General features: G+C 72.2%; 54 protein-coding genes and 1 tRNA gene (1 of these 55 only partly in view). 32 read left to right on the top strand and 23 right to left on the bottom strand.

The features are described from left to right. Positions 1-1,120, top strand: partial view of a tyrosine-type recombinase/integrase gene (locus tag ACGWYJ_RS27395; protein WP_395109212.1) — the 3' portion only. 104 nt of this gene lie to the left of the window's left edge; the window shows 1,120 of its 1,224 coding nt (coding positions 105-1,224); its start codon lies beyond the left edge, outside the window; its stop codon occupies positions 1,118-1,120. Positions 1,121-1,186: 66 nt separating this feature from the next. On the opposite strand, the gene ACGWYJ_RS27390 is transcribed toward ACGWYJ_RS27395, so the two are convergent. Next, positions 1,187-1,260: transfer RNA gene (locus ACGWYJ_RS27390), tRNA-Pro, on the bottom strand. A 225-nt stretch (positions 1,261-1,485) separates the two neighbouring features. On the opposite strand from ACGWYJ_RS27390, the gene ACGWYJ_RS27385 reads away from it, so the two are divergent. The 8 genes from ACGWYJ_RS27385 (at position 1,486) to ACGWYJ_RS27350 (ending at position 10,129) form a co-directional block, all read left to right on the top strand. Further along, positions 1,486-2,238: a hypothetical protein gene (locus ACGWYJ_RS27385; RefSeq protein ID WP_395109211.1), complete on the top strand. Its 753-nt coding sequence runs from the start codon at positions 1,486-1,488 to the stop codon at positions 2,236-2,238. Positions 2,239-2,369: 131 nt separating this feature from the next. Further along, positions 2,370-4,202, top strand: a complete 1,833-nt coding sequence (locus ACGWYJ_RS27380; RefSeq protein ID WP_395109209.1) for a SpoIIE family protein phosphatase — start codon at positions 2,370-2,372, stop codon at positions 4,200-4,202. Positions 4,203-4,243: 41 nt separating this feature from the next. Next, positions 4,244-5,431 (top strand): acyl-CoA dehydrogenase family protein, encoded by a 1,188-nt coding sequence (locus ACGWYJ_RS27375; protein ID WP_395109208.1) that lies wholly within the window; start codon positions 4,244-4,246, stop codon positions 5,429-5,431. Continuing rightward, positions 5,428-6,219: an SDR family oxidoreductase gene (locus ACGWYJ_RS27370; RefSeq protein WP_395109207.1), complete on the top strand. Its 792-nt coding sequence runs from the start codon at positions 5,428-5,430 to the stop codon at positions 6,217-6,219. The genes ACGWYJ_RS27375 and ACGWYJ_RS27370 overlap by 4 nt, the downstream gene beginning before the upstream one ends. Positions 6,220-6,234: 15 nt before the next feature. Beyond that, positions 6,235-6,861, top strand: coding sequence for a TetR/AcrR family transcriptional regulator (locus ACGWYJ_RS27365; protein WP_395109206.1), 627 nt, complete (start codon positions 6,235-6,237; stop codon positions 6,859-6,861). 22 nt (positions 6,862-6,883) lie between these two features. Then, on the top strand, positions 6,884-8,038 hold the full coding sequence (locus tag ACGWYJ_RS27360) for an acetyl-CoA C-acetyltransferase (protein WP_395109205.1): 1,155 nt from the start codon (positions 6,884-6,886) through the stop codon (positions 8,036-8,038). Positions 8,039-8,138: 100 nt separating this feature from the next. Further along, the gene (locus ACGWYJ_RS27355) at positions 8,139-9,308 is read left to right on the top strand and encodes a CoA transferase (protein WP_395109204.1); all 1,170 of its coding nucleotides are present in this window, start codon (positions 8,139-8,141) and stop codon (positions 9,306-9,308) included. Further along, positions 9,305-10,129, top strand: coding sequence for a MaoC family dehydratase N-terminal domain-containing protein (locus ACGWYJ_RS27350; RefSeq protein ID WP_395109203.1), 825 nt, complete (start codon positions 9,305-9,307; stop codon positions 10,127-10,129). The genes ACGWYJ_RS27355 and ACGWYJ_RS27350 overlap by 4 nt, the downstream gene beginning before the upstream one ends. Here the strand turns inward: ACGWYJ_RS27350 and ACGWYJ_RS27345 are convergent. Further along, positions 10,122-11,303, bottom strand: a complete 1,182-nt coding sequence (locus ACGWYJ_RS27345; RefSeq protein ID WP_395109202.1) for an acyl-CoA dehydrogenase family protein — start codon at positions 11,301-11,303, stop codon at positions 10,122-10,124. The two genes, ACGWYJ_RS27350 and ACGWYJ_RS27345, sit on opposite strands and share 8 nt — an antisense overlap. A gap of 80 nt (positions 11,304-11,383) precedes the next feature. On the opposite strand from ACGWYJ_RS27345, the gene ACGWYJ_RS27340 reads away from it, so the two are divergent. From ACGWYJ_RS27340 to ACGWYJ_RS27320, 5 genes are all read left to right on the top strand, one after another. Continuing rightward, a complete protein-coding gene (locus ACGWYJ_RS27340; protein WP_395109201.1) occupies positions 11,384-12,085 on the top strand; it encodes a GntR family transcriptional regulator in 702 nt (233 codons plus the stop codon). Positions 12,086-12,152: 67 nt separating this feature from the next. Then, the gene (locus ACGWYJ_RS27335; RefSeq protein ID WP_395109200.1) at positions 12,153-13,343 is read left to right on the top strand and encodes an acyl-CoA dehydrogenase family protein; all 1,191 of its coding nucleotides are present in this window, start codon (positions 12,153-12,155) and stop codon (positions 13,341-13,343) included. Then, positions 13,343-14,533: a CaiB/BaiF CoA transferase family protein gene (locus ACGWYJ_RS27330; protein WP_395109199.1), complete on the top strand. Its 1,191-nt coding sequence runs from the start codon at positions 13,343-13,345 to the stop codon at positions 14,531-14,533. The genes ACGWYJ_RS27335 and ACGWYJ_RS27330 overlap by 1 nt, the downstream gene beginning before the upstream one ends. Positions 14,534-14,644: 111 nt before the next feature. Continuing rightward, positions 14,645-15,523 carry an oxygenase MpaB family protein gene (locus tag ACGWYJ_RS27325; RefSeq protein ID WP_395109197.1) on the top strand — a complete coding sequence of 293 codons (879 nt, stop codon included), beginning with the start codon at positions 14,645-14,647 and terminating at the stop codon, positions 15,521-15,523. A gap of 97 nt (positions 15,524-15,620) precedes the next feature. Beyond that, positions 15,621-16,589, top strand: a complete 969-nt coding sequence (locus ACGWYJ_RS27320) for an aldo/keto reductase (protein ID WP_395109228.1) — start codon at positions 15,621-15,623, stop codon at positions 16,587-16,589. Here ACGWYJ_RS27320 and ACGWYJ_RS27315 read toward each other — a convergent pair. Genes ACGWYJ_RS27315 through ACGWYJ_RS27300 form a run of 4 tightly spaced genes read right to left on the bottom strand, consistent with a single transcriptional unit; the run spans position 16,586 to position 20,062 of the window. Next, positions 16,586-17,686, bottom strand: coding sequence for an NAD(P)H-dependent flavin oxidoreductase (locus tag ACGWYJ_RS27315; RefSeq protein ID WP_395109196.1), 1,101 nt, complete (start codon positions 17,684-17,686; stop codon positions 16,586-16,588). The two genes, ACGWYJ_RS27320 and ACGWYJ_RS27315, sit on opposite strands and share 4 nt — an antisense overlap. Further along, the gene (locus ACGWYJ_RS27310) at positions 17,683-18,423 is read right to left on the bottom strand and encodes a CoA-transferase subunit beta (RefSeq protein WP_395109195.1); all 741 of its coding nucleotides are present in this window, start codon (positions 18,421-18,423) and stop codon (positions 17,683-17,685) included. The genes ACGWYJ_RS27315 and ACGWYJ_RS27310 overlap by 4 nt, the downstream gene beginning before the upstream one ends. Next, positions 18,402-19,250: a CoA transferase subunit A gene (locus ACGWYJ_RS27305; protein WP_395109227.1), complete on the bottom strand. Its 849-nt coding sequence runs from the start codon at positions 19,248-19,250 to the stop codon at positions 18,402-18,404. Before ACGWYJ_RS27305 ends, ACGWYJ_RS27310 begins: the two co-directional genes overlap by 22 nt. A 59-nt stretch (positions 19,251-19,309) precedes the next feature. Next, the gene (locus ACGWYJ_RS27300; protein WP_395109194.1) at positions 19,310-20,062 is read right to left on the bottom strand and encodes an enoyl-CoA hydratase family protein; all 753 of its coding nucleotides are present in this window, start codon (positions 20,060-20,062) and stop codon (positions 19,310-19,312) included. Between the two features lie 56 nt (positions 20,063-20,118). On the opposite strand from ACGWYJ_RS27300, the gene ACGWYJ_RS27295 reads away from it, so the two are divergent. Together ACGWYJ_RS27295 and ACGWYJ_RS27290 are read left to right on the top strand one after the other, a co-directional pair. Then, complete coding sequence (locus tag ACGWYJ_RS27295; protein ID WP_395109193.1) at positions 20,119-20,892, top strand: SDR family oxidoreductase; 774 nt, start codon at positions 20,119-20,121, stop codon at positions 20,890-20,892. Next, positions 20,889-21,797, top strand: coding sequence for an SDR family oxidoreductase (locus ACGWYJ_RS27290; protein ID WP_395109192.1), 909 nt, complete (start codon positions 20,889-20,891; stop codon positions 21,795-21,797). The genes ACGWYJ_RS27295 and ACGWYJ_RS27290 overlap by 4 nt, the downstream gene beginning before the upstream one ends. Positions 21,798-21,825: 28 nt before the next feature. On the opposite strand, the gene ACGWYJ_RS27285 is transcribed toward ACGWYJ_RS27290, so the two are convergent. Beyond that, positions 21,826-22,296, bottom strand: coding sequence for a hypothetical protein (locus tag ACGWYJ_RS27285; RefSeq protein ID WP_395109190.1), 471 nt, complete (start codon positions 22,294-22,296; stop codon positions 21,826-21,828). Between the two features lie 203 nt (positions 22,297-22,499). Here ACGWYJ_RS27285 and hrpA point away from each other — a divergent pair, with 203 nt between their 5' ends. After that, complete coding sequence (hrpA, locus tag ACGWYJ_RS27280; RefSeq protein WP_395109189.1) at positions 22,500-26,450, top strand: ATP-dependent RNA helicase HrpA; 3,951 nt, start codon at positions 22,500-22,502, stop codon at positions 26,448-26,450. An 18-nt stretch (positions 26,451-26,468) separates the two neighbouring features. Here the strand turns inward: hrpA and ACGWYJ_RS27275 are convergent, their stop codons facing one another. Genes ACGWYJ_RS27275 through ACGWYJ_RS27265 form a run of 3 tightly spaced genes read right to left on the bottom strand, consistent with a single transcriptional unit; the run spans position 26,469 to position 29,034 of the window. Continuing rightward, entirely contained in the window at positions 26,469-27,830 is a 1,362-nt protein-coding gene (locus ACGWYJ_RS27275; RefSeq protein WP_395109188.1) for an FtsX-like permease family protein, read from the bottom strand. Further along, positions 27,827-28,507 carry an ABC transporter ATP-binding protein gene (locus ACGWYJ_RS27270; protein ID WP_395109187.1) on the bottom strand — a complete coding sequence of 227 codons (681 nt, stop codon included), beginning with the start codon at positions 28,505-28,507 and terminating at the stop codon, positions 27,827-27,829. The genes ACGWYJ_RS27275 and ACGWYJ_RS27270 overlap by 4 nt, the downstream gene beginning before the upstream one ends. Beyond that, entirely contained in the window at positions 28,504-29,034 is a 531-nt protein-coding gene (locus ACGWYJ_RS27265) for a PadR family transcriptional regulator (RefSeq protein ID WP_395109186.1), read from the bottom strand. The genes ACGWYJ_RS27270 and ACGWYJ_RS27265 overlap by 4 nt, the downstream gene beginning before the upstream one ends. A gap of 66 nt (positions 29,035-29,100) precedes the next feature. Between ACGWYJ_RS27265 and ACGWYJ_RS27260 the strand changes: the two genes are divergently transcribed. The 5 genes from ACGWYJ_RS27260 (at position 29,101) to ACGWYJ_RS27240 (ending at position 32,911) form a co-directional block, all read left to right on the top strand. Further along, positions 29,101-29,484, top strand: a complete 384-nt coding sequence (locus ACGWYJ_RS27260) for a UTRA domain-containing protein (protein ID WP_395109185.1) — start codon at positions 29,101-29,103, stop codon at positions 29,482-29,484. Between the two features lie 97 nt (positions 29,485-29,581). Continuing rightward, complete coding sequence (locus ACGWYJ_RS27255; RefSeq protein WP_395109183.1) at positions 29,582-29,884, top strand: PTS sugar transporter subunit IIB; 303 nt, start codon at positions 29,582-29,584, stop codon at positions 29,882-29,884. Beyond that, positions 29,884-30,357: a PTS sugar transporter subunit IIA gene (locus ACGWYJ_RS27250; protein WP_395109181.1), complete on the top strand. Its 474-nt coding sequence runs from the start codon at positions 29,884-29,886 to the stop codon at positions 30,355-30,357. The genes ACGWYJ_RS27255 and ACGWYJ_RS27250 overlap by 1 nt, the downstream gene beginning before the upstream one ends. Continuing rightward, positions 30,350-31,132, top strand: a complete 783-nt coding sequence (locus ACGWYJ_RS27245; RefSeq protein ID WP_395109180.1) for a sugar isomerase domain-containing protein — start codon at positions 30,350-30,352, stop codon at positions 31,130-31,132. The genes ACGWYJ_RS27250 and ACGWYJ_RS27245 overlap by 8 nt, the downstream gene beginning before the upstream one ends. A gap of 84 nt (positions 31,133-31,216) precedes the next feature. Beyond that, positions 31,217-32,911, top strand: a complete 1,695-nt coding sequence (locus tag ACGWYJ_RS27240; RefSeq protein WP_395109179.1) for a chromosome segregation ATPase — start codon at positions 31,217-31,219, stop codon at positions 32,909-32,911. Between the two features lie 62 nt (positions 32,912-32,973). Here the strand turns inward: ACGWYJ_RS27240 and ACGWYJ_RS27235 are convergent, their stop codons facing one another. Both ACGWYJ_RS27235 and ACGWYJ_RS27230 read right to left on the bottom strand, forming a co-directional pair. Then, entirely contained in the window at positions 32,974-33,681 is a 708-nt protein-coding gene (locus ACGWYJ_RS27235; protein ID WP_395109178.1) for a hypothetical protein, read from the bottom strand. 334 nt (positions 33,682-34,015) lie between these two features. Continuing rightward, a complete protein-coding gene (locus tag ACGWYJ_RS27230) occupies positions 34,016-34,543 on the bottom strand; it encodes a hypothetical protein (protein WP_395109176.1) in 528 nt (175 codons plus the stop codon). Between the two features lie 112 nt (positions 34,544-34,655). On the opposite strand from ACGWYJ_RS27230, the gene ACGWYJ_RS27225 reads away from it, so the two are divergent. Further along, the gene (locus ACGWYJ_RS27225; RefSeq protein ID WP_395109175.1) at positions 34,656-35,468 is read left to right on the top strand and encodes an ABC transporter ATP-binding protein; all 813 of its coding nucleotides are present in this window, start codon (positions 34,656-34,658) and stop codon (positions 35,466-35,468) included. Positions 35,469-35,471: 3 nt separating this feature from the next. On the opposite strand, the gene ACGWYJ_RS27220 is transcribed toward ACGWYJ_RS27225, so the two are convergent. The 4 genes from ACGWYJ_RS27220 to ACGWYJ_RS27205 are packed head-to-tail and all read right to left on the bottom strand — an operon-like array spanning position 35,472 to position 40,450. Next, complete coding sequence (locus ACGWYJ_RS27220) at positions 35,472-36,815, bottom strand: AAA family ATPase (RefSeq protein WP_395109174.1); 1,344 nt, start codon at positions 36,813-36,815, stop codon at positions 35,472-35,474. Beyond that, positions 36,812-38,284, bottom strand: a complete 1,473-nt coding sequence (locus ACGWYJ_RS27215) for a hypothetical protein (RefSeq protein ID WP_395109173.1) — start codon at positions 38,282-38,284, stop codon at positions 36,812-36,814. Before ACGWYJ_RS27215 ends, ACGWYJ_RS27220 begins: the two co-directional genes overlap by 4 nt. Before the next feature lie 52 nt (positions 38,285-38,336). Then, positions 38,337-39,437, bottom strand: a complete 1,101-nt coding sequence (locus ACGWYJ_RS27210; protein ID WP_395109172.1) for a hypothetical protein — start codon at positions 39,435-39,437, stop codon at positions 38,337-38,339. Next, positions 39,434-40,450 carry a hypothetical protein gene (locus ACGWYJ_RS27205; RefSeq protein ID WP_395109171.1) on the bottom strand — a complete coding sequence of 339 codons (1,017 nt, stop codon included), beginning with the start codon at positions 40,448-40,450 and terminating at the stop codon, positions 39,434-39,436. The genes ACGWYJ_RS27210 and ACGWYJ_RS27205 overlap by 4 nt, the downstream gene beginning before the upstream one ends. A gap of 206 nt (positions 40,451-40,656) precedes the next feature. On the opposite strand from ACGWYJ_RS27205, the gene ACGWYJ_RS27200 reads away from it, so the two are divergent. Beyond that, a complete protein-coding gene (locus tag ACGWYJ_RS27200) occupies positions 40,657-41,091 on the top strand; it encodes a CBS domain-containing protein (RefSeq protein ID WP_395109170.1) in 435 nt (144 codons plus the stop codon). Positions 41,092-41,100: 9 nt separating this feature from the next. Here ACGWYJ_RS27200 and ACGWYJ_RS27195 read toward each other — a convergent pair whose 3' ends face one another. Continuing rightward, a complete protein-coding gene (locus tag ACGWYJ_RS27195; RefSeq protein ID WP_395109169.1) occupies positions 41,101-41,490 on the bottom strand; it encodes a VOC family protein in 390 nt (129 codons plus the stop codon). A gap of 98 nt (positions 41,491-41,588) precedes the next feature. Here ACGWYJ_RS27195 and ACGWYJ_RS27190 point away from each other — a divergent pair, with 98 nt between their 5' ends. Next, entirely contained in the window at positions 41,589-42,281 is a 693-nt protein-coding gene (locus ACGWYJ_RS27190) for a histidine phosphatase family protein (protein WP_395109168.1), read from the top strand. Positions 42,282-42,296: 15 nt separating this feature from the next. Here the strand turns inward: ACGWYJ_RS27190 and ACGWYJ_RS27185 are convergent, their stop codons facing one another. The 3 genes from ACGWYJ_RS27185 to ACGWYJ_RS27175 all read right to left on the bottom strand — a co-directional run bounded on the left by ACGWYJ_RS27185 (position 42,297) and on the right by ACGWYJ_RS27175 (position 44,876). Beyond that, a complete protein-coding gene (locus ACGWYJ_RS27185) occupies positions 42,297-43,172 on the bottom strand; it encodes an NAD(P)-dependent oxidoreductase (protein ID WP_395109167.1) in 876 nt (291 codons plus the stop codon). A 90-nt stretch (positions 43,173-43,262) separates the two neighbouring features. Further along, a complete protein-coding gene (locus ACGWYJ_RS27180; RefSeq protein ID WP_395109166.1) occupies positions 43,263-44,318 on the bottom strand; it encodes a phosphotransferase enzyme family protein in 1,056 nt (351 codons plus the stop codon). Between the two features lie 153 nt (positions 44,319-44,471). Next, positions 44,472-44,876 (bottom strand): nitroreductase family deazaflavin-dependent oxidoreductase, encoded by a 405-nt coding sequence (locus ACGWYJ_RS27175; protein ID WP_395109225.1) that lies wholly within the window; start codon positions 44,874-44,876, stop codon positions 44,472-44,474. Positions 44,877-45,048: 172 nt separating this feature from the next. Here ACGWYJ_RS27175 and paaI point away from each other — a divergent pair, with 172 nt between their 5' ends. Continuing rightward, positions 45,049-45,492 (top strand): hydroxyphenylacetyl-CoA thioesterase PaaI, encoded by a 444-nt coding sequence (paaI, locus tag ACGWYJ_RS27170; protein ID WP_395109165.1) that lies wholly within the window; start codon positions 45,049-45,051, stop codon positions 45,490-45,492. A gap of 344 nt (positions 45,493-45,836) precedes the next feature. Further along, positions 45,837-46,685 (top strand): LLM class F420-dependent oxidoreductase, encoded by an 849-nt coding sequence (locus ACGWYJ_RS27165; RefSeq protein ID WP_395109163.1) that lies wholly within the window; start codon positions 45,837-45,839, stop codon positions 46,683-46,685. Between the two features lie 160 nt (positions 46,686-46,845). Here the strand turns inward: ACGWYJ_RS27165 and ACGWYJ_RS27160 are convergent, their stop codons facing one another. Continuing rightward, positions 46,846-47,742, bottom strand: a complete 897-nt coding sequence (locus ACGWYJ_RS27160; protein WP_395109162.1) for a helix-turn-helix domain-containing protein — start codon at positions 47,740-47,742, stop codon at positions 46,846-46,848. 695 nt (positions 47,743-48,437) lie between these two features. On the opposite strand from ACGWYJ_RS27160, the gene ACGWYJ_RS27155 reads away from it, so the two are divergent. The 3 genes from ACGWYJ_RS27155 (at position 48,438) to ACGWYJ_RS27145 (ending at position 50,942) form a co-directional block, all read left to right on the top strand. Further along, positions 48,438-48,755 carry a hypothetical protein gene (locus ACGWYJ_RS27155; protein ID WP_395109161.1) on the top strand — a complete coding sequence of 106 codons (318 nt, stop codon included), beginning with the start codon at positions 48,438-48,440 and terminating at the stop codon, positions 48,753-48,755. A gap of 121 nt (positions 48,756-48,876) precedes the next feature. Further along, positions 48,877-49,347 (top strand): hypothetical protein, encoded by a 471-nt coding sequence (locus ACGWYJ_RS27150; protein ID WP_395109160.1) that lies wholly within the window; start codon positions 48,877-48,879, stop codon positions 49,345-49,347. A gap of 224 nt (positions 49,348-49,571) precedes the next feature. After that, a complete protein-coding gene (locus ACGWYJ_RS27145; RefSeq protein WP_395109159.1) occupies positions 49,572-50,942 on the top strand; it encodes an MFS transporter in 1,371 nt (456 codons plus the stop codon). A gap of 193 nt (positions 50,943-51,135) precedes the next feature. Here ACGWYJ_RS27145 and ACGWYJ_RS27140 read toward each other — a convergent pair whose 3' ends face one another. After that, a complete protein-coding gene (locus ACGWYJ_RS27140; protein WP_395109158.1) occupies positions 51,136-51,522 on the bottom strand; it encodes a winged helix-turn-helix transcriptional regulator in 387 nt (128 codons plus the stop codon). Between ACGWYJ_RS27140 and ACGWYJ_RS27135 the strand changes: the two genes are divergently transcribed. Both ACGWYJ_RS27135 and ACGWYJ_RS27130 read left to right on the top strand, forming a co-directional pair. After that, on the top strand, positions 51,511-52,296 hold the full coding sequence (locus ACGWYJ_RS27135) for an NADPH-dependent F420 reductase (protein WP_395109157.1): 786 nt from the start codon (positions 51,511-51,513) through the stop codon (positions 52,294-52,296). The genes ACGWYJ_RS27140 and ACGWYJ_RS27135 overlap by 12 nt on opposite strands. A 540-nt stretch (positions 52,297-52,836) precedes the next feature. Next, entirely contained in the window at positions 52,837-53,028 is a 192-nt protein-coding gene (locus tag ACGWYJ_RS27130; protein WP_395109156.1) for a hypothetical protein, read from the top strand. Between the two features lie 161 nt (positions 53,029-53,189). Here the strand turns inward: ACGWYJ_RS27130 and ACGWYJ_RS27125 are convergent, their stop codons facing one another. Then, positions 53,190-54,110: a hypothetical protein gene (locus ACGWYJ_RS27125; protein ID WP_395109155.1), complete on the bottom strand. Its 921-nt coding sequence runs from the start codon at positions 54,108-54,110 to the stop codon at positions 53,190-53,192. Positions 54,111-54,249 lie beyond the last annotated feature (139 nt).

Here is a 54,249-nt window from a genome sequence, read left to right as displayed (position 1 = left end):
GCAACGCTGGATCGCCTCCGTCACGATCGGATACACCCCCGCCGGGAAGCGCATCGTGCGCAGGGCCAGCGACAAGACGAAAACCGGCGCGCTCAAAAAACTTCGTGACAAGCTACGTGACCGTGACGACGGCTTGCCCGTAGGGCCGCTCAATTACACCGTGGCCGAGGCCGTGACGTACTGGCTGACATATGGCATCAGGGGGCGGGACGACGACACGATCAGCAACTACACAACCCTTGCAGAAAAGCACATCATCCCGGCATTGGGAGCGCGGAAACTCCGCGAACTGTCGGCCGAGGATGTAGACAAGTGGCTAGCGGAGAAGGCAGCCGAACTCAGCACGCGCACGCTGCGACTACTCCATTCGATCCTAAGTCGTGCCGTCAGGAACGCCCAAGCGCGGGACAAGGTCAAGCGCAACGTCGTTGCGTTGTGCGATGTGCCCGTTGGGCACGGGGGACGCCCCTCGAAAGCGCTCACGCTAGACCAGGCCGAAGCGGTTCTAGAGGCGGCCAAGAACACCACGGCGACGATCGGGCCCTACATCGTGCTGTCGCTGCTCACGGGTGCCCGCACCGAGGAACTGAGGGCCCTCACGTGGTCTGACGTGGACCTGGAAGGGGATCCGTTCCGCAACCCGCCCATACCTCCGCACATCAAGGTGTGGCGTTCGGTCCGCGCGGGGGGCGACACCAAGACCAGGAAATCCCGTCGGACGCTGGCCCTACCGGTGCGCTGCGTTTCGGCGCTGCTGAGCCATCGAAGGCGCCAAGAGGCCACGCGGAAGGCGGCCGGCGATGCGTGGCAGGACCGCGGTCTAGTGTTCGCCTCCCGAGTCGGTACCCCGCTCGATTCGCACAACGTCCGGCGCGCGTTCCGACATGTGATCAAGAAAGCCGGACTGTCTCCGGAGGACTGGACACCTCGGGAGATGCGACACAGCTTCGTGTCGCTGCTGTCCGACGGTGGCATGCCCGTGGAAGCCATCGCTCGACTGGTCGGCCACAGCGGAACCAACGTCACGGAGACGGTCTACCGCCACCAGATCCGGCCGGTCATCCAGGATGGCGCTACCGCCATGGATCGGCTGTTCCCCGGCGCCAACGCGGCACCGTAGTCACCCACTTAGACACCCAACACACCAAGAGGCCATTTCCGAAGATCGGAAGTGGCCTCTGACCTGTCGGGACGGCGGGATTTGAACCCACGACCCCTTGACCCCCAGTCAAGTGCGCTGCCAAACTGCGCTACGTCCCGGTGCCCCTCATGAGCGGGCTTGATTACTGTAGCGCAGTCTGGGCTTCGGTGCGTACTCGGTTACGGGGGCCTCGATCTGGTAGGCATGGCCGGGTGATCTCGTTGGTGGGGCGTGTGGCTCTGGGGCTGGTCGTGGTCCTGAGCGGGTGTTCGGCGGAGGGGACGACGAGGTCGGAGCCTCCGCCTTCGGTCAGTGGGAGGCCCTCGGCGTCCGAGAGCGCGCGTGTGCGGGTGCCCGCGGGGGTGCGGGCCGGGTACGTGGTGTACGACCGGGAGCGCCGGCGGGTGGTGGTGCGCTCGGGGGAGCGGCGGACGTTCCGGTCGGCGTCGGTGGTGAAGATCCTGATCGCGCTGGACTTCCTGAGGGGGCGGCAGCGGGTCACCTCGGAGGAGCTGGCGGTGTTGCGGCCGATGCTGCGGTCCAGTGACGACGGGGCCGCCACGCGGTTGTGGAGGCTTGGCGGGCAGCGGACGATCATCGAGCGTATGGTGCGGGTGGTGGGGTTGCGGGACACCGCTCCACCGCCCGCGGAAAGGCCCGGGTTCTGGGGGTACACGGCGCTGAGCGCCATGGACGTGGCGCGGGTCTACCGGTATCTGCTGGAACGGGCGCCGGCCGCGCACCGGGATCTGATCATGGGGGAGTTGCGGAAGGCCACCCGGTGCGGGACGGACCGGTACGACCAGTACTTCGGCATTCCGCGGGCGGTGCCGCGGCCGTGGGCGGTCAAGCAGGGGTGGTCGGGGTTCGGGGACTCGCCGGCGACGCCGTGCCGGGCTGATGGCGGTGTGCTCACCGTGAGCGCGCCCGACCTGGGGCTGGGACGGCCCGTGCTGCACACGACGGGGGTCGTGGGCGAGGGGGACCGGTGGATCGTCGTGGTGCTGACGCTGCATCCGGCGGGATCGTCGTTCCGGGTGGCGGCACGGCGGCTGACATCGTTGACGCGGCAGGTCCATCAGGCGGCGAATCGGTAAAGCGAGGTCGCCGACACGTCGAGGGAACGGCAAAATCCCCTGCCCCGCGAAGGTTATGAATAGCGCGCCTCATAGCCTTATGTACGGTTCTTCTCTCGTAGCGCCGTATCACGTTGATCGGGGGATTCGGGGTGGGGGAAGCGGAGCGCAGACCACCGAATCAGGAGCTGGACGACCTGCGTGGGGCGGCCCGTGGCCGCGCCATCATCGCGGAGGCGCGGGTCGTGCTGGCCGGACGGCTGGGCGTGGACCCCGGCGAGGCGCTGCAGCATCTGATCTGGCTGGCCCGGGACATGGACCTGGAGCTGGAAGAGGCCGCCGCGCTGGTGACGGGCACGGAGGGCGGGGAGGGCGCGCCCGGGGGACCGGCGCCGGAGATCACGCCGCTGGTGGAGGCCGGGCGCGCGGCCGAGATCGGGGAGGCCGGTGACAAGCAGCGGCTTGAGGAGATGCCGGACGATCCGGCGGCGCGGGCCGTGCTGGACGCCTCCATCCATCCGGCGGCGCATCTCGTGCCGGTGTGCGACGCCGAGGGGCGTGTCCTGGATTTTCTTTACGCGAAGGCGAACGAGGTCACCAAGGACCTGTTCGGACGCGAGCCCTCGGAACTGCGGGGGAAAAGGCTTCTCAGAATGGACCCGGGGTCGGCGCTCATGGGCCTGTTCAACGAGTACGTCAAGGTGATGGAAACCGGGGAGCCGTACGAAAGGGGGCCGTTCGAGTTCTCCACGGCGCAGGAAGGGGTGACCCAGACGGCCACCATGAGCCTGCGCTGCGTTTGCGTGCCGACCGGCGTGTGCGTGACCTGGCTTTACCACGACGAGGAGCAGCGGATGCGCCGCCGCCTGGATCGGGTGGGGCGGCTGGCGCTGATCGGGTTCGGCGAGTGGGCGCTGGACACCGACGAGATCGTGATGTCGGAGCAGATGGCCCGCAACTACGGGCTGGATCCGAACAGGCGCGTCCATCCGCGCAGGGAGCTGGAGAAGCTCCTGGTCGAGGAGGATCGGGGGCTGGTCGACGAGCGCACGCAGACGATGCTGCGGCGCCGGGCCCCGGTGGAGATGGAGCACCGGGTGGTGACCCCGGAGGGCGAGCACCGGCATCTGTGGATCTTCGCGGAGCCGGTGCTGGACAGCTCGGGACGCGCGGTGTCGGCGAACTTCGTGTCCCAGGACATCACGCGGCGGCGGGGGATCGAGCGCGCGCTCGCCGAGACGCGGCGGGAGATGCTCCGGCAGCAGGCGGCGAACGCGCAGGAGCGGCGGGTGGTGGCGACGCTGCGCCGGGCGATCCTGCCCGAGCCCGAAGGGGTCACGCCGCTTCCGGGGCTTCAGGTGGCGATCCGCAGCCTGGCGGCCGAGAGCGCGCGCCTGGGCGGGGACTGGTTCGCGACCCGGACCCTGCCGGACGGGCGGTCGCTGCTGGCGATCGGGGACGCGGCCGGGCATGGGCTGCCGGCCGCGGCGGCGATGGCGCGGACCCGCAACGGACTGCTCGGCCTGGCGTACACGGGGCAGCCGCCCGGCCAGCTGATGGCGTGGCTCAACGAGATGGTGGGGCAACTGGAGGGCCCGATCGCGACGGGCACGGCGCTGGTGGCCCGGTACGAGCCGCGCGACCGGGTGATGCAGTGGGCCTGCGCGGGCCACCTGCCTCCGATCATGGTGCGCGGAGGGCGGGCGATCCTGCTGGAGACCGATCCGGCGCCGATGCTGGGCGCGGCGCCGTCGGTGAAGTACTCGACGATCAGCACCCGGCTGCTGACCGGTGATCTGCTGTTCCTCTACACCGACGGGCTGGTGGAGCGGCGGGACGCGGACCTGGACGACCGGATCGGCCGGCTGCGGGAGGTGCTGGCGGACCATCCCGCCGGCCCGGCTCCGGTGCTGGACCACGTGCTGTCGCGGATGCGGCACGACCGCTCCGACGACACGACGCTGTTCGCCATCCACGTCGAATGAGGCGGGATTCTTTCTAACAACTGTTTGGTAGAGTATCAGGCGTGCAGCATGACGAGAGCCCCGAGGACCGGGCGTTCAGGGCGGAGGTCCGGGACTGGCTCGAGACCAACCTGTCCGGGGCGTTCGCGCACGCCAGGGGCCTGGGCGGGCCGGGACGCGAGCATGAGGCGTTCGAGGAGCGGCTGGCCTGGGAACGGCACATGGCCGCGGCGGGCTGGACGTGCCTGGGCTGGCCCGTGGAGCACGGCGGGCGCGGGGCCGGCCTCACCCACCAGGTGATCTTCAATGAGGAGTACGCGCTGGCCCGCGCGCCCGCCAGGGTCGGCCATATCGGCGAGAACCTGCTCGGCCCGACGATCATGGCGTTCGGCACGGAGGAGCAGCGCAAGCGGTTCCTGCCGCCGATCGTGGCCGTCGAGGAGCTGTGGTGCCAGGGCTACTCGGAGCCGAACGCGGGCTCCGACCTGGCCGGCGTGCAGACCCGCGCCCAGCTCGCCGACGACGGGACGGAATGGCGGATCACCGGGCAGAAGGTCTGGACGTCGCTGGCGCGCGAGTCCGACTGGTGCTTCGTGGTGTGCCGCACCGAGCCGGGCTCGTCGCGTCACCGCGGGCTGTCGTACCTGCTGGTCCCGATGCGGCAGGACGGCGTGGAGATCCGCCCGATCGTGCAGCCGACCGGCACCTCGGAGTTCAACGAGGTGTTCTTCGACGGGGCCCGCACCGACGCGTCCAACATCGTGGGGGAGCCCGGGCAGGGCTGGAAGATCGCGATGGCCACGCTGGGCTTCGAGCGGGGCGTCGCCACGCTGGGCCAGCAGGTGGGGTTCCGCCGGGAGCTGGACGGGGTGATCGAGCTGGCGCGCAGGACCGGCGCGATCGAGGATCCGCTGCTGCGCGACCGGCTGACCCGCGCCTGGATGGGCCTGGAGATCATGAGGCTGAACGCCACCCGCACCATGGCCGGGATCGCCGCCGGGGCGCCCGGACCCGAGTCGTCCATCTCCAAGCTGGTCTGGGGCACCTGGCACCGCGAGCTGGGCGAGCTGGCCATGGACGTGCTGGGCGCCGCCGGGCTCGTGGCGCGCGGCGAGCCGTACGACCTGGACGAATGGCAGCGGCTCTTCCTGTTCTCCCGCGCCGACACCATCTACGCCGGGTCGAACGAGATCCAGCGCAACATCATCGCCGAGCGCGTCCTCGGCCTGCCCCGGGAGCCGCGGCCGTGAGGCCGGCGGGACCGCCCGCGTACCCCGCGCCGCGCGACCTCCTGGACGGCAAGGTCGTGGTGGTCACGGCGGCGGCCGGGGCGGGCATCGGCGGGGCGACCGCGCGGCGCTGCCTGGAGGAGGGCGCGAGCGTCGTGATCTCCGACGCGCACGAGCGTCGCCTGAAGGGCTTCCGGCTGGAGCTGGAGAAGACGTTCGGGTCCGACCGGGTCACCGCGCTGCCCTGCGACGTCACCAGCGAGGAGCAGGTCCAGGCCCTGTACGCGCACGCGGCCGGGCGTTTCGGGCGCATCGACGTCGCGATCAACAACGCGGGCCTCGGCGGCACCGCGGAGCTCGCCGACATGACCGACGCCGAGTGGACGAAGGTCCTGGACATCACCCTGAACGGCACCATGCGCTGCACCCGCGCCGCCCTCCGCCTCATGCGCGGCCAGCCGGACGGGGGCGTCATCGTCAACAACGCCTCGGTGATCGGGTGGCGGGCGCAGAAGGGGCAGTCGCACTACGCCGCGGCCAAGGCGGGCGTGATGGCGCTGACCCGCTGCGCCGCGCTGGAGGCCGCCGAGCACGGGGTGCGGATCAACGCGGTGGCGCCGTCCCTGGCGATGCACCCGCACCTGGTCAAGGTGACCTCGCAGGACCTGCTGGACGAGCTGACGAGCCGGGAGGCGTTCGGCCGGTACGCCGAGCCGTGGGAGGTCGCGACCGTCATAGTGTTCCTGGCCAGCGACTACTCGTCCTACATGACGGGCGAGGTCGTGTCCGTCTCCAGCCAGCATCCGTAAGGGAAACCGAAACCCATGAGTCCACGCAGGCGCGACACCGAGGGGACCGCCGCCGCGCGCGCCGAACGGCGGGCGGGGCTGCTCGCCACCGCGGCGGAGGTGTTCGCCTCCCAGGGGTACGCCGCGACCACGATCCGGCAGGTGGCCGACGCCGCCGGGATCCTGGGCGGCAGCCTCTACTACCACTTCGACTCCAAGGAGGCGATGGTCGACGAGATCCTGTCGACCTTCCTGGACGAGATGTGGGCGGCCTACGACCGCGTCCTGGAGTCCGGCCTCGGGGCGCGGGAGACGCTGGAGGCCATCGTGGTGGAGTCGTTCCGGTCCATCGACCGGCACCGGCCCGCCGTCGTGATCTACCAGAACGAGTCCAGGCATCTGGCCGCCAGCGAGCGCTTCGCCTACCTGCGCGACTCGTGGCGCCGCTTCGAGGAGCTGTGGACGGGCCTGCTCGAACGGGGCGTGGACGAGGGCGTGTTCCGGGCCGACCTCGACCTGAACCTGATCTACCGGTTCATCCGCGACACCGTGTGGGTGGCGGCGAACTGGTACCGCCCCGGCGGGCGGCTGTCCGCCGAGGACATCGCCAAGCAGTACCTCGCCATGGTCCTGGAAGGCATCCAGTCCGAACCGGCGAGCTGACCCTCAACCAGGAGGTCCCCCCATGGCCGATGCCTACATCGTCGAAGCGGTCCGCGCTCCGGTCGGGCGCCGCGGCGGCGGGCTGTCCGCCGCCCACCCCGCCGACCTGGGCGCGCACGTGCTGTCCGCGCTGATGGAGCGGTCGGGGGTGGACCCGGCCGCGGTCGAGGACGTGATCCTCGGCTGCGTGGACGCGGTCGGCCCGCAGGCGGGGGACATCGCCCGGACCGCGTGGCTGGCGGCGGGCCTGCCCGAGGAGGTGCCGGGCGTCACCGTCGACCGGCAGTGCGGCTCGTCCCAGCAGGCGGTGCACTTCGCCGCCCAGGCGGTGCTGTCGGGGACGTCGGACCTGGTGGTGGCGGGCGGCGTGCAGAACATGTCGCAGATCCCCATCGCGTACGCGATGACCGCCGCCGAGCCGCTGGGCTTCACCGAGGGCCCGTTCGCCGGGTCGAAGGGCTGGACGCGGCGGTACGGCGACCGGGAGGTGTCGCAGTACGCCGGGGCCGAGATGATCGCCCGGGACTGGGACATCTCCCGCGAGGAGATGGAGGAGTTCGCCTACGCCTCCCACCAGCGGGCGATCCGCGCCATCGACGAGGGACGGTTCGAGCGGGAGATCGTCCCCTACGAGGGCGTCTCCGCGGACGAGGGGCCGCGCCGCGACACCTCCCTGGAGAAGATGGCGGGCCTGAAGACGCTGCTCGAAGGGGGACGGCTGACCGCCGCGCTCTCGTCGCAGATCTCCGACGGCGCCGCGGCCCTGCTCATCGCGTCCGAACGGGCGGTCGCCGATCACGGGCTGACCCCGCGGGCCCGCGTCCATCACCTCTCGGCGCGCGGCGAGGACCCGATCCGGATGCTGTCGGCGCCGATCCCCGCCACCGCGTACGCGCTGAAGAAGACCGGGCTGACGATCGGCGACATGGACGCCATCGAGATCAATGAGGCGTTCGCGTCGGTCGTGCTGGCCTGGCTGAAGGAGACCGGCGCCGACCCGGCCCGCACCAACCCCAACGGCGGCGCGATCGCGCTCGGCCACCCGCTCGGCGCGACCGGCGCCCGGCTGATGACCACGCTGCTGCACGAGCTGGAGCGCACCGGCGGGCGGTACGGGCTGCAGACGATGTGCGAGGGCGGCGGCCAGGCCAACGTCACCATCATCGAACGGCTCTGACCACGTCATCGAACGCTCTGACCGGGGCGAACCGCGGCCGCCGCCGCCGCAGGGGAGCCCGATGCCCGCGCGCCTCGCGCGGCTATGAAATATATGGGTCATGGCAACCATGCTCGAAGGGCTCCGGGTCGTCGAGATCTCCAGCTTCGTGGCCGCGCCGCTCGGCGGGATGACGCTGGCGCAGCTCGGCGCCGACGTCGTCCGGGTCGATCCGGTCGGCGGCGCCGCCGACGTCCGCCGCTGGCCGCTCGCCCCGTCCGGCACCAGCCTGCTGTGGACGGGGATGAACAAGGGCAAGCGGTCGATCACCGTGGACTTCCGCTCCGCCGAGGGACGCGACGTCGTGACGCGGCTGGCGGCCGACGCCGGGATCGTGCTGACCAACGCGGTCGGGCGGCCGTGGCTGTCGTACGAGGCGCTGAGCGAGGCCCGTCCCGATCTCATCCACCTCCAGATCGAGGGGCGCCACGACGGGAGCGCGGCCGTCGACTACACGGTGAACGCGGAGGTGGGGTTCCCGTTCGTCACCGGCCCGCCCGACCACGGGGCGCCGGTGAACCACGTCCTGCCCGCCTGGGACATGGCGTGCGGGCTCTACGCCGCCACCGGCCTGCTCGCCGCCGAGCGCCGCCGCTCCCGTACCGGTGAGGGCGCCCGGATCCGCCTGCCGCTCCACGATGTCGCGCTCGCCATGGCCGGCAACCTCGGGTTCCTCGCCGAGGCCCAGCTCGGTCACGACCGCGAGCGCGTCGGCAACTACCTGTTCGGCGGCTTCGGGCGCGACTTCGCCCTCGCCGGCGGCCGCCGCGTCATGGTCGTCGCCCTCACCACGCGCCACTTCGCCGACCTGTGCGAGATCACCGGACTGCAGGAGACCGTCGCCGAGCTCGAGCGGCTGCTGGGCGCGGACTTCGGTGTCGACGGCGACCGCTACCGGCACCGCGAGGCCCTGGCCGCCCTCCTCGCGCCCTGGTTCGCCGAGCGGACCCTGGAGGAGGTCACCGAGGCGTTCCGGGGCTCGGCCGTGCTGTGGGCGCCCTACCGGCGGTTCACCGAGCTGGACCTGGAGGGCGACCCGCTGATCGGGGAGATCGACCAGCCGGGCGTGGGCAGGCTCCGCGCGCCCGCGTCCCCGCTCGACACCGGGACCGGCGACCGCGCCCCCGTCCCGGCGCCGCGCCTCGGCGAGCACACCGACGCCGTCCTCGCCGATCTGGGACTGGACGCGGCGGACGTGGCGGCGCTGCGCGCCAAGGGGGCCGTCGCGTGATCGACATCGAGGGCTGGGCGCCCGCCCCCCACGAGACCACCGAGACCATCACCCCCGGCCCCGCGGAGGCCCTGGCCGGCCTGCTCGACACCGCCCCTCCTGGCCCGGAACTGCCCCCGCTGTGGCACTGGGTCCATTTCCTGGAGCGTCCCGCCCAGAAGGACCTCGGACCGGACGGGCATCCCCTCGCCGGGCACTTCCTCCCGCCGATCCCCGACCGCCGCCGCATGTTCGCGGGCGGGCGCCTTTCCCTGCGCCGCCCCCTCCGCATCGGCGCTGCCGTGACGCGCCGATCCGAGCTGGCCTCCACCGAGCTGAAGCACGGGCGCAGCGGCGAGCTGCTGTTCGTGACCGTCCGCCACACGTTCCTGGACGGCACCGACGGGACGGAACTCGCCGTAGAGGAACAGGACCTCGTCTACCGCAGCGGCGATCCCGCCACCCGCCCAGCGCAGCCGTCCTACGAGCCTCCCGAACCTCCCGAGAGGGGCGACGCGCCTTGGACCCTGGCGATGACCGCCGACCCCGTCCTGCTGTTCCGGTTCAGCGCGCTGACCTATAACGCGCACCGGATCCACTATGACGAGGCGTACACGACCCAGGTGGAGTGCCACCCCGGCCTGGTCGTCCACGGGCCGCTGCTGGCGATCCTGTGCCTGGAGCTGCCGCGCCGCGCCGGGCGCAAGGTGAACCGGCTGTCGTTCCGCGCCCGCAGCCCCGTGTACGCGGGCCAGCCGTTCATCGCCACCGGCTCGCCCAACGGCGACCTGGCGATCCGCGCACCGGGCGCCGTCACCGCCATGACGGCGGAGTTCAGCTGATGCGGTTGCGCTCGATGAGCTGGCGGACGATGACGTTGCGCTGGATCTCGTTGGTGCCCTCGCCGACGATCATCAAAGGGGCGTCCCGGAAGTAGCGCTCGATGTCGAACTCGGTGGAGTACCCGGCGGCGCCGTGGACGCGCACGGCGTCGAGGGCGATCTCCATGGCGGCCTCGGACGCGTACAGCTTGGCCATGCCCGCCTCCATGTCGCAGCGCAGCCCCGCGTCCAGCCGCTCGGCGGCGTCCAGCGTGAGCAGGCGCGCCGCCCGGAGCTTGGTGGCCATGTCGGCGAGGTGGTTGCCGACCGACTGGTGCTGCCAGATGGGCTTGCCGAACGCCTCGCGCTCCTGCGCGTAGCGGATCGAGTCCTCCAGGGCGGCCCTGCCCACGCCCAGCGCGCGGGCGGCGACCTGGACGCGGCCGACCTCCAGGCCCCGCATCATCTGCGCGAACCCGCGTCCCTCCTCGCCGCCGAGCACCGCGTCCAGCGGGGCCTCGTACCCGTCGAAGACCAGCTCGCAGCTCTCCACGCCCTTGTAGCCGAGCTTGGGCAGGTCGCGGGACACGGTGAACCCGGGTCCGGGCTCGGCCAGCAGGATGCTGATGCCGCGGTGCCGCGGGGATGCCTCCGGGTCGGTCTTGCACATCAGCGCGACCAGCCCGGACCGCCGCGCGTTGGTGATCCACATCTTGGCGCCGCGCACCACGTAGCGGTCGCCGGACCGGCGCGCCGTGGTGGTCATCGCCTGGAGGTCCGAGCCGCCGGACGGCTCGGTCAGCGCCATCGTGGCGCGCAGCTCGCCGGTGGCCATGCGCGGCAGGTAGCGGGCCTTCTGCTCCTCGGTGCCGAACGTGGCGAGCAGGTGCGACACCACGGTGTGCCCGCCGAACGCCCCCGCCAGCGACATCCAGCCGCGGGCGATCTCCTCGGTGACCAGGGCGTAGCAGCGCTTGGACACCGCCGACCCCCCGTACCGCGCGGGCACGGCCAGGCCGAAGACGCCCAGCTCCTTCATCCGCTCGATCAGCCGTTCCGGGTAGGCGTCGGCGTGCTCCAGCTCGCGCGCGGACGGGCGGATCTCGCGGTCGGTGAACTCCCGGACGACCTCGACGATGGCCCGCTCCTCGTCGTTCAGGCGGGCGTCGTCCAGACGGGCGGTCGGCTCGAACACGGCGCTCTCCTCACGTGGTGTCCTCCGGACGGCTGCCAGGCTTTCATATATTTTGTTGGCAGACGGATGCAGGGGAGACGATGACAGTGGTGCCGTCCGGCGACCGGGCCCTGGGCAGGCGACGCCAGCTCAGCGACGAGGTGGCCGCCTACGTCCGGGACCTGATCATGTCGGGGCGGGTCAGGCACGGCGAGTTCCTGCGGCTGGAACGGATCGCCGACGACCTCGGGGTCAGCGTCACCCCGGTGCGCGAGGCGCTGCTGTCGCTGCGCGGCGAGGGGTTCGTGCGACTGGAGCCGCGCCGCGGCTTCATGCCGGCCCCGCTGACCCGGCAGGACGTGCACGACCTCTTCGAGGCGCAGGCGTACTTCGCGGGCGAGCTGGCCGCCCGCGCCGCCGCGCAGATCACCGAGGACGAGCTGGCCGCGCTCGACCGCACGCAGGAGGACCTGGAACGGGCGTCCAGGCTGCGCGACTCCGAGGCCATCGAGCGGGCCAACCACCACTTCCACCGGGTGATCAACCTGTCCGCGCGTTCCCCGAAGACCGCCTGGCTGCTGCAACTGGTCGTGCGGTACGCGCCGCGCCGGTTCTACGCCAGCATCCAGGGCTGGAGCCAAGCCTCCGTGGACGACCACCACCTGGTGCTCGCCGCGCTGCGGGCCGGGGACGGCGAGGCCGCGCGGCAGGCGATGCGCACGCATATACGGCACGCGGGCACCCTGCTCGTCGTCCACCTGGAGGGCCAGGGCTTCTGGCGCGAGGACGACCCCGCCCGCTGACGACCCCCCGGCGTCGCCGGCGAGACCGGCATCGCCCAAGACCATCGGCTAGGAAGGCGGACCGATCATGAGCGGCGGACGGTTGCAGCAGACCCACGGCCTGACCGACGAGCAACGAGAGATCCTGGCCACGGTGCGGTCGTTCGTCGACAGGGAGATCCTGCCGGTCGCGGCCGATCTGGAACGCGCCGACGCCTACCCGCAGGAGATCGTGGACGGCATGGCCGCGCTGGGCCTGTTCGGGCTGACGATCGCCGAGGAGTACGGCGGGCTCGGCGAGTCGCTGCTGACCTACGCCCTGGTGGTGGAGGAGCTGTCGCGGGGCTGGATGAGCGTGTCGGGCATCGTCAACACCCACTTCATCGTGGCCTGGATGCTCGCCCAGCACGGCACGCCCGGGCAGAAGGCGCGCTACCTGCCGAAGATGGCGGCGGGCGAGGTCCGCGGCGCGTTCTCGATGTCGGAGCCGCACTGCGGCTCGGACGTGTCGGCGATCCGCACCCGCGCCGTCCCGGACGGGGACGGCTACCTCATCACCGGGCAGAAGATGTGGCTGACCAACGGGGCCACGTCCCACCTGGTCGCGACCCTGGTGAAGACCGACCCGGACGCGGGGCACAAGGGCATGACCACCTTCCTGGTCGACAAGACGCCCGGGTTCGGGGAGGTCGCGCCCGGCCTGGCCATCCCCGGGAAGATCGAGAAGATGGGGTACAAGGGCGTCGACACGACCGAGATGGTCTTCGACGCGTACCGGATCGGCGCCGGGCAGATTCTCGGCGGTACGCCGGGCCGGGGCTTCTACCAGATGATGGACGGCGTCGAGGTGGGCCGGGTGAACGTGGCCGCGCGCGGCTGCGGGGTCGCGCGCCGCGCGTACGAGCTGGCCCTCGATTACGCCAGGCAGCGCGAGACGTTCGGGAAGCCGATCGCCGAGCACCAGGCGGTCCTGTTCCGGTTGGCGGAGATGGCGACGAAGGTCGAGGCGGCGCACCAGATGATGGTGATGGCCGCCCGCCGCAAGGACTCCGGCGACCGCAACGACCTGGAGGCCGGGATGGCCAAGTACCTGGCCGGGGAGTACTGCAAGGAGGTCGTGGAGGCGTCCTTCCGGATCCACGGAGGCTACGCCTACTCCAGGGAGTACGAGATCGAGCGGCTGTACCGGGAGGCGCCGATGCTCCTCATCGGCGAGGGCACCGCCGACATCCAGAAACTGATCATCGGCCGGCGGCTCCTGGAAGAGCGGGGCGCCTGATGGGGGCCTTGCCGCTGGAGGGCGTCACGGTCGTCGCGCTGGAGCAGGCGGTGGCGGCGCCGTTCGCCACCCGCCAGCTCGCCGACCTCGGGGCGCGGGTGATCAAGATCGAGCGGGTGGACGGCGGCGACTTCGCCCGCGCGTACGACGCCGCGGTGCGGGGCGGGCTCGGCACGCATTTCGCCTGGCTCAACCGGTCCAAGGAGTCGGTGGCGCTCGACCTCAAGGCGGGCGAGGGACGGGCCGTCCTCGGCGCGCTGATCGAGCGCGCCGACGTCTTCCTGCAGAACCTCGCCCCCGGCGCCGCCGCCCGGATGGGGCTGGGAGCGGCCGAGCTGCGCGCCGGGCATCCGCGGCTGATCGTGGTCGACATGTCCGGGTACGGTTCGCGCGGCCCGTACCGCGACAAGCGCGCCTACGACATGCTGGTGCAGGCCGAGGCCGGGCTGATCTCGGTCACCGGCACGCCCGAGACGCCCGTCAAGGCCGGGTCGCCGCTGGCCGACATCGCCGCCGGGATGTACGCGTTCTCCGGCGTCCTGGCCGCGCTCGTGCGGCGCGGCACGACGGGGGAGGGCGCGTCGATCGAGGTGTCGATGTTCGACGCGGTCGCCGAATGGATGGGGCAGGCCCTCTACACCACGCTCTACACCGGTGAGCCGCCGCGCCGCACCGCGCTGGGGCACCCGGTGATCGCGCCCTACGACAAGTACCCCACGGCGGACGGCGTGGACGTGGTGATCGGCGTCCAGAACGACCGCGGCTGGGCGGCGCTGGCCACCGGCGTGCTGGGCCGCCCCGACCTGGTCACCGATCCCCGGTACGCCACCAACCAGGCCCGCGTCCGCAACCGCGCCGAGGTGGACGCGCTGGTCGCCGGGTTCACGTCCCGGATGGGCCGGGAGGAGCTGCTGCGCCGCCTGGACGAGGCGGGCGTGCCGAACGCCTCGCTGAACGACGGCCACGGCCTGGTCGCGCATCCGCAGCTGGCCGAGCGGGACCGCTGGCGGGAGGTCGGCTCGCCGGTCGGGGACCTGCGGGCGATCCTGCCGCCGATCACGTTCGCGGACGCGGAGGCGCGGATGGGGCCGATCCCCGCGCTCGGCGAGCACACCGACGCGGTGCTTGCGGAGCTGGGGTACGACGGCGCGTCCGTCGAGCGGATGCGCGCGGCGGGCACGATCCGCTGATCGCGTGGTCTCGATCACATCCGCTTGCAAGTGACCACTTACTGCTGTCACGGTGGTGCGGCAGAGGGATGCAACGCAACGGGGATCACGCACGGTTGGAAGTGAGGTTCCATGGCCGGCCCAGACGTCGACGCTCCCACCGGCCGGCTGATACGCGCCGGCGGCACGACGGCGCCGGGAGAGGTCCCGGACGTGGTCCGCAACGCGCTGAACTGGTTCGCGCTGAGCGCCGCGTCCGCCAACGTGGTCATGCAGCTGTCGCTGCTGCCGGTCGGCCGCGGCGTCGCGGAGAGCAGGGTCGACAGCGGCCGTGTCGACAGGCATCCCATCAAGCGGGGCCGCACCACCCTCGGCTACATCGCCGTGGCCTGGCACGGCACCGACCACGAGCGCGAGGTGCTGCGCGAAGAGGTCAACAAGCAGCACCGGCAGGTCAGGTCGCCGCCCTCCAGCGAGGTCAAGTACAACGCGTTCGACCGCAGACTCCAGCTATGGGTCGCGGCGTGCCTGTGGAAGGGCACCCAGGACGTCGTCGAGGTCCTCTACGGGAACGTGGGATCGCAAGCGCTGGACGACCTCTACCGGCACGCGTCCCGGTTCGCGACCACCTTGCAGGTGCCGCCGGACATGTGGCCCGCCGACCGGGACGCCTTCGAGAAGTACTGGCGGGAGGCGATCGAGGACCTGAGCATGGACAAGGTCACCCGCCCCTACCTGCGCGGCATGGCGACACTGGCGTTCCTGCCCGCCCCGCTGCGCTGGGTGTTCGGTCCCACCAACCGCCTGTTCACGCTGGGCTGGCTGCCGCCGGAGTTCCGTGAACTGCTGGGCCTGCCTTGGACCGAGCGCGACCAGCGGCGTTTCGACCGCGCGTGCCGCCGCGCCGCGCGCATCAACCGTGTCCTGCCGCCGGTGCTGCGCGCCTGGCCGTGGAACATGTACCTGTGGGACGCCCGCCGCCGCATCCACAAGGGCCGCCCCTTCGTTTAAGGGGCGCGGCTCAACGGGTGCCGTCTGATGGATGGCGCCTGTCATCGCCCCGCCCCCATCGGCGAGGATCATGGGCATGACCGACAGCACTCCAGCCATGCCCACCCGCACCTTCGCCGGAACCCCGGTAGGCGCGGTCGGGCTCGGCCTCATGACCATGAGCCAGGGCTATGACCTGGCCGAACGTGACGACGACGTCTCCATCGCGGTGATCCGCGAGGCGCTGGACCTGGGCGTCACCTTCCTGGACACCGCGCAGGTGTACGGCAGCGGGCACAACGAGTCCCTCCTCGGCAAAGCGCTGGCGGGCGGGCACCGGGACCGCGCCGTCATCGCCACCAAGACCGGGCTCGTGGGCAAGAGCGGGGCCCGTCCCGCGGCGGGCCGTGACGGCACCCCCGGGAACGTGAAGCGGACGGCCGACGACAGCCTGCGCCGCCTCGGCACCGACGTCATCGACCTCTACTACCTGCACCGGGTCGATCCCGACGTCCCGCTGGCCGAGACCTGGGGCGCGATGGCCGAGCTGGTGACCGAGGGGAAGGTCCGGCATCTGGGCCTGTCCGAGGTCACCGTCGCGCAGGCCGAGGAGGCGCACGCCGTCCACCCCGTGGCGGCGATCCAGTCCGAGCTGTCGCTGTGGACGCGGGACGCGCTGGGCACGACCGGCACCTCCGGTGACGTGGTGGGCTGGTGCAAGGCCAACGGCGCCACGTTCGTCCCGTTCTCGCCGTTGGGGCGCGGGTTCCTCACCGGCACGGTCACCAGCGCCGACTTCGAGGACGACGATTTCCGTGCGCACAACCCGCGCTTCCAGGAGGAGGCGCTGAAGGCGAACCTGCGGATCGTGGACGTCGTCAAGGACGTCGCCGCCCGGCACGGCGTCACGCCCGCCCAGGTGGCGATCGCCTGGACCCTCGCGCAGGGCGACCACGTCATCCCGATCCCCGGAACCAAGAAGCCGCACTACCTGAGGGAGAACGCGGCGGCCGCCTCCGTGGCGCTCGGCGAGGCCGACCTGGCGGCCCTGGACGCCGTCCCGGCGCCGGTGGGGAGCCGCTACTAGCCGCGCTCGCCGGTCCCGGCCAGGTGGGCGCGCTGCGCGCGGATCGCCTCGGCGGCGCCGGTGACGATCGAGCCGATCAGCTCGGCGCAGCTGGGCAGGTCGTCGATCAGCGCCACCGCCTGGCCGGACGCCATCACCCCGAGGTCGGGACGGCCGTCCACCATCGCGGCCCTCAGCAGCATCGGGGTGTTGGCGGCCATCAGCACCTGCGACCAGGACAGGTCCTTGCCGTGCTTCATCGCGCGGCCGTCGGCGAGCATCGCGCCCCACGACATCCCGGAGATCCGGCGGAACCGCGCCGCGTTGCGGAGCGCGCGCAGCAGGCCGCCCGCGCGTCCCGACCGTTCCAACGCGTCCACCAGGTCGCTGCGGAGGACGCGGTGCGGCATGCCGTCCACCTGCCGCGTCACCACCGTCTCGGACGCGCCGAGGTAGACCTTCTTCACCTCCTCGGGCACCGTGCTGTCGGAGGTCAGCAGGAACCGGGTGCCCATCGCCACGCCCGCCGCCCCGTACGCCAGCGCCGCGGCCAGCCCGCGCCCGTCGAAGAAGCCGCCGGCCGCGATCACCGGGATGTCCACCGCGTCCACGACCTGGGGGAGCAGCAGCGTGGTGGCGACCGGCCCGGTGTGGCCGCCGCCCTCGCCGCCCTGGACGAGGACGGCGTCGGCGCCCCACCCGGCGACCTTCTCCGCGTGCCTGCGGGCGCCGACGGACGGGATCACCACCACGCCCGCGTCCTTGAGCCTGGCGATCAGGTCGGGCTTGGGCGCGAGCGCGAACGACGCGACCCTGACGCCTTCTTTGATCAGCAGATCGATCCGGTCGCCCGCGTCCTGGGCGTCCGCCCGCAGGTTCACCCCGAACGGCGCCTCGGTGCGCTCCTTGACCTCCCGGATCGCCGTCCCGAGCCGGTCGAGCGTCATCGTCGCGGACGCCAGGATCCCCAGGCCGCCCGCGTTCGCCACGGCCGACACCAGCCGGGGCCCCGCGACCCAGCCCATGCCGGTCTGGACGACCGGATGCCGTACGCCCACCAGCCGGGTCAGCGGGGTGTCGAGCACCTGCCCGCCGCTCCCGCCGTCCTCGCCGCTCATGGGGCGACCTCGCGGTCACGCAGGCCGCGCGGGTCGAGCACGTCCCGGATGATCCGCAGCTCCTCATCGGTCGGCGACCGCGTCTCGGGCACCTCGTCCGGGATCACCAGCTCGAAGCCGGTGGCGGCGGTGACCTCGTCCACGCTCACCCCCGGATGCACCGAGCGCAGCCGCATCCTGTGGTCGGGGGTGGCGAAGTCGAGCACCGCCAGGTTCGTCACCACCGCGCGGATCTCGTACGCGCCGCGGTCCCAGCCGATGCCGCTGACGAAGTCGACCTTCTCGGTGAACACGCGGGGCGAATGCCTGGGGATCCAGTAGCTCGTGGTGTTCACCCTGGTGTTGCCCGGTGCGCCGCGGGCGCCCAGCAGCTGCGACTTCGGCCGCTCCCAGTCGCCGATGCAGGAGATGTTGGAGTTGCCGTACCCGTCGATCTGGCTGGCGCCCAGTACCACGTGCCGCCGCCCGTTCAGCACCAGCCACAGGTGGTCCCGGAACGGCAGCCAGCCCTCCACCTCGCCCGACGCGCCCACGGGCACCGGCTCGGCGGTCAGCGCCGGCCCGCCGTCGGTGGTCAGCAGCCCCGGCTCGAACGTGGCCCGCGCCAGCCGGGAGCCGATCATCGGCACCGTCCCGCTGACCGCGGCCGCCACGATCTCCCCGTCCCCGCGGAACAGCTCGGCGCACGCCACCGCGCACACCTCGGCCCTGGTGCTCACTCGGCCTCCTCCTGCCATCCGCGGACGGCCTCCTGGTACTCGCCCTCGTCGCCGGACAGGAAGCGGTCGCGGAAGGCCGCCCACTCCTCCGGGTCGGCGGCCGACCGGACGTAGAGCCTCTGGAACGCCTCGTCGCGGGCGTGGTCGGGCTCGGCGAGCGTGAAGTGCGCGCCGTTCGGGGTCTCCACCACACCGGCCACGTGCGACCGGCTGATCAGCAGCGACTGGACCGGCCCCTCCTTCAGGAAGGCGGAGGGCTCGACCAGCCGCTCGCACGACACGTACGTGCGGTCGGCGGCCTTGGCGAACAGGTCGTCCATGTACGGGTCGGGCCCGAGGTACTGCGCGTTGCCGCGGGCGTCGGCCCGGTTCATGTGGATCAGTGAGACGTCCATCGTCAACGGCGGGACGGCGATCAGCTCCTCGCCGTCCCCGTAGGGCGACCGGACCGTCCTCAGCCCGGGATTGACGCGCAGCAGGTCCGAGCCGAGCCCCGCCGGGGTGGGCATGAACGGCAGCCGGTGCGCCGCCGCGTACAGCCCGAACATGAACATGCCCTCGTCGTACTCGGTGAACGCCACCGTGCCGTTCTGGCGCGCGGCGCGGAAGTGCGGCTCCAGCGGCACCGAGTCCAGCGTCACGAACGGCGCCACGACCGCGCGGGCCTTGCCGTACGCGCACAGCAGCCCCACGTCCGGCCCGCCGTAGGAGATCACGGTGAGGTCGGTCAGGTCCGACCGGCAGATCGCGCGGACCAGCGCCATCGGCTTGCGGCGCGAGCCCCACCCGCCGATCCCGATCGTCATCCCGCTCTCCAGCGAGCCCACGACCTCGTCGATCGACATCACCTTGGTCACGCCGCCTTCTCCCGGAGCCGTCCTGGACGCCGGGCCGGCCTCGCCGCTCATTCGCGCACCCCCTCGCGCAGGAAGGCGTCCCGGTGCTCGTCGCCCGCGCCGACCAGGTTCAGCTCGAAGGTGAAGCCCTGCTCGTAGCGGTAGCTGCGCTTGACGTCCACCGGGTCGATCCCGTTCAGCGACTCCTTGGCCCTGCGGATCACGTACCGGTCCTTGGCAGCGATGGTCCCGGCCACCTCCAGCGCCTTGGCGCGCAGGTCGCCGGGCGGGACGACCTCCAGCACCGAGCCGTGGTGGTGCAGCTCGGCGGCGGTGACGGTGCGGCAGGTGTAGACCATCGCGCGCATCAGGTGCTGCGGGACGAGCCGCGCCAGGTGGGTGGCGGCGCCGAGCGCGCCCCGGTCCACCTCGGGCAGCCCGAAGTAGGCGTCCTCGGAGGCCACGACGATGTCGGCGTTGCCGGCGAGCCCGACGCCCCCGCCCAGGCAGAAGCCGTGGACGGCGGCCACGACCGGCACCTCGCACTCGTACACGGCGGCGAACGCGGCGAAGCAGCCGCGGTTGGCGCCGACCAGCGCGGTGTGCCCCTCGGTGGACTGCATCTCCTTGATGTCGACGCCCGCGTTGAAGCCGCGCCCTTCGGCGCGGAGCACGACGGCGCCGACGCCGGGGTCGCGGCCGGCGGCGGTGACCGCGTCCGCGAGCTCGTGCCAGCCGCGGACGGTGAGCGCGTTCACCGGCGGCGCGTCGACCACGATCTCGGCGACCCCGCCGGGACGGGTCGTGGTGGAGATTCCCATGCGCTACCTTTCCACCAAACATTTGTTAGAACAGAAGGTAGCAGAAGGAGGACGGCATGCCGGGGCACGATCTCAGCGGCCGGACGGCCGTGGTCACCGGGGGCGTCCGCGGCGTCGGCCTCGGCATCAGCCGCGCCCTCCTCGGCGCGGGCGCCGAGGTGATCGCGGTCGCCCGGCGCGAGCCGCCGGCGCTGCCCGAGGCGGGCGGCCGCACCGCGAGGTTCGCCTCGCTGGACGTCCGGGACGCCGCCGCCGTCCAGCGCTTCGCCGACGGCCTCGACCGGGCCGACATCCTGGTGAACAACGCCGGCGGCACCCCGTTCCTGCGGCTCGCGGACGGCGACGCGCGCACCCACACCAAGATCGTCGAGCTGAACCTGATCGGGCCGCTGATCATGTCGCGGGCGCTGTACCCGCGGCTGCGCGAGCGTCCGGGCGGCGGCTCCGTCATCATGATCGGCAGCGTCAGCGGCATCCGCCCGTCGCCGGGGTCCGCCGCCTACGGGGCCGCCAAGGCGGGGTTGCAGAGCCTCGCCACGTCCCTGGCCGTCGAATGGGCGCCGCACGTCCGGGTCAACACCCTCACGCTCGGCATGGTCCGCACCGAGCAGGCCCACCTGCACTACGGGGACGAGGAGGGGATCGCGGCGGTCGGCGCCACCGTCCCGCTGGGCCGCCTCGCCGATCCCTCCGAAGTGGGCACGGCCTGCGTGTTCCTGGCCTCGGACGCCGCCGCGTACATCACCGGCGCGAACCTCGTGATGCACGGCGGAGGAGAACGCCCCGCCTTCCTCGACGCCGCCACCGTGAACAAGGAGGACCCCCAGTGATCTGCAAGGACCGTGTCGTCGCCGTCACCGGGGCCGGTCGCGGCCTCGGCCGCGCCCACGCGCTGGAGTTCGCCCGCCAGGGCGCCCGGGTCGTCGTCAACGACCTGGGCGTGGCCCGGGACGGCACGGGCGAGGCCACCTCCGCGCCCGCCGAGGAGGTCGTCGCGGAGATCCGCGCCCTGGGCGGTGAGGCCGTGGCCAGCCCGCACGACATCGCCACGGAGGACGGCGCCGCCGCCCTGGTCGCCACCGCCCTCGACACGTTCGGCCGCCTCGACGTCCTGGTCAACAACGCCGGTTTCCTCCGCGACCGGATGCTGGTCAACCTGTCCGAGGACGAATGGGACGCGGTCATGCGCGTCCACCTCAAGGGCCACTTCCTCCCGCTCAAGCACGCCGGCCGGTACTGGCGCGCCGAGAACAAGGCGGGCCGCCCGGTGGACGCCCGCGTCGTCAACACCTCGTCCGGCGCGGGACTGCTGGGCAGCGTCGGCCAGGCCAACTACTCGGCGGCCAAGGCCGGCATCGTCGGCCTCACCCTCGTGGCCGCCGCCGAACTGGGCCGGTACGGCGTCACCGTCAACGCGATCGCGCCCGCCGCCCGCACCCGGATGACCGAGGAGGTCTTCGCCCAGACCATGGCCAGGCCGGCCGAGGGCGAGTTCGACGCGATGGCCCCCGAGAACGTCTCACCCCTGGTCGTCTGGCTCGGCTCCGCCGGGTCCCGCGCCGTCACCGGGCGGATCTTCGAGGCCGAAGGCGGCAGGCTGTGCGTCATGGACGCCTTCCGCCACGGCCCGTCCATCGACAAGGGCGCCCGCTGGGACCCGGCCGACGTGGGCAAGGCCGTCACCGAACTCCTCGCCCAGGCCCCCACCCCCGAACCCGTCTACGGCGCGTCCTGACGGGCGCGAGGCCGGCCGCCGCGAGCCTTCATCCGGGCTGGAACGCCCGGATGTACCGGCGCACCTTTCCCGCGTACGCCCTGTGCTCGGGCGGGACGCCGCCCGCCTCGCGGACGGTCCTGGCCGAGCTCCGGTACGCGGCGGCCAGGTTGAGGGCCGGATCGCCCGGGACGGTCGCCAGGTCCTTGCCCCAGTAGCACAGGAAGCGGACGAGGGACGGCGCCGGGCCGGGCGAGCGGATCGGTATCCGCCGCCGTCCGGCGTGGAGCGGATCAGCACGTTGGACGGCTTCAGGTCGCGGTGCACGATGCCGCGCTCGTGCAGGGTCCGCACGGAACCGTTCCCGTACGTCCTCGCGGAGCGTCCAGTGATCGGCGAGTATCTTGACCACGACCGGCGAGTCCAGCTCCGCGTCGTGGCCCAGCCAGACCGAGGCGAACCCGCCCGAACCCAGCAGCCGGTCGATCCGGTGGCGTCCCGCCGCGCTCGGAGTCCCCATGTCCGCCCATGATGAACGATGGGGCCCGGGTCGCGGGCCGGGTCGTCGTCTTCCCTCGCCCGCGGGTGACAGGAATGGTGATCGATTCGGCGGCGTTGCAGGTGGCGGACCCGTAGGAAAATCGATCGCCCCGGGCCGCGCGTGACGGCTACGGTGCGCCGGGATCCTATTGTTGAGTTGCCGACGACCTGATGAGGACGCCTGTGAGTTCGCCGCTCGCCGACCTGCGCGCGCGCCTGCCGGAGCTGATGACGCTCGACCGGCACCGGCTGCGCCGCCGCATCGACGGGACGCAGAAGCTGCGCGACGCCCGGCGCCGCGAGCGGGTCGCGGAGGAGATCGCCGCCGAGATCGAGACGGCCGAGCGGCGGGTGGAGCGGCGGCGCGCGGCCGTCCCGGCGATCACCTATCCCGAGGAGCTGCCGGTCAGCCGGCGGCGGGACGACATCGCCGCGGCGATCCGCGACCACCAGGTGGTGATCGTGGCCGGTGAGACCGGGTCCGGCAAGACCACCCAGCTCCCCAAGATCTGCCTTGAGCTGGGCCGCGGCGTGCTCGGCTCGATCGGCCACACCCAGCCGCGCCGGCTGGCGGCCCGCACCGTCGCCACCCGGATCGCCGAGGAGCTGGGCACCGAGCTGGGCGAGACGGTCGGCTACAAGGTGCGCTTCACCGACCGGTCGAGCGACGGGACGCTGGTCAAGCTGATGACCGACGGCATCCTGCTGGCCGAGATCCAGACCGACCGGCTGCTGCGCCGCTACGACACGCTGATCATCGACGAGGCGCACGAGCGCAGCCTCAACATCGACTTCCTGCTGGGCTATGTGAAGGAGATCCTGCCGCGGCGGCCGGACCTCAAGGTGATCATCACCTCGGCGACCATCGACCCCGAGCGCTTCTCCCGGCACTTCGGCGACGCGCCGATCGTGGAGGTGTCCGGCCGGACGTACCCGGTCGAGGTCCGCTACCGGCCGATCATCGACCCGGAGGACCCCCAGGCCGACCCCGACCGCGACCAGATCCAGGCGATCCTGGACGCGGTGGACGAGCTGTCGCTGGAACCCCCCGGCGACGTGCTGGTCTTCCTCAGCGGTGAACGGGAGATCCGCGACACCGCCGACGCGCTCGCCAAGCACCTGCGCGGGCGCCGCGAGGCAACCGAGGTCCTGCCGCTGTACGCGCGGCTGTCGGCGGCCGAGCAGCACCGCGTCTTCCAGCCCCATCGCGGCCGGCGGATCGTGCTGGCCACCAACGTCGCCGAGACGTCGCTGACCGTGCCGGGCATCAAGTACGTGATCGACCCCGGCACCGCCCGCATCTCCCGGTACAGCCACCGGCTCAAGGTGCAGCGCCTGCCCATCGAGCCGATCTCGCAGGCGTCCGCGAACCAGCGCAAGGGCCGCTGCGGGCGGGTGTCGGAGGGCGTCTGCATCCGCCTGTACTCGGAGGAGGACTTCGAGTCCCGCCCCGAGTTCACCGAGCCGGAGATCCTGCGCACCAACCTGGCGTCGGTCATCCTGCAGATGACGGCGCTCGGGCTGGGCGACATCGGCGCGTTCCCGTTCGTGGAACCGCCGGACCGGCGCAACATCAAGGCGGGCGTCGACCTGCTGCACGAGCTCGGCGCGCTGGACCCGTCCGAGAAGGATCCGCGCAAGCGGCTCACCGCCCTGGGACGGCGGCTGGCGCAGCTCCCGATCGACCCGAGGCTGGGACGGATGGTGCTGGAGGCCGAGGCCAACGGCTGCGTCCGCGAGGTGCTGATCATCGCGGCGGCGCTATCGATCCAGGACCCGCGCGAACGTCCCGCCGAGCATCAGCAGGCGGCGGACGAGAAGCACCGCCGCTTCGCCGACCCCACCTCCGACTTCCTCGCCTACCTGAACCTGTGGAACTACGTGCGCGAGCGGCAGCGCGAGCTGTCGGGCAGCCAGTTCCGGCGGATGTGCAAGAACGAGTTCCTCCATTTCCTGCGCATCCGCGAATGGCAGGACCTGCACTCCCAGCTCAAGCAGGTCGCCCAATCCCTCGGCGTCACGCCCAACGACACCGACGCGCCGCCGGACCGCATCCACATCGCGCTCCTGTCCGGCCTGCTGTCGCACATCGGCCTCATGGACACCGACGGCAGGAAGGACGAGGGCGCCCGGCGCCGCCGGTCGAACGAGTATCTGGGCGCGCGCGGCGCGAAGTTCGCCCTGTTCCCCGGCTCGGCGCTGGTCAAGAAGCCGCCGCGCTGGGTGATGTCGGCGGAACTGGTGGAGACCTCCCGGCTCTGGGGTCGCATCAACGCCGCGATCGACCCCGCCTGGGTCGAGCCGCTGGCCGGTCACCTGGTCAAACGCACCTACAGCGAGCCGCACTGGTCCAAGAGGCAGGCCGCGGTGATGGCGTACGAGAAGGTCACGCTGTACGGCGTGCCGATCGTGGCGCAACGCCGCGTCACTTACGGCGGCATCGACCCGGAGCTGTCACGGGAGCTGTTCATCCGGCACGCCCTGGTCGACGGGGACTGGGAGACCCACCACCGGTTCTTCCACGACAACCGCGCGCTGCTGGAGGAGGTCGAGGAGCTGGAGCACCGGGCCCGGCGCCGCGACATCCTCGTGGACGACGAGACCCTGTTCGACTTCTACGACGAGCGGGTGCCCGAGGACGTGGTCTCCGGCCGCCATTTCGACTCCTGGTGGAAGAAGGCGAGCCGCACCGACCCCGACCTGCTGAGCTTCGAGAAGTCGATGCTCATCAACCAGGCCGCGGGCGACGTCAGCGAGGCCGACTATCCCGGCACCTGGCGGCAGGGGCCGCTGACGCTGCGGCTCACCTACCAGTTCGAGCCGGGCAGCGACGCCGACGGCGTGACCGTCCACATCCCGGTGCAGGTGCTCAACCAGGTCCGCCCGGACGGCTTCGAGTGGCAGGTGCCGGGCCTGCGCGCCGAGCTGGTGACCGAGCTGATCCGCTCGCTGCCCAAGCAGCTGCGGGTCAACTTCGTCCCGGCTCCCGACTACGCGCGCAAGCTGCTGGAACGCCTCGAACCCCGGACCGAGCCGCTGCTGGACGCCCTGGAGCGCGAACTGCGCGACATGACCGGCGTGACCGTCGCCCGCGAGGCGTGGGACCTGAGCCGCCTCCCGCCCCACCTGCGCATCACGTTCCGCGTGGTGGACGAGCGCAGGCGCACCCTCGCCGAGGGCACCGACCTCGACGAGCTCAAGCGCCGCCTCAAGGACAGGGTGCGCGGCACCCTGTCCCGGGCCGCGACCGCCGAGGGCTTCGAGCGCGCCGGGCTCCGCGAATGGACGATCGGCGAGCTGCCCCGCACCTACCAGCGCAGGCAGGCGGGGTACGAGGTGAAGGCGTTCCCCGCGCTGACCGACGAGGGCGGCAGCGTCGCGGTCCGCATGTACGAGACCGAGGCCGAGCAGCGCTCCGCCATGTGGCGGGGCACGCGGCGGCTGATCCTGCTGAACGCCCCGTCCCCGGTCAAGCAGATCCAGGGCGGCCTGACCAACCAGGGCAAGCTCGCGCTCAGCCACAACCCGCACGGCTCGGTCGCGGCGCTGTTCGACGACTGCGTGACCGCCGCCGCCGACCAGCTGATCGCCGAGGCCGGGGGACCGGCCTGGGACGAGGCGGGGTTCCGCGCCCTCTACGACCGGGTCCGCGCCGACCTCTACGACGCCACCGCCGCCATCGTGGCGCTGGTGGAGCGGATCCTGGCCGAGGCGCACGAGGTCGACCGGCGGCTGCGCGGCACCACCAGCCTCACCCTCGTCCCGGCGCTGACCGACGTCCGGGAACGGCTGGGCCGGCTGATCCATCCCGGGTTCGTCACCGAGACGGGCCGGCATCGCCTGCCCGACCTGCCCCGCTACCTGCGCGCCCTCCAGATCCGGCTGGACAAGCTGCCCGAGAACCCCGGCCGCGACCGGCAGCTCATGCAGCAGGCCGCGACGCTGGACGCCGAGTACGAGCGGTTCGTCCAGCGCCTGCACCCCGCGCGCCGCGACGACGAGCAGGTGCGGCGGATCCGCTGGATGCTGGAGGAACTGCGGGTCAGCCTGTTCGCCCAGCAGCTCGGCACGCGCTACCCCGTGTCGGACAAGCGCATCCGCAAGGCGATGGCCACCGCCCAACCGGCACGCTGACCGGCCTCAGGGGCACGGTCATTCGGCGCGCAACCGAGCAGGCGACGCGGCGCGGCCGAGGAGAGGGCCCGCGGCGACCGTGGCGGCGGCCGCGGCCGCCACCGCGAGGACGACCATGACGAGGGCCCGGCCCGCCATCCAGGCGACATCCGCGACGCCCGGCTCGATGAACATGCCCGGTGTCATGCCGATGACCGTCGCCAGCGCGGCCATCCCGCACACCGGGACCGCCGCGATGAGCGTCTGGCGCAGCGCCGACCGGCGCAGGGACGCGACCGGGGCGCCGACCGCGGCCAGCGCCGCCATCGAGCGGCCGTTCTCCAGCAGCGACTCGGCCCGGTGCACCACCAGGGCGGCGACCGTCACCAGCAGGGCGAACAGCAGCGCCAGATAGGTCAGGCCGAAGCTGACGAGCCAGAACCGGTCGATGGGCTCGCCGTACTCGGTGGCGGGCCCTATCACGGCCCATTCGATGGCGCCCGTGCCCGTGCCGAAGGCGACCACCAGCGCGGCGACCGCCATGGTGCGGCCCGTGGCGCGCGGGTCGGCCTCCAGGGCGCGCGCCGCCAGCAGCGTCTCCGGTGAACGGGCCCAGCGTCCCGCCAGGCGGGCGGATTCCAGGACGATGCGGGCCGCCCCCGCCGCCACGCCGATGACGGTGACGAATGCGCCGAGGAAGAACAGCGGCATCCCGACCTCGTCCACGTTCCGGCTGAGCCCGCCCGCGACCATGAGCAGCACGCCGGCGACGAGCGGGCTCAGGGTGTACGGGCCCGGCCGGGGACGTTGCGCGCGGCGGACGACGCCCAGCGGTGAGGTGACGACATGGCGGGACACCAGCAGGCTGACCGTCACGGCGGCGCCCACCACCAGGACGAGGACGACGGGGACCGGCCAGGGCGGTATCGCGTACCGCGCCGTGTCACCGACCCCGAGGGCCGCCATCGCCGCCCGCTGCCCCGCCACGTACGCGAAGCACCCGATGACCGCGCCGGCCGCGCCGACGCGGGCGGCCTCGGCCGCGCCGAGCAGCCGGACGTCCCTGGGCGTGGCGCCGGCCAGCCGCAGCGCCGCGAGCCGCCGCTCCTGGGTGGCCTGCGCGACCCGTCCCGCCTGGTGCAGCAGCGCCAGCACGGGCACGATGAGCAGGCACAGCGCCAGCGCGGTGCCCGGCCGCAGCCCCTCCTCGCTCACCAGGCCCGCCCACGCGGTGTCGGTGGTGCCCCGGATGAGCAGCAGGTTCACCGCGCCGAGGAGGAGGAACGTGGCCAGGGCCGTGCCGGAGGCCAGCAGCCGGCGCCGCCGCCGTTCGGCGCGTGCGGTGCCGCGGGCCAGCATCGCGGCGACGGCGAACAGCTCCCGCGTCCCGCCGCCGTTCACCGGATCACCGTCGGGGCCTCGGCCACGGTGCCGTCGCGCACCACGATCTCGCGGTCGGCGAAGGCCGCGATGCGGTTGTCGTGGGTGACCAGGACGATGGTCGTGCCGTGCTCCCTGGCCGCCGCGAGCAGCAGGCCGAGCACCTCCTCGCCGGCCACGCTGTCGAGCGCGCCGGTGGGCTCGTCGGCGAAGACGACCGTGGGGCCGTGGGCGAGCGCCCGGGCCACGGCGACCCGCTGCGCCTGGCCGCCGGACAGGTCGCCGGGGCGGACGGGCGCGCAGTCGTCCACACCGAGGCGGCCCAGCCATTCCCGCGCGGTCGCGGACGCCTCCGAGCGGCCCCGGCCGGCGAACATCAGCGAGACCGCCACGTTCTCCTCGGCGGTCAGCTCCGGCACCAGCCCGCCGAACTGGAACACGATGCCGAACGCCTCGCGCCGCAGGCGGGTGCGGGTGTCCTCGTCCAGCGTGTCGAGGCGGGTGCCGCCATAGCGGATCTCGCCGTCGTCGGGCACGAGGATGCCGGCCAGGCAGTGCAGCAGCGTGCTCTTGCCCGAGCCGCTCGGGCCGGAGACCGCCACGACCTCTCCGGCGTCGATCGTCAGGGACGCGCCGCGCAGCGCCCGGGTACGGCCGAACGCCTTTCCGACGTCGCGGGCTTGCAGCAGGGGACTCATCGGCTGATCTCCTTGGTCAGATCGGTCAGGCGGTGCGCGGCCAGTTCCATCCACCGCAGGTCGGCGTCCAGGTGGAACAGGACGTAGTCGGCGGCCAGGGCTTCGGCGGCGGGCGTCTCCGTGGCGGTCTTGGCGCGGGTCAGCTCCCGCATCCGCTCCAGGTGCGCGGCGCGCTGCCGGTCCAGCACGGCGCGCGCGTCGCCGCCGAGCAGCAGCGCCATGACCACCCGGGAGAACAGGGCGCCGGTGATGTGGGGCAGCGGCGGTTCGGTCTCGGCGAGCCACGCCCGCAGCCTCTCGGTGCCCTTCGGGGTCAGCTCGTACAGCGTGCGCTCGGGCCCGCCGTCCCGGTTGACCTCGGAGACGGCCACCAGCCCGTCGCGTCCCAGCCGCTGCAGCGTCGAGTAGACCTGGCCGTACGGCAGCGGCTTGGCTCCCGGCAGCCGCTCGTCGTGCTCGCGTTTCAGCTCGTAGCCGTGCTTGGGCCGCTCGGCGAGCAGGGCGAGCAGGATCTGCGGAGTCGACATGTGAGGCACTATAAACCCGATACATGTACTGAGTGAATAGTCGCGGCGGCCTGTTCCACCGAGGACATGATCAAAAGGTGGATGCGGCCCGGCGGCCGGGTGCTGTCGTTCCGCGCCGGACCCGCCGACCCGAAGATCGGCCGCCGGCTGGCCCTCTCGCCCGGGGAAGAGGTATTGACCATTCGGCGGCTCCGGCTCGCCGACGGCGCCAGCATGGCGATCGAGACGCTCTACATGCCCAGGGCGCTGCTGCCGGAGCTGCGCCGCGAGGATCTGCCATCCGTTTCGTCTCACGACCCCCGACCGTCCCCCGGCCCCCGGCGCGCCCGCTGTGCCGTTCCCGTCGTGGCGCTCGCCGTCACCGCCGGCGTCCTGCTGCTCCCGGGACGCCGGGAACGGCGCGAGGTCGCCGAGGAGAGGACCAGCGGCTCCGCCGCCGGCCAGGCGTGAGACCGGACCGGCGCGGCCGTCCCCGGCGCGGGGGCGGGCGATGGCCGCGCCGGTCGCGGCGGACATGAGACAGTTCACCAAGGGGGGAAAGGACACGATGGCTCTGGACCGCACGCTGGAGGTGCTCGCCGTCTGCGGCGTGGGCATGGGCTCCAGCCTGATGCTGAAGATGACCGCCGAGGACGCGCTGCGCGGCCTCGGCGTGGACGCCCGCGTGGAGAACACGGACCTGTCCACCGCGCGTGGCATGTCCGCCGACGTGATCGTGGGGCCGGGCATGCACACCGCCGGGATGGAAGGGCCGGCCCCGGTCGTCATCACGGTCAGCGACTTCCTCGACAAGGACGGGCTCCAGGAGCAGTTGCGCGAGCGGCTGACCGAGCAGGGCCGGCCGGCCTGATGACGTCCGTCCCCGCGGCGGGCGCACGTGACGGCGTGCGCGCCGCCGACTGGAGAGAGGCGACCCGGGAAGCGGCCGTCACCCTGGTGGAGATGGGCGTGGCGGGGGAGGGCTACCCCGATGCCTGCGTCCGTGTCGTCGAGGAGAACGGCCCGTATATCGTCCTGACCAAGGGGCTGGCCCTCGTCCACGCCCGTCCGGAGGACGGCGGGCTGGGCGTCGGCGTGGCCGCGACCCGGCTGGCCGAGCCCGTCGCGTTCGGCCACCCCGACAACGACCCCGTCGACCTGCTGCTGTCGTTCTGCACCCCGGACGCCGACGCGCATGCCTCATCGCTGTCCGCGCTGGCCAGGGCGCTGTCGGCGGGACTGGCCGACCGGCTGCGCGCCGCGCCGGACCGCGCCGCGATGGTCACCGAGCTGGAGGGGGCCCTGGCGAGGGCCCACGGGAAGGAGCACGACCCTGATGCCTGAGGCCCGCCGGACCCCCCGCCACGGCCATCCAGGCCGCGTCCGGTCCCTGCTCGACGAGCTCGACGCCCGCTCCGGCGAGCCGATCGCCGACGCCGCCGCGCTGCTGCTCGCCTGCATCGAGGCGGACGGCATCGTGCACGTCGCCGGCGCGGGGCACTCGCTCGCGCTGGTCTGCGAGACGTTCTACCGGGCCGGCGGCCTCGCCCCCGTCCGGCCGCTGTGGGACCCGTCGGTGCTGCCCCTCGGGAACGCGCTGGGCAGCACGCACGCCGAGCGCACCGAGGGCCTGGGCCGCTCGGTGGTACGGGACGCCGCGCCCGAGCCCCCCGACGTGGCCGTGGTGTTCTCCACCAGCGGGCGCAACCCGTACCCGGTCGAGGCCGCCGAGGAATGCGCGGCGCGCGGCGTGCCCGTGATCGCCATGACCTCCTCGGACGCGTCCCGGACGGCCGCCGCGCGCGCCGCGACCTCCCTCGCCGACCACGCCACGATCGTGGTCGACACGGCCGCCCCGCCCGGCGACGTGCTGCACCCCCCGGGCGCGCCGCGCACCGCCGCCGTCTCCACCATCCTCGCCGCGTACGCGTGGTCGCGGGTGCTGGCCGACCTGTACGAGCTCGCCGCGTCCCGGGGTGCCGAGCCGCCCTGCTGGATGAGCGCCAACGTCCCCGGCGGCGACGAGGTCAACCGGGCGCTGATGGCCCGCTACGGCGGGCGCATCCCGGACCTGGGCGTCCCCGGCCCACGAGCCCGGACCGAAATTCCCCGCGGGTGAGTCTCGTCTCCTTGCGCGCGCGTCGTCCCACTCGGCGCGCACAAGTCACTGCGGCCTCGTCTACTAGTGCGTATCGTTCATTCCATGCCTACGAGTGATGAGCGCGACAATAGCGGCCGCGGAGGGCAGGCCGGCACGTCCGAAGGCGCGGTCTCCGAGGCTGGAACGAGCAACGACGCCACTCCCGCCACCCCGCCCCCTGCCACGAACGCGACCGCCACCGGTGACGGCGGCGGCGCCGCGAACGGCGGGCCGCCCCGGGCCGTCGCCGCGCCGGGGGACCGGATCGTCGCCGGTGCCGGACAGGCTCCCAAACCCCCCGCCGCCTCCGGGCCGCGAGGCGCCGCCGGGCCCGCCGTGCCCGAGGCGAGCCCCGTCACCGAGGTCGCGCGCATGGGCGAGCCCGTCGCGGTCTGGCCGTGCGCCAACTGCGGCCGTCCCGTGCCACAGCCCGTAGGGACCGGACGCGCCATCCGCTACTGCCAGGACAACGAGGGCGCTTGCGCCCGCGAAGCGCGCGAGCGCCGCGAGCGCGGGCGCGACGCGCCCGGCCTGACCGGGCAGGTCGCCTCCACCTGGGAGATGGTGGAGCGCCTGGAGAAGGCCGCCGACCTGCTCGCCGAATCGCTCACCTCCGAGCTCAGCGTCGCGGGCGTGGAGCGCCGCGTCGCCGAGGTGCGGGCCGAGGCCGCCCGCGAGCTGTCGGTCGCCCAGACCGAGCGGGAGGCCACCCAGCGGCAGGCCGAGGAGGCCCGGCAGGAGGCCGCCTCCGCGCGGCAGCGCGCCGAGGCCGCCGAACGGGAGTCCGCGCGCGCCCGCGAGGAGACCAGGCTCGCCACGGCCAAGCGCGACGCCGCCCAGCAGGCGTGGGAGGAGGCGCACCAGATCGCGCAGCAGGCGGTGTCGGCGAAACTCGCCGCCGAGAGCGAGCGCGACCGGATCGCCGCGCGCGAGAACGAGCTGCTGGCCGCGCTTGAGACCGCCCGCGCCGAACTGGTGCAGCTGCACGCCAGGGTGTCGGAGGCCGAGAGCGCCGCCGAGGCGCTGCGGGTCGAGGCCGCGGTCGCCAAGCAGGGCGCCGAGGACCTCCGCAACGCCATGCGCGACGCCGAGGCCCAGCGGCAGCATGCCATGCAGGCCGCCAGCAAGGCCGAGGCGGAACGGACCGAAGCGCAGCGCGCCCAGTCGGAGGCGGAAGCCGAGGCGCTGCGCGCCGACGCCCGCGTCCAGGAGGCGGTCAAGGAACGCGACGCCGCCCAGGAGCAGGCCAAGGCCGTGCTCGCCGAACGCGACGAGCTCCAGACCAAGGTGAACGACCAGGCCGTCCAGCTACGCCAGCTCGCCCAGTCGGTGGCCGAGCAGCAGGCCGCGCTGGCGGCGCTGGCCGAGGAGCGCGACGCCGCGCGGGCCGAGGCCGACCGGGCGCGCCGCCAGATCGATCAGCTGACCCACAACACGCTGAACTCCAGCATCCCGCCGGGTGGGCGCTACCCGGGCACGGGTTCGTCCCTGACGGGACCCACGCCGGGCGCGGTCCCGGGACCACTGGGAGGCCCCGCGCAGCCCGGCACCCCCGCGCAACCCGGTCAGGCGCAACCCGGCGGCCCAGCGCAACCGGGTGCTCCTGCGCAGCCGGGCGGCCCCGCACAACCCGGTGGCCCCGCGCAGCCGGGTGGTCCCTCCCCGCTAAGCGGCCCCGCGCAGCCGGGATCCCCGGGGCACTCCAACGGGCGCGTCAACGGCATCGATCCGAACGACCCCCTGTACACCGGGCGCTGACCGCGCGCGGTCCGGCGGCTCGGCGCCGGACCGTGGCCCGGCCGCGTGACGCCCCGTACGGATCAGGCGTCGGCGGAACCGGGCGCGTACTCGATCCAGATCTGCTCGGCCCGGCCCAGCAGCCGCCCGTCCTCCCCGTAGGCCGCCGTCGCCGCGTGCCGCTTGCGGCCCTCCCGGCTGCGGGCCAGCCCCATCACCACGCACCGCTCGCCCGCCTCGGGCGGCTCGGTGACCTGCGCGGTCATGGTGCCGAGCAGGATCGGCGGGCCGGGGGCGGCCGAGGCCAGCCCGCCCGGGCAGCCCAGCACCGCCCACATGATCTCCGGCGCGGGCGGCTCGTCCGGCGTCCACGGAGCGGCGACCAGGCCCTCGCCGGCCGGTCCCGGCTCCAGCCGCATCCCGTCGCCCTGCTCCCGGAGCGGCCCGCACACGAAACAGCGGGGGAACGGGTGCCGCCCGCCGGGCTCGGCGGCCCGGTACCCCTCCGCGGCCTTCAGCGCCTCCTCGTACGGGACGGGCGGCACCGCGGGAACCACGATGGCGCCCGCGAGCGCCTCCGCCACCACCAGGCCCTCGCCGTCCAGCAGCCGGGCGCCGATGCCCCGGTCGTCGTCGGGGAAGACCAGCAGCTCGGTCTCCAACGGCGCCGGGCGGCGCAGCGCCACGGTCACCGTGTCCGACGCCACCTGCCCGGCGAGCAGTCCCGCGACGTACCCCCCGTGCGCCGTGTGGTCCGGCCCGTTGTACCGGGCCTTGACGATCACGTTCATCCCCCGGAGTCCCCGCCCCTCGTCCTGTCCGAGACCGCGCACCGCCCGCGCCCGCCCGCGGCGCGCCGCCGGGACTCGCCCGCCTCGCACGCCACCGGCAGGCCACGCGACGGAACCGCGACCTTAACCGGACCGAATCCTAATAAGGGGCCCGGACAAATTCCCGAGCAGGGCCCGCGCCCCGGCCGCCGCCTCCGCGGCACCTGCGGCCTGCCCCCAATAGAAGGGAACGCCGAAGGCAGACGGGCGGATACCGGCACAAGGACAGGCAGGAGGAGAGGGAGGCGTAGCGGCGAGGCAAGGTGCCGGTGGTACCGAAGGGGCGTCCGTGCCCTCAGATGGCCCGCGACGGCTGCGGCCGTCCCGGCCGGGTGGTGAAGAAGACCGACAGCGAGCCGGTGAGCCGCGCCCGGACGGTCTCCTCGTCCACGGGGCCGTCGTCGGGGACGGGCGTGCGGTCCAGCGCCCGGTCGATGAGCTTGTCGACGTTGCGGTCCGCGACCAGCACCGAGCAGGTGTCGCACGCGTACCACGGGTAGAGCATGTTCAGCACGGCGACGGCGGTGTCGTCGTCCGACAGGTGGGTGGTGTCCAGCTCCACCTCGAACATGTCGGTGTCCTCGGGGTCGAGCGTCGGGTAATAGAGCCATCGCGGCCCCGGCACCCCGCAGAAGTCGCACGCGCCCGCGGGCGGGGCCGGAACGCCCACGGCCAGTTCGAGCTCGTGGTCCCACGGCTCGACCCGGCGGTTGTGGCGGTAGCCGACGCCGTCGAGCGCGCCCTCACGGTTGTGGGTCACATCGTGCACCTCGCCGCCGCAGCGGGCGCACATGAAGCCGATCTCCTCCATGTCCCTCCCCATCGCCGGGCACCGCGTCTCACAGTATCCGGCCGGGCCCTGGAGTCGAACCTCCGCGTGCTGTGCCACCCCCGGATGGGCACGGGGCCCGGGCGGTCCGCTAGCCTGATCGGCCGTGATCGAGCCGAACCTGGACGCCACCACCGGCGGCGTGGTCCTCAACGCGGACAAGGTCGACCTGGTCCGCGCGGGAAGGACGCTGCTGGACCGGGTCAGCCTGACCGTCCTCACCGGCGAGCACTGGGCCCTCCTCGGCCCGAACGGCGCGGGCAAGAGCACCCTGCTGAGCATCCTCGGCGCCTACAACCATCCGACCCGCGGCACCGCCGAGATCCTCGGTCACCGGCTCGGCCGCGTCGACGTGCACGCGCTGCGCAGGCTGATCGGCCAGGTCAACCCGCGCCACCCGCTGGAGTCCGCGCGCACCGTGCGGGAGATCGTCCTCACCGGGGCGACCGGCACGATCGAGCTGGTGCCGCGCTGGACCGCCGGCGAGGACGAGCTGCGCCGCGCCGACGAGCTCATCGCGCTGATGGGCCTCACCCCCATCGCGGGGTCACGCTGGCCCGAGCTGTCCCAGGGCGAGCGCGGCCGGACGCTGATCGCCCGCGCGCTGATGCCCGAGCCCCGGCTCCTCCTCCTGGACGAGCCCGCCACCGGCCTGGACGTGGCCGCGCGCGAACTCCTGCTGTCCGCCCTCGACGAGCTGCGCGCCGAACGGCCGGACCTCACCAGCGTCCTGGTCACCCACCATCTGGAGGAACTGCCCACCAGCACCACGCACGCGCTGCTGCTGCGCGACGGTGCCGTGCTGGCGTCCGGGCCCACCGACGACGTCCTGACGACCGAGCTCGTCAGCGCATGCTTCGACCACCCCATCGCGATCGCCCGGCACAACGGCCGCTGGACCGCCACCGCGGGCGGCTGAGCCTCAGGCGTGCGCCGGGACGCGGTGCCGCGACAGGTGCGCCAGCACGGACTGGTTGGCCTCCCACCCGTCCGGGAACTTCACCGGGACGCCCAGATGCACCGGCTCGGTGGACGGATGGGCGTCCAGCAGCTCGGGGATCCCGGCCCGCGCGACGACCACGCAGGCGTGCCGGTGACGCGAGGTCAGCACGCACAGCCGTCCCGACTCCAGATGGAACGCGGTCGCGTCACGGCGTCCCGACAGCGGGTGCAGGACGACCGTGACGTCGTACTCGCGTCCCTGCAACCGGTTCGCGGTGTCGACCGTGATGCCCTCGCCGTGCGGGCCAAGGGCGGCGCGGATCGCGGCGACCTGGTCGCGGTGCGCCGCGCCGATCGCGACCCGGTCGGCGGTGACCGGCCCCGACCCGTTCTCCGCATGCGCGATGGGCCCGCGCTGCAACAGCCGTACCGCCAGCGCGGCGGTGGCCTGGACCGCCTCGGCGTCGGTCCGCGGCGTGTGCCGCGCGGGCAGTTCGTACAGCGCCCACCCGGACGCGGCCGCCTCGTCCAGGGCCCGGTCGTAACTGGTTCCCATGCCGCGCGCCGCGTACTCCAGCCGGCGGTCGCCCGGCCCCGTGCCCGACCGGAACCCGGTGAACGGGTAGAACGCCTCCGACACCACGGGCGCGGCCGAGGCGGGCAGCCGCCACGACACCGGCAGGCGGTGCAGCGGCAGCCCGGGATTGTGCGCGAGCAGGACCGACACCGCGCTGCGCATCGGGTCCCACGACAGCCCCGCCCACCGTTCGACCTCGACCGTGGAGAACGGGTCGAGCTGCCCCGGATCGCCCACGAACAGCGCGCGCTCGAACCGCCCCGCGATGCGCAGCAGCATGTCCGACCGCATCTGGTACGCCTCGTCCACGATCGCCCACGGCCAGGAGCCCTCGCCGAGCGTCGCCCATTTCGCGGCCGTCGCGACGATGACCGGGGTGTCGGCGAGCTGCTCGGCCTTCGTCGCGACCTTCACCGCCGGATGCGCCAGCACCCGCTCGGAGATCGAGTACGTGGACGCCGACAGCCGTCCCAGCCCGAGATCGGGATGCCGCACGGCGATCCGGTCGATCAGGTCGTCGACCTGCTCGTTGGTCTGCGCGACGATCAGCAGCCGCTCGCCCGCCCCCGCGAGCTCGGCGGCGGCCCGCACCACCAGCGTCGACTTGCCCGCGCCCGGCGGCGAGTCCACGACCACGCCGCGGTGCGCGCCGCCGTCCAGGTCGGCCAGCACACCATCGACGGCCTCGGCCGCGGCCGCCGCCGGATCGAACCCGCGATCACCGGGATCGCGCATCGCGTGCGTCATGACCACTCCTCCGCCGCGTCCTCGTCACTGGGCACGTACTCCTCGGGCGGGCCGCCGTGCGTCCACGGCGTGTCCTCCTTGTCGGGGAACCTCGCCGCCCCGAACCCGTCCGCCATCCGCGAGGTGAACACCACCCGCTCCCCGGCCTCCGGGACGACGCCCGGCTCGGGCACGAGCTTGCGTCCCATCCCGCCGGTCAGCTCCACCAGCACCGTGCCGTCCTCCGCGCCGACGATCCGTCCTTTGAGGGCGGGACGGGCCGCCGAGCACACCGGGGTGCCGGGCTCCAGCCGTACCGGATCGTCGGTGCGGACCCGCAGCCGCGGACGCAGCTTGGGGCGCTTGCCCGTCTCGTCCAGCCGTGTCGGGTCGCTGTCGACCACCGTGCCGCCGAACGCCTGCCCGGCGAGCCGCTGCTCGGCCATCACCAGCGGGTCGTCGAAGGCGCGCTGCGCGTCGTAGCCCTCCTGCGCGCGTTCCAGGTCGTGCAGCCGCCGCGCCGCCCGCACCGGCGGGTCGCGGCGTGCCTGCGGGTACGCCTCGCCGAACGTCTGGTGGTAGTAGGTGAACGCGTCGCGGTCGCGTTCCCACCGGTACGGGACGCTCGCGCCGGGCGGCAGCGCGCGCAGCACGTCCACGGCACGCCACATCAGGTCCCAGGTCGGCCTGAGCTGGCTCGCGAGCGCCCTGCGGATCCGTTCCTCGGCGCGCGGATCGCCTCCGGACCGGTCGTAGGCGGCGATCGCCGGGGCCAGCACCTCGTTGTCGAAGGACGGGTCGGTCGCGGGGCCGGCCGGGGGACAGGCCACCGGATCCTCGGCGCGCGCCGCCGCGGCCGGGCCGTCCATCCCCTCGGGCGGATCGACCCAGCCCATCAGCGCGGCCAGGTTCCCGTCCTCCAGGGCGCTCTGCCCGGTCGCCCAGTGCAGCCGCAGCGCGTCGGTCATCGCCATCAGCAGCGACGAGCCCGGATGGTCGTTGCGGTCGGCGAACCAGGTCAGCCAGCGGCCCAGCACCGGCACCGCCGGGTCCACCGCGTACGGGCCCTCGGTCCGCCGGAACCGCGTCGACCGGCCCAGCAGCCGCAGGAACGCCACACCGCCCCGGTTGGGGACCAGCAGCTGCGGCGCGTCCCCGTAGCGGATGCGTTCCTCGCCGTCCTTGCCCGGCGGCAGCTCCTCGACGTCGCCGCGGCCGACCTCGACATGGTTGAGCACCGGCTTGGCCAGCTCGGCCGCGAACGAGAACCGCAGGTCGCGGTTGCGCGGCTGCGGGACGGCCAGCAGCAGGGGATCGTCCCGGTCCGTGCCCAGCATCACCGCCAGCGGCGCCGCGGCCTCACCGGCGAGCTTCAACGGGATCATCACCAGCGGCGCGTCCGTCAGATGGCAGTGCCGCACCGTCGCCAGCGGCTGCGCCCGCCCGGTGGCGGCCGCCTCAAGCTGCGCCAGCGAGGACAGTACGCTCACGTCACGCGCCTCGTGCGGCGGTGCCCGGCTCCGCGTGTCCTGATGCGCCCGCTCATGCGGCACCGTCCAGCACCTCGTGGCGCAGGCGGTGCGCGGTGCGCAGCTGCGACGCCGTCTCGGCCAGGTCGGCGGACGGGTCCAGCGAACCGTCGGCCAGCGCCAGCGCGGTCGCGATGGAGTCGACGCCGCCGAGGTCGTCCCGCACCGAACGGCCCAGCGTGCCGGTGGCGCCGCAGGACCGCGCCTCGTCACGGCAGAAGAACGCCATCTCGCAGGTGGACATGCACTCCGGCGCGTACCGGGCCTCGACCGCACGCACCGACCCGGGCAGCTTCTCGCCGGGCGCGAACGTCAGGTCCGGGGGCAGCTCGGCGAGGATCCGGTCGACGCGGGTGAGGCGCGCCAGTTGCCGCTCCAGCACCGCGAGCTGCGGCCGGACGTCCAGCGGCGTGGCGGTGGGACGGTTGGAGAAGTTCTCCGGGCACACCAGGATCACCTCGTGCGCCACCCTGTCGGCGGCGTGTCCCAGCTCCTCGGCCAGCCGGCGCAGCGCGAGCACGTACACCGCGGACTGCCGGGCCGCCGCGGCGACCTGCTCGGGCTCGGCCTGCCCGTCCACGACCGCGAACGACTTGATCTCGATCACGTGCAGTCTCCCGGCGAGCTGGAAGGCGATCACGTCGGGCTCCAGGTAGGCCGTCCGGCCCGCGATCTCCAAGCGGAGCAGCGGATGGTCGAACAGCGTCCCGTCGCCGGACTCCAGCGCCCTGGCCAGCAGCCGCCGGGTGCGCGCGTGCCGCAGCTCCCGGCCCTCGTTCCCGCCCACGACCTCCAGGTCGTCGTAGGCGACCTCGGGCAGCGTGAAGCCGAGCCGGTCGCGCAGCAGGGTGAGCAGCTCGGCGCACCCGTCCGCCTTCACCTGCGCCTCGAACGCGTTGCCCCGCGTGATCGCGAACTGCGACTGCCCGAACGGCGACGGGAATCCCAGCTCCCGTGCCAGGGCGTCCTTGTCCACCCCGGCGGCGTCCATCACCCCGCGCCGCGCGCACCCCGGATTGGCGGTCAGCGCGGCGATGGTGCGGGCGTCGTGATTGCGGGGCGTGGCACCGCCGCGCAACCGTTCCAGGTCGAGATCCAGTGCGGTGTCGGTCATCGGTCGTCCTTGTCGGTGGCGCTCGGCGGCCGGCCCTCCGGGGAAGCCGGGGAGCCTGCCTTGCGGGGTATGCGAGAGGCGCCGCCGCGTGTGGAGCCGGCGGAGCCACCGCGACGTGTGCCGGAAAGGGAAGTCAGCGTGCGGCCGGAACCCGGCGAGGGGCCCGCGGGAGCGGGCGCCGCGTCGCCGGAGGAAACCGCCCGCATCGCGCGGAGGCGGGAGCCGAACAGGCACTCGGCCTCGTCCAGTTGAGTGCGAGCGCGTTCGGCGGCCTCGCGCCGGTGCAGGCCATCGGTCTCCTTGTGCACCTCCAGCTCGGCGCGCGCGGCGTCCGCCAGAGCCGCGGGATCGACGGTCGCGGCGGAGTCACCCGGCGTCCCGGGGATGTTGGACGCGAACCGCCACAGCAGCCGCTGCACGTCCGGGGACGGCGCGCCGCCACGGCCCGCGTGCTCGGCGACCCGCAGCGCGGCGTACAGGAAGTCGGTGCGCGCGCTCAGCGGCCCGACCACGCGCTGCTCCAGCGGCCACGTGCTCACCGTGATCAGCCCGCGGGCCGGTGCCAGCAGGTCGGCGGTGAGGGCGGCGCACAGGTAGTACGGCCGCGAGTAGGGCGCGGTGCGGAAGGAGCGTTCCTCGTCACGCCGCAGGCTGGTCAGCTTGGCCCCGGCGATCTCGCCGGGGAAGAACGCCGCGTACACCGAGCCGATCAGCTTGGGCGCGGCGGGAACGCCGAGGAGCGTCAGCGCCTGGTGCACCTGCTCGCGTACGGGGACCAGACCACGCTCCGCCGCGCGTCCACCGGCGGGCGCGCGGTCGCGCTCGCCGGCGTCGGCGGGGTTCTCTCCGAGAACGGCCTCGTCCCAGGCGTGCTCGGCGCGCCGCAGCTCGGCCCTGAGTTCGCGCGCCCTGGCCCGGTCGCCCTTGGCCATGGCCCGCCGCACCGCGGCGCGCAGGTCGGCGATACGCGCCTCCAGCGCCTCAGGGGAAGGCAGGCCGGGGGACGTGGACATGCGGGTGAGAGTACAGGAGCTTCCAGTCAGTTCCAGTATTTTCCAGTTTCGCGTGTCGCGCGTGTCGCGTGTGTTGTGGCCGGAACGCGTGGGAACCGCGGAGAAGGCTTTGCCGTCAGGGGACGACTCGTGGCGCCCGCTTTGCACGGCATGTACGACTTATGCGGAATTGTGGGGGTGATGCGACAGCGCCGAAGGGAGATTCCATGACCACGGCACGCGACATCATGCACCCCGGTGTCGAATGCGTCGGCGAGAACCAGACCCTGACGGACGCCGCGCGGATGATGCGCGACCTGGACGTCGGCGCGGTACCCGTCTGCGGCGAGGACGACCGGTTGCACGGCATCATCACCGACCGCGACATCGTCATCCGCTGCTGCGCCGAAGGACGCGACCCGGGTCAGATCACCGCCGGGCAGGCCGTGGAGGGGCAACTGTACTCCGTCGACGCCGCCGACGACGCCGACACGGTGGTGGACCTGATGTCCCGCCACCAGATCCGCCGCGTCCCCGTCCTGGAGAACAAGCGCCTGGTGGGCATGATCAGTGAGGCGGACCTGGCCCGGAACCTGTCCGAGGACAAGATCGCCGAGTTCGTGTCGAGCGTCTCCCGTCCCACCGAGGCACCGCACGTCTGACCGGCACCGTCAGCGCCGCTGGTCGCGGCGGAGCGGGTGGTCTTCGGGGATCTGGACGAGAACGATCTTGACGCCGTCCGGATCCTCGAGCCACATCTCGATGAGCCCCCACGGCTCGGTCCGGGGCTCGCGGGTCACCCGCACCCCCGCGGCCGCGAGCCGCTCGTGCTCGGCCCGGACGTCCCGGACCTGCATCCACAGCACCGTCCCGCCACTGTCCTCGCCGGAGCCGTGACCGGAGACCTCCAGGAACCCCGAGCCCATGAAGAACACCACACCCGGGCTCTCGGGCGGGCCGAACTCCCGGTACACGGCGAGACCGAGGACATCACGGTAGAAGTGCTGCGCGCGGCGGGCGTCGGCGGGCCGCAAGAGGACGCGGCCACTCAGAATCTCCATGCCGCCATCATCTCCATGCCGCCGTCTCCATGCCGCCGTCCCGGCCGTGAAAGGGACGGCCTACCGGTCCGGCACACGAGCATGGCAGCCTGTGCCTCATGGTCGATGCGGTGGGCCCGCGGGCCTGGCTGATCCGGCACGGGCAGAGCGAGTCCAACGCGGGCCTGCCCACCCAGGGCCCGGGCACGGCGCCGCTCACCGCCCTCGGCCGCACCCAGGCGGCCCAGGTGGCCGCCGCGTTCACCGAACCGCCGGCCCTGATCGTGAGCTCCACGTTCGAGCGCGCCCGCCAGACGGCGCGGCCGACCAGGGAACGCTTCCCGGACGTCCCGTACGAGGTATGGCCCGTCCATGAGTTCACCTTCCTCGGCGACAAGCACCGGCGGGGCTCGACCAACGAGCAACGCCGCCCGCACGCCCTCGCGTACTGGGCGCGCCGCGACCCCGCGTACACCGGCAGCGGCGACGGCGAGTCGTTCAAGCAACTGATCGCCCGCACGTGCGACCTCAGGGAGCGGATGGCGCGGCAGGGGGACGGCCTGATCGCCGTGTTCACCCACGGCCTCTTCATGCGCGCGCTGCTGTGGTCGCTGTCGACCGGGATCACCGACCCGGACGCCGCGGCGATGGCCGCCTTCTACGCGTTCGCCCGGGTCTGGACGATCCCGAACGGCGCCATCGTCGAACTGCGGGCCCGCCGGGAGGACCCGCGGGACGTCCGCGTGATCGGCGGCTCGTTCACCCACCTGGCCACTCCCAGCGGCACCACCCCCGGCACGGACCCCGGCTGACCGCTCCAGACGGGATCAGCCCTCGCCGTCGGAGAAGCCCGCGAAGTAGGTGGCGGCCATGTCCTCGTCGCCGTGTCCCTGCGCGATGGCGCGGCGGAAGCGCTCACCGGCCGCGTCGATCATGTCCACACGGATCCCCGCCGAACGGGCGGCCTCGCCGATGAGACGGGTGTCCTTCTCCGCGTTGCGCAGGGCGAAGCTGGGCTCGAAGTCGCCGTCCCGGATCGCCTTCATCTTCAGTTGCAGGTACGCGCTGTCCATCGGCCCGCCGGAGACCACCTCGGCGAACCGCGCGGCGTCCAGTCCCAGGCCCTTCACCAGCGCGAGCGCCTCGGCCACGATCGTCGTGAGCGCGATCCCGTAGCCGACCGTGGCCATCTTCAGCCGGGTGCCGTTGCCCCGCGCGCCGTCCTCGCCCACCCAGAGCGTCTTCCCGCCGAGCACCTCGAACACCGGCGCGAGCGCCTCCCGCGCCTCCTCCGGACCGGCCGCGAGGATCACCAGCTTGCCCTGCTCGGCGGGCTGCTTGGTGCCCTGGACCGGCGCGTCCACGAAGAGCAGCCCGTGCTCGGCCGCCAGCGCCGTCAGCGGCTCCAGCGCCGCCACGCCGACCGTGCTCATCTGCGCCCAGACCTGCCCGGAACGCAACGCGGGCGCGGCGTCGCGCATCGCGGCCAGGACGGCGTCGCCGTCCAGCAGCATCGTGATGACGACGTCGGCGCCCTCGACGGCGCCGGCGGGGGAGTCCGCCACGGTGGCGCCGTCCTTGGCCAGCGGTTCCGCGCGGGACCGCGTCCTGTTCCAGACCCGCACGTCGAAGCCGTGCCGCACCAGATTGCGTGCCATCGCCGTTCCCATGATCCCCGTGCCGAGCAGCGCGATGGTGGCCATGATCGCGTCCTTTCTGGAATGAACAGTCCAAATGCCCCGGCGACGCTACTCCATTGCCCGCGCGTCATCAAGGCAACCAAGGGCCAGGGGTCAGCCGTAGGCAGGGCTCCCGCCCGGCGTCTCCACCGGGACGTCGGTGTACGGGGCCGCGAAGACGTCCAGCGTCAGCTCGAGATGGGCCGACCACCAGCTCACCAGGGCCGCGGCGGCCCCCGACGCCCCCGGGCCCTCCTCGCCCAGGTAACGGTGACGCAGAGGGGCCACATCGCACAGCCGCTCCCACCACTCCCGGTGGACGGCGGCCTGGATCTGCCCCGCGTCCAAGGGGAACGTCGAACGGTGACCCCGCACGAACGACGTCACGCGGTCGAGGTCGAGCCCGCGTTCGTCGTCGCACGCGAACAGCAGCGCCGCCGAGCGGACGACCTCACCCGCGACCGGCCCGGTCGTCATCGACCCCCAGCCCAGCACCGCCGTCACGTTCCCCGCCCCGCCGTAACGCAGATTGCCCTCGTGGAACGCCCCGTGCAGGTGACCGACCGTGCTGACATCGGTCTCCGGCGGCTGGTGATCGGCCAGCTCCGCGAGCAGCGCACGCCGTTCCAGCAGGCGCCGCTCGGTGAGCGCGGCGAAGTCGTTGCCCCGCCCGTCCCGAGGAAGGGTGGCGAGCATCCCGTCGATCGCGGACATCGCGTCGCACGCGCGCGGCGTCGGAACCAGCAGGCTCTGCTGGACGGGGGAGGTCAGGCGGTCCATCGCCGCGTGCAGCTCACCGAGCAGCGCGCCCAGCCGCTCGCACTGCCCGAACGTCAGCTCCAGCCCGCCGCGCCGCCGTCCCGTCACCCACGGGTAGAGCGCGAAGAGACGCCCCTGCGCGGTGACGATCGTCCGTCCACCGCGCACGGCGTCGATGGGCGCGAGCACCGGCAGACCCGTGGCGTCCAACGCGGCCGTGACCGTGTGCTCGAACAGGACCCTGCGGCGCTCGGCCGCCGCGTACTCCTTGAGAAGGTACGACCCGGCCTCGGAGTCCACCCGCCACCGGTGCCGCCCGATCGGTCGCGGCGGCGCCGGATCGGCGATCCCCCAGCGCTTCAGCAGTCGCGGCGGCGGCTCGTCGTCGCCAGTGCCCTGTGACGTCGGCACGTCAGCACCCCGGTGGCTTCGAGTGGTCGAACGCATGTTCCCCCCGAACGCTACACGCCCCCACCCGTCACGGGAAGGTGAATCCACACGATCCACCCGTGGGCGGCCAACGAAACGGGGCCACCCCGATGGGTGGCCCCGCGCTCGGGCGTATCAGACGCGCTCCAGGATCACGACAGGGATCTCGCGGTTCGTCTTGGTCTGGTACTCGTCGAAAGCCGGCCAGGTCGCCGCCATCTTCTTCCAGAGCGCCGGCTTCTCGTCCGGGCCCGCGGTGCGCGCCCGCGCGGTGAACTTCTCCCCGTGGATCTGCACCCGCACCTCCGGGTTGGCCACCAGGTTCTCGTACCAGTCGGGATGCTTCGGGCTGCCGCCCCGGGACGCCACCACGATGGGGTTGCCGCCGTCGTCCTTCTGGTAGATCAGCGGCGTGGTGTAGGGCTTGCCGGTGCGTCGCCCGGTCGTCGTGAGCAGCAAGACCGTGGTGCCCTGCCACTCGTGCCCCACGGCTCCGTCCGTCGCCTGGTAACGCTCGACGTGCTCCTGCCCGAACAGCATGTCTGCCATCGTCTTCCTTCGTCTTCTCTGGGGGAGAGGGGCGGGACGCCCCCTCGGGACAACCACGGACCGCCGGGCACTCTTCCCTCCCGGGAAATGATCAATACCCTGAACCGATGCCGATGACGAACAAGCCGGCCCCCGTATCGCCGCGCCGGACGGAGCACGCACCATGACTCCCGAGGACGTCGCGCGGCGCTGCGCCGAGACGATGAGCGAACGGGACCACGTGGCCATCGACCTCGACATGGAGATCGTCGAGATCGGCCCAGGCCAGGCCCGCCTGCGCATGCGCGTCACCGACACGATGGTCAACGGCCACGGCCTCGCTCATGGCGGCTACGTGTTCCTGCTCGCCGATTCCGCCTTCGCGTACGCCTGCAACACCCACGACCGCGTCACCGTCGCGGCGGCCGCCGACATCACCTTCGTGGCCCCCGCCTACACCGGCGACCTCCTGGAGGCCCTGGCAACCGAACGCACCCGCTTCGGCCGCAGCGGCCTCTACGACGTGACCGTTCGACGCGTCCCCGACGGCGCGGTCATAGCCGAGTTCCGAGGAACCAGCCGCAGCCGAAACGACCGACTCCTCAACCCCCCCGAACACGACGCCTGACCACCACCCCGGTCAACGACCACAGGAGAACAAACCCCGCAAAAACCAACAAGCAGCGACCTGCGCGACACGTCCGCGCGACGTGTTCCAGCCGGAGCTCCGGGACGAACCACAGCCGAGACGAGCGACTCCTGGACAAACCCGAACGACCTCACTGAACGCCGTCTCCCGGTGTGTCGGCTGCGGGGGATGCGGTACGTGTCGGGAATCGGCACGCGAGAAGTGGAATAGAAGGACGGGAGTGGATCTTGAGACGGGCAGGGGGAGTCGGCGGGCGATCGCCGGGGAATGAGCGCCGGAGCCAGCTGCAGCGTTGCGGTGGCGATCGATAACGGGAGGTAGCGATGGACATCGGGCGGCTGGGAGTGTGGAGCATCGGTCTGCGTTCCGGCGACCGCACGCGCAACGCCGAAGCGGCGGCGGAACTCGAGGAACTCGGGTACGCCGCCACGTGGCTGGGTGGCGGCCCGGGTGTCGAGGACGCGGTTCCGTTGCTGGAGGCGACGTCCCGCATGGTCGTGGCGACGGGGATCCTGAACATCTGGCAGCACGAGCCCGAGGCGGTCGCGGAGCAGGCCGCGAAACTCGACCAGGATCATCCCGGACGCTTCGTCCTCGGGCTGGGCGTCAGCCACGCCCCGTTGGTCGGTGACCGGTACGGCCGCCCCTACGAGAAGATGATCGACTACGTGGACCGCCTAGACGCGGCGGGCTCCCCGGCCGGACGCCGTGTCCTGGCGGCGCTGGGCCCCAAGATGCTGGAGGCCGCCCGCGACCGTGCCGCCGGGGCCCATCCGTATCTCGTCACCCCGGAGCACACGCGGCGCGCTCGCGAGATCCTCGGATCAGGCCCGCTGCTGGCCCCGGAGCTCAAGGTCGTCCTCGACCGCGATCTCGACAGCGCCCGCTCGGCGGCGCGCGAGCACCTGGCGATGTACCTGCGCCTCCCCAACTACACCAGAAGCCTGCTGCGGCTCGGCTTCAGCGAGGACGACCTCGCGGGCACGGGCAGCGACCGCCTCATCGACTCGGTCTTCGCCCTGGGGGACCTGGACGCGGTCGACCGCCGCCTCACCGAGCATTTCGACGCGGGCGCGGACCACGTCACGATCCAGGTCATCACCCACAACAGGGACGCGCTCCCGCTGGGCGAGTGGAGGTCACTGGCGCCCCTGGCGACCGCCCACGCCTGAGCCCGCACACGTCCACCACCTCCGGTACGAGCACTCACCGTGGCGGGTCTGACAGGCGGTCCGAGGGCGCCCTCGGACCGCCGTCAAGTCCGCATCCGGCCAGCGGATACCCGCGACGCGGCGACGATGGCCCTGGAAAGGACCGACCGGGCGGCACGGATCAGATCTCGTCCATGATCTGCTTCAGGAACGGCACCGTGTCGTCCGGCCGGGTGGCCGCGATGCACAGGCTGTTCATGGTCCGCATGTAGATGTCGACGTCGGTGGGCTTGTCCAGGTACAGCGCGCTGGTGAGCTGCTCCATGTAGACGACGTCCGACAGGCCGGGCTCGGAGAACCGCAGGATGGTGAACGGCCCGCCCACGGCGACCTGCTCCACCGCGCCGAACGGGACGATCTGCAGCGTCACGTTGGGCATCGAGGTCATGTCGATCAGATGCTGGATCTGGTCGCGCATCACCTCTCGGCCCCCGAGGGGACGGCGCAGCACCGCCTCGTCCAGCACCGCCCACAGGGTCGGCGCGGACGGCTCGGTGAACCGCTCCTGCCGGGTCATGCGCAGCCGGACACGGCGCTCCACTTCGTCATCGGACGCCTCGGCCTCGGCGTATCCGAGCCGCACGACCGCGCGAGCGTAGTCCTCGGTCTGCATCAGCCCGGGCACGAACTGCACCTCGAACGTCCGCAGCAGCGTCGCGGCGCCCTCAAGCCCCAGGTAGGTCTCGAACCAGCCGGGCAGCACGTCGCCGTAACGGTGCCACCAGCCGGGAGTGTTCGCCTCCCTGGCCAGCTCCAGCAGCGAATCCCGCTCCACCGGGTCGTCGACGCCGTACAGGGTCAGCAGGTCGGCGACGTCCCGCTCCTTGAACCCGACCCGGCCGAGCTCCATCCGGCTGATCTTCGAGTGGGAGCCGCGGATCTCGTAACCCGCCTCCTCGGTGGACAGCCCGCTCTTCTCGCGCAGCCGCCGCAGATGAGCGCCGAGCAGGATGCGCAGGACGGTCGGCCCGCCACGGGGCGGGTAGCTCACGAGCCGGTCATCGACCGATTCGTTCACGGTCGGCGGCATCGGCACAGCTGAATCCTGGGGCAAGGGGTCACCAGCCAGTCGAAGGGACCGTTCGCACAGCCGAACGGCACCGCACCATGCTAGAGGATGGATGCCCCTATTTGGGAAGACTGAAAATCCCGCTCTCGTCACGAGCGAGCAACTGTGGTAAAGGCGGGCGATCACACGCAGTGACGGGAGCGCGTGTGTGATGTTGCTGACCAGTCTACGGGGACTCGTGTGACTGCGCAGGTAGTTTTCCCTCACTACTGCGCTTGCCGTGCCCGTCTGGGACGCGTGATGAAGCTCTCCCCCGACTCGCGAACGATCGGAACCGCGATGGGAGTTTCCTATTAAGGACAAAGAGGACCCATCCGGCCCGCGACCGCAAACCGCACCCGCGGCGCCACAGCCACCGCAGGTTCCAGCGGCTCGCGATTCCCGCGAGTTCGCGGCGCACGCAGGGCGCGATGCAGGCGGTGTTACCGGCATATGCCGTGCTCACAGTGCTGTGGTACGTGCGGTGCCCGCAGTGCTCGCGGTAGCAGGGCGCCGTGGTGCAGCGGTACCCGCGGCGTGCGGTGCTCGTGGTGTGCGCGGTGTGGGTGTGCGCGGCTCGCGCGGCTCCCGCGGCTCGCGCAAGCGCCGGATGCGCTCGACCGGATGGTGCCCTCTGGTGATCAGTACGCGGACCTGGGGGAATCATGCACTCGACCACCAAGGAACTGCTGGAAGTCCGTTTTCTCACCTCCGGCCGGGTCACCGACGCCGAGATCGCGGCCGCCGAGGAAGCCCTCCACAGCGCACTGACCGGTGTCTCCGGTCAGATCGGCTCGGCCTCCCTGACCCTCAGCGTGGTCGCCGACGAGACGCTGCCCCGCCCGGCCCTGGCCCAAGCCGTCGTCGCGATCGACGGCCGCAGGCTCCGCGCCCAGGCCGCCGCCCCAACCCTGCCCGAGGCCATCGGGCTCCTGCGCGACCGCCTGGCCGTCCGCGCATCGTCCTTCCGCCAGGCCGGCTGACCTCTGCGGGCACGACCGCCGCCCGCCCCGCGCGTGAAGAGCGCCGCCCCGATCCCAAAGCGGCCCGAGGGCCGCCCGGTCGATGGAAAGGGGCGCGCCGCTTCAGGCGTCCCGTGTCTGCATGACGGACGACGTCACACACAACGGCAATACCGCGTCAGCCACCATCAACGCCGCCTGGACCCATGATCCTGATCCGCTGATCGCGGCACGGGCAGCCGAGTTGCTGGTCCGGTTCCCTGCCACCCGGCCCCGGCTCTCCCGGCTGATGGGGATTCCCGAGGCCGAGGGACACGAGATGGCACGCGCGAGCGCCAATCTCAGCCTCGGCCATCTCACCCCCGGCGAACCGGCGATCGACAACCGATTGACGGCCTTGCTCGCCGCCAGGGCCCGGGGCGTTCGGCTCACCGCGGCCGTCGCTCTCGCGCTCCGGCTCGGCGACCGGTTGCCCGATGCCGCGCTGCGGAGACTCGCCGAGGCACGCGACCATGCCGAGGAGATCAACGCAACCGCGTTCCCGATCCCCCGGAACCGGCCGCTCCCCGGATTCGCGGCGTCGGCGCTCTACCGGATCGGACTATCCCCCTAGCTTCGGCCCGAAGCAGTATCGGCGCTGCCTGACACCTGTCCGCGGGACCAGGTGGGTCGTCCTGAAAGGCTTGCCGCATGTGTCGATCACGCTGGCTCTGAGGGTCGGTATCCGCGCGGAACCGACGGCAGCGAAGGCGCGCTCGCCGGCAGGCGTGAGAGCCGGGTGGGACGCTCGTGGATCTCAGGCTTCCGCTCACGGACCGAAACAGGTTCTAATAGCGCATGCCTTCGGCCTCCTTGCCCCGCTCGCTGCGCGTCGGCTACGGCATCGGCTCGTTCGGCGCCGGTACCTTCAACACCGTTCCTGGGCTGCTGCTGCTCTACTACATGACGAACGCCCTCGGTGTCCCCGCGGGGTTGGCGGGGCTGGCGGTCTTCCTTCCCAAGGCGTGGGATCTGTTCATCAACCCCTATGTCGGGCGGCTGTCGGACCGCACGGTCTCCCGCCACGGAGCGCGGAGGCCCTACATCCTCGCGGGCGGGATCCTGCTGCCGCCCGCCTTCGTCCTGACCTTCGCAGGGAGCCCGGTCACGGGAGCGCCCGCCGCCCTGTACGTGGGTGGCTGCTTCTTCCTCGCCGCCACGGCGTTCGCGCTCTTCGAGGTTCCGTACAAGGCGATGCCCGCCGAGATGACCGACGACTATCACGAGCAGTCGGCGTTGCTGACCTGGCGGATCGGCTTCCTGGGCCTGGCGATCCTCCTGTCCGGCGGGCTGGCCCCCGCGCTGGTCAATATCGACGGCGGCGAGCCCACGTTCGCCGGCTACCGGCTGATGGCCCTGGTGATCGGCCTTGTGCTTCTCGTCGCGATGGTGGGCACCTTCTTCGGCACGGGTGAGGCGCCACAGATCCGTCGGTCCGAGGCCGAGCATGTCGGCCTGCGCGGGCAACTGGCGGCGGCGCGTGGCAACCGCCCGTTCCTGCTCCTGGTCGCGCTGAGCGCGATGCAGATGCTCGCTGCGGGGATCATGCTGGCGGGTGCCCCGTACTTCGCCTCCTACGTCCTTGAGAACACCAGCGCGGTCACCACCCTCTTCCTCGCACTGATCGGGCCGATGGTGGTGCTGATGCCCGCCTGGGTACGGGTGTCGCGCAGGTTCGACAAGCGTGCCAGCATGGCGGTCTCCAGCCTCCTGTTCATGGTCGGTGGAATGGGGCTGGGGCTCACTCAGACGTTCGGATCGCTCTACGCTCACGTGTGCGTCATGGTGATGGGGGTGGGCTACGCCGGAATTCAACTGCTGCAACTCTCGATGCTGGCCGACACCCTGATCTATGACGAGTTGCGCTCGGGTAAGCGCCGCGCCGGTGTGTTCACGGGGCTGTGGACCGCGATCGAGACCGTGATGCTGGCCCTCGGCGCCCTGGTGCTGGGCTGGATCCTCGCCGCGGCCGGTTTCATCTCTTCCGAGCCCGATGAGCCGGTCGCACAGCCGGACAGCGCGATCGACGCCATCGTCATCGGCGGTGCCCTCGCCCCGGCCATTCTCATGTCCGTCGCGATCGTCTGCACCCTCAGATATGACCTCACCGGCGATCGCTTGACCGACCTACGCAAGACGCGCTCTGATGCCGTCCCCGACACGCCCTGACAATCTTCCGGTGCCTTGTTCGGCCTGAGCCGATAAGCCTGCCGAAGTGGATCGCCGGCAGGCGGTCGCGCCTACCGCTCTTCCGCCTCCGTTCTGCACTATCGGATGGCGCCGCCGGTGTTCATGGGGCGGGGCATGAAGCATGAGAGCGCTCTATCGTGGATTGTGGTGGTCTGCGGGACGATCGTTGCGGTCACCCGGGCGCCGGTCGCGTCCGTGCAGCGCGTTCTTGGGCATCGAGAAGTTCGTCACCGTGCTCGAGGATCCACCGGCCGAGTGCCTTCATCGGACCATCGACCAGGCTCCTGCCCAGGGCGGTCAGGCTGTAGTCGACACGAGGCGGGGCCGTGGAGTAGGCCCGCCGGTCGACCAGGCCGTTGGCGAGCAAGCGCTGCAACGTCTCGGTCAACACCTTGTCGCTGATGCCGCCGATCGCGGTGCGTAGTTCGCGGCGTCGATGTGGACGTGAGCGTAGGGCCGCGAGCACGACGGGATCCCATGTGTGGGTGAAGAGGTCGACGGCCGCACGCAGGCGGCAATCGGCGACCAGTTCATAGCAGTGTGCTTCGTGATCGTTCATCTCGACCTCCATTGTCGTGCGTTCGTCAGGCACCGATCGGTGCGTAACGGCCTTACTACCGTGGCCGCCGCAACGATCAATGCTCGAGAGGGAGAGATGATGCGGATCGGCATCCTGGGAACCGGAACGCTGGCCGAGGCGCTGGGAGGGGGCTGGGCGCGCGCGGGACACGAGCTGGTGATCGGGGGCCGCTCGCAGGCTAAGGCGCAGAGGCTTGCTGATCGGCTCGGCCGAGGCGTACGCGCTGTCGCGCCGCGTGAGGCGGTCACTGGACGGGACGCGGTTCTGCTCGCGGTGTTGTGGGACGGCGTCGATGAGATGCTGCGAAGCGCGGGAGCGTCCGAGGGCTCGTTGGACGGGACCCCGTTGATCGATCCCACGAATGCCGTCGAGCATGGCGTCGGTGTGCTGCTGACCGGCCGCGACGAGGCGATGGCGGAGCGGATCGCCGTACTCGCTCCGGGAGCACATGTCGTCAAAGCCTTCCACCTGTTCGCGGCCGAGCAGTGGACCAGGGCGCCCGGCCAGAACGAGCGACCGGTGACGGTGGCGATGTGCGGCGACGATCCGGCCGCGCTGGAAGTGGTCTCTGAGCTGGTTCGCGATGTCGGCGGGGTACCGGCCGTACTGGGCTCGCTTGATCGCGTCCGTCAGCTTGAGGAGGTCGCGGGCTTCGTCATCGGGCTGGCCTTCGCGGGCTTCGATCCCGCCTCTGCCGTACCGCGTGTCCCGTCACCGGCAACACCACGGCTTCCCAGGGAGTCTCGTGCGTAAAGCCGTGGCGGCCCGCCAGTGCACCGACCTGACGAGCTGTGGACCCTGCCGAGTCAGGATCTCGGCGAGCCCGCCGCAGCTCTGCCCGTCGGCAGTATTCGATCGACATCCCGATCCCACGTCCGACCGCCATACGAACGGGTCACAGCCCGCCGGCTGCAGCCGGGCAACCAGTCCGGGCCGGTCTTGCAACACCGCCTCGGCGGCCGGGCACACCAGATCGGTCTGGGACCGCGCTCGGTCCGGCATCGTCGCAATCGACCGGGACGCTCGGGCAGCACCTGTGGCAGGCGAACAACCGCAGCCCCACCGCTCCGAGCCGGACGCCCGACGGCTCTTACACCGGGCCGAGCACCGGGCCGAGCACGGAATCTCCCGGTCTGTCCTCGCTACGACCAACTCGAACGCACCTGGTGCGAACCGCTGCCATATCTGTTCCAGTGAGTCCAGGTGCGGGCCTGATGGTGGTGTCCGGCTCCGGGTCGGCGTGCACATGCTCCCGTTCCACTCGAACATGACCAGGACGGCTGTCGGCCAGGAATGGTCGAGGCCGACCATGAGCTCACCGTTGGTGGCGCGAGCGGCGGCGCGTCGAAGATCTCGCCGCCGGTTCGCGCCGAGTGCGGCCAGCAGTCGTGCGCCATCCAACGCCGCCGCGGCGGCTGGGTGCCGCACAACACCGCCGGCAGTGCCGCGGCGCAGCCTCCAACCAACTTCGAGCCGAGCTCGTAAATCCTCGCGTACCACCCGCACCCCCACCGCTCCCCGCCGTCGACGGAGGGCGCTCCGACGCGGCGAGCCGGACGTGGTGAGGACTGGTACTGCGGCAGGTATGAGCCCATGCTGAGGGCGGAGAGTTCTGGCGGGACGTCATCGTGGGCGTGTGGGTTCGCTCAGGTCTCGATGGAGGCTGGATTGCGGCCGCAGCTCAGCAGGTCGTAGAGGACGGGTGGCAGCTCGTCCCAGAGCCATTCGTTCAGAGTCCCGGGGAAGTCTTCGGGGGGACCCACGTCCAAGAGCTGGGGACTCAGCTGGGTGAGCCGCACCTCGACCGGGGCATCCGACCACATCGGATCGCCGGCTCCCCAATAGGCCGCGAAGTCGTTGCCCGTGAGTGGCAGCAGGCGAGGGAACGTGTGGCCGCCGGGCCGATTACCCATGGGCAGCAAATGCTGGGCCGTTGTGCGGAGGACGTTGAGCGCGGCGAGGTCGTGCGCACACGACACGCGCGACATCCGCAACTCCGGCAGGCCGAACCGGGTCAGCCCCGAAGTGGTCAACTCCACGCATTCGCAGCCGTCGATGTCATCGTCGGAGACTTTGCACCGGCCGCCGTTCCTGTGGGGCGGCAGTCGCGCGCCGAGCCAGTCGTCCGCCAGCCTGAAAAGCGCGTGTTCGCTCGTGCGTTCGGACAACACCTGGCCGGTGTCGATGTCCACCGCGACCGCGTCGAGGTGGGCGGCTATGCAGCGGGCCACGGCTCGCGCGAGCCGCAGGCCGTAGGGGCGGTCGGTGGACGGGACCTCCGCGGTGACGCCGATGTGCCGACGCGCGTCGAACAGGCGATCTTCGAGGTCGAGGTCGTCACCGTCCACCTCCGAGACGGCGTGATCGAGGCTCCAGGGAGAGTGCGCCGCGGGATACGAGGTGATCGCCAGGCTGGGACCTCCGAGCCGCTCGGCGGCTGCGGTCGCGAACGGTTCCGACAATCGGCGCAAAGCACTCAAAGGGAGGTCGCCGGTCGCTTCGTCGGCCGCGACGACGAAACAAGAAGTGGTCTGCTCGGGGACGGTGAGGCTGATGGACTCGGACATGCGCTGAACCTCCTCGGACCATTGCCGGACGGCTGGAATCAAGCTTGGGGCCGAGAACATGACCGAGAGAAGAGGAACGTGATTCTGTGGAAAACTCGTGATCGACGAGCGCGGGCGAGCGCCAATTATACGTAGGTTA

Origin of the sequence: Actinomadura sp. SCN-SB (genome assembly GCF_043906805.1) — a bacterium.
In the GTDB taxonomy this organism is placed as follows: Bacteria; Actinomycetota; Actinomycetes; order Streptosporangiales; family Streptosporangiaceae; genus Spirillospora.
The sequence above is the reverse complement of the archived record's forward strand: the minus strand, read 5'-3'. Positions and strand labels throughout refer to the sequence as shown.

Excerpts from the sequence above, each read along its gene's own strand:
- ACGWYJ_RS27125 (WP_395109155.1), bottom strand. The coding sequence starts at position 54,110 with ATGTCCGAGTCCATCAGCCTCACCGTCCCCGAGCAGACCACTTCTTGT.
- ACGWYJ_RS27305 (WP_395109227.1), bottom strand. The coding sequence starts at position 19,250 with ATGTCGATCGACGAGGTCGTGGGCTCGCTGGAGAGCGGGATGACGATC.
- ACGWYJ_RS27300 (WP_395109194.1), bottom strand. The coding sequence starts at position 20,062 with ATGGGAATCTCCACCACGACCCGTCCCGGCGGGGTCGCCGAGATCGTG.
- ACGWYJ_RS27175 (WP_395109225.1), bottom strand. The coding sequence starts at position 44,876 with ATGCTGTTCGGGCAGGAGCACGTCGAGCGTTACCAGGCGACGGACGGA.
- ACGWYJ_RS27310 (WP_395109195.1), bottom strand. The coding sequence starts at position 18,423 with ATGGCAGGAGGAGGCCGAGTGAGCACCAGGGCCGAGGTGTGCGCGGTG.
- ACGWYJ_RS27165 (WP_395109163.1), top strand. The coding sequence starts at position 45,837 with ATGGACATCGGGCGGCTGGGAGTGTGGAGCATCGGTCTGCGTTCCGGC.
- ACGWYJ_RS27155 (WP_395109161.1), top strand. The coding sequence starts at position 48,438 with ATGCACTCGACCACCAAGGAACTGCTGGAAGTCCGTTTTCTCACCTCC.
- ACGWYJ_RS27210 (WP_395109172.1), bottom strand. The coding sequence starts at position 39,437 with ATGACCGACACCGCACTGGATCTCGACCTGGAACGGTTGCGCGGCGGT.
- ACGWYJ_RS27250 (WP_395109181.1), top strand. The coding sequence starts at position 29,884 with ATGACGTCCGTCCCCGCGGCGGGCGCACGTGACGGCGTGCGCGCCGCC.
- ACGWYJ_RS27140 (WP_395109158.1), bottom strand. The coding sequence starts at position 51,522 with ATGAACGATCACGAAGCACACTGCTATGAACTGGTCGCCGATTGCCGC.
- ACGWYJ_RS27285 (WP_395109190.1), bottom strand. The coding sequence starts at position 22,296 with ATGGGGACTCCGAGCGCGGCGGGACGCCACCGGATCGACCGGCTGCTG.
- ACGWYJ_RS27260 (WP_395109185.1), top strand. The coding sequence starts at position 29,101 with ATGATCAAAAGGTGGATGCGGCCCGGCGGCCGGGTGCTGTCGTTCCGC.
- ACGWYJ_RS27130 (WP_395109156.1), top strand. The coding sequence starts at position 52,837 with ATGGTCGAGGCCGACCATGAGCTCACCGTTGGTGGCGCGAGCGGCGGC.
- ACGWYJ_RS27340 (WP_395109201.1), top strand. The coding sequence starts at position 11,384 with ATGACAGTGGTGCCGTCCGGCGACCGGGCCCTGGGCAGGCGACGCCAG.
- ACGWYJ_RS27335 (WP_395109200.1), top strand. The coding sequence starts at position 12,153 with ATGAGCGGCGGACGGTTGCAGCAGACCCACGGCCTGACCGACGAGCAA.
- ACGWYJ_RS27355 (WP_395109204.1), top strand. The coding sequence starts at position 8,139 with ATGGCAACCATGCTCGAAGGGCTCCGGGTCGTCGAGATCTCCAGCTTC.
- ACGWYJ_RS27320 (WP_395109228.1), top strand. The coding sequence starts at position 15,621 with ATGCCCACCCGCACCTTCGCCGGAACCCCGGTAGGCGCGGTCGGGCTC.
- ACGWYJ_RS27265 (WP_395109186.1), bottom strand. The coding sequence starts at position 29,034 with ATGTCGACTCCGCAGATCCTGCTCGCCCTGCTCGCCGAGCGGCCCAAG.
- ACGWYJ_RS27240 (WP_395109179.1), top strand. The coding sequence starts at position 31,217 with ATGCCTACGAGTGATGAGCGCGACAATAGCGGCCGCGGAGGGCAGGCC.
- ACGWYJ_RS27365 (WP_395109206.1), top strand. The coding sequence starts at position 6,235 with ATGAGTCCACGCAGGCGCGACACCGAGGGGACCGCCGCCGCGCGCGCC.
- ACGWYJ_RS27190 (WP_395109168.1), top strand. The coding sequence starts at position 41,589 with ATGGTCGATGCGGTGGGCCCGCGGGCCTGGCTGATCCGGCACGGGCAG.
- ACGWYJ_RS27360 (WP_395109205.1), top strand. The coding sequence starts at position 6,884 with ATGGCCGATGCCTACATCGTCGAAGCGGTCCGCGCTCCGGTCGGGCGC.
- ACGWYJ_RS27230 (WP_395109176.1), bottom strand. The coding sequence starts at position 34,543 with ATGGGGAGGGACATGGAGGAGATCGGCTTCATGTGCGCCCGCTGCGGC.
- ACGWYJ_RS27200 (WP_395109170.1), top strand. The coding sequence starts at position 40,657 with ATGACCACGGCACGCGACATCATGCACCCCGGTGTCGAATGCGTCGGC.
- ACGWYJ_RS27205 (WP_395109171.1), bottom strand. The coding sequence starts at position 40,450 with ATGTCCACGTCCCCCGGCCTGCCTTCCCCTGAGGCGCTGGAGGCGCGT.
- paaI (WP_395109165.1), top strand. The coding sequence starts at position 45,049 with ATGACTCCCGAGGACGTCGCGCGGCGCTGCGCCGAGACGATGAGCGAA.
- ACGWYJ_RS27295 (WP_395109193.1), top strand. The coding sequence starts at position 20,119 with ATGCCGGGGCACGATCTCAGCGGCCGGACGGCCGTGGTCACCGGGGGC.
- ACGWYJ_RS27195 (WP_395109169.1), bottom strand. The coding sequence starts at position 41,490 with ATGGAGATTCTGAGTGGCCGCGTCCTCTTGCGGCCCGCCGACGCCCGC.
- ACGWYJ_RS27145 (WP_395109159.1), top strand. The coding sequence starts at position 49,572 with ATGCCTTCGGCCTCCTTGCCCCGCTCGCTGCGCGTCGGCTACGGCATC.
- ACGWYJ_RS27325 (WP_395109197.1), top strand. The coding sequence starts at position 14,645 with ATGGCCGGCCCAGACGTCGACGCTCCCACCGGCCGGCTGATACGCGCC.
- ACGWYJ_RS27270 (WP_395109187.1), bottom strand. The coding sequence starts at position 28,507 with ATGAGTCCCCTGCTGCAAGCCCGCGACGTCGGAAAGGCGTTCGGCCGT.
- ACGWYJ_RS27235 (WP_395109178.1), bottom strand. The coding sequence starts at position 33,681 with ATGAACGTGATCGTCAAGGCCCGGTACAACGGGCCGGACCACACGGCG.
- ACGWYJ_RS27315 (WP_395109196.1), bottom strand. The coding sequence starts at position 17,686 with ATGAGCGGCGAGGACGGCGGGAGCGGCGGGCAGGTGCTCGACACCCCG.
- ACGWYJ_RS27245 (WP_395109180.1), top strand. The coding sequence starts at position 30,350 with ATGCCTGAGGCCCGCCGGACCCCCCGCCACGGCCATCCAGGCCGCGTC.
- ACGWYJ_RS27185 (WP_395109167.1), bottom strand. The coding sequence starts at position 43,172 with ATGGCCACCATCGCGCTGCTCGGCACGGGGATCATGGGAACGGCGATG.
- ACGWYJ_RS27255 (WP_395109183.1), top strand. The coding sequence starts at position 29,582 with ATGGCTCTGGACCGCACGCTGGAGGTGCTCGCCGTCTGCGGCGTGGGC.
- ACGWYJ_RS27330 (WP_395109199.1), top strand. The coding sequence starts at position 13,343 with ATGGGGGCCTTGCCGCTGGAGGGCGTCACGGTCGTCGCGCTGGAGCAG.
- ACGWYJ_RS27220 (WP_395109174.1), bottom strand. The coding sequence starts at position 36,815 with ATGACGCACGCGATGCGCGATCCCGGTGATCGCGGGTTCGATCCGGCG.
- ACGWYJ_RS27150 (WP_395109160.1), top strand. The coding sequence starts at position 48,877 with ATGACGGACGACGTCACACACAACGGCAATACCGCGTCAGCCACCATC.